General features: G+C 40.2%; 58 protein-coding genes and 7 pseudogenes (2 of these 65 only partly in view). 32 read left to right on the top strand and 33 right to left on the bottom strand.

Annotation, left to right across the window (positions count from 1 at the left end):
• The 6 genes from gatB to SH603_RS08885 all read left to right on the top strand — a co-directional run.
• Positions 1-529, top strand: partial view of an Asp-tRNA(Asn)/Glu-tRNA(Gln) amidotransferase subunit GatB gene (gene gatB, locus SH603_RS08910; RefSeq protein ID WP_003664499.1) — the final stretch only. It extends 896 nt beyond the left edge of the window; the window shows 529 of its 1,425 coding nt (coding positions 897-1,425); its start codon lies off the left edge, out of view; its stop codon occupies positions 527-529.
• Between the two features lie 11 nt (positions 530-540).
• Positions 541-1,554, top strand: coding sequence for a diacylglycerol kinase (locus tag SH603_RS08905; protein ID WP_086132505.1), 1,014 nt, complete (start codon positions 541-543; stop codon positions 1,552-1,554).
• 92 nt (positions 1,555-1,646) lie between these two features.
• Positions 1,647-3,023 (top strand): 23S rRNA (uracil(1939)-C(5))-methyltransferase RlmD, encoded by a 1,377-nt coding sequence (gene rlmD, locus SH603_RS08900; RefSeq protein WP_321533869.1) that lies wholly within the window; start codon positions 1,647-1,649, stop codon positions 3,021-3,023.
• Between the two features lie 425 nt (positions 3,024-3,448).
• Positions 3,449-4,165, top strand: a complete 717-nt coding sequence (locus tag SH603_RS08895) for an NUDIX hydrolase (protein ID WP_321533868.1) — start codon at positions 3,449-3,451, stop codon at positions 4,163-4,165.
• 103 nt (positions 4,166-4,268) lie between these two features.
• Positions 4,269-5,699: a nicotinate phosphoribosyltransferase gene (locus SH603_RS08890; RefSeq protein WP_321533867.1), complete on the top strand. Its 1,431-nt coding sequence runs from the start codon at positions 4,269-4,271 to the stop codon at positions 5,697-5,699.
• A 10-nt stretch (positions 5,700-5,709) separates the two neighbouring features.
• Complete coding sequence (locus SH603_RS08885; RefSeq protein WP_034525178.1) at positions 5,710-6,255, top strand: cysteine hydrolase family protein; 546 nt, start codon at positions 5,710-5,712, stop codon at positions 6,253-6,255.
• A 162-nt stretch (positions 6,256-6,417) separates the two neighbouring features.
• Here SH603_RS08885 and SH603_RS08880 read toward each other — a convergent pair whose 3' ends face one another.
• From SH603_RS08880 to SH603_RS08795, 18 genes are all read right to left on the bottom strand, one after another.
• Positions 6,418-7,995, bottom strand: a complete 1,578-nt coding sequence (locus tag SH603_RS08880) for a recombinase family protein (protein WP_321533866.1) — start codon at positions 7,993-7,995, stop codon at positions 6,418-6,420.
• The gene (locus SH603_RS08875; protein ID WP_321533865.1) at positions 7,988-9,649 is read right to left on the bottom strand and encodes a recombinase family protein; all 1,662 of its coding nucleotides are present in this window, start codon (positions 9,647-9,649) and stop codon (positions 7,988-7,990) included. The genes SH603_RS08880 and SH603_RS08875 overlap by 8 nt, the downstream gene beginning before the upstream one ends.
• A gap of 29 nt (positions 9,650-9,678) precedes the next feature.
• Positions 9,679-9,918 (bottom strand): SHOCT domain-containing protein, encoded by a 240-nt coding sequence (locus tag SH603_RS08870; protein WP_035153947.1) that lies wholly within the window; start codon positions 9,916-9,918, stop codon positions 9,679-9,681.
• A gap of 475 nt (positions 9,919-10,393) precedes the next feature.
• Positions 10,394-10,804: a phage holin family protein gene (locus SH603_RS08865; protein ID WP_321533864.1), complete on the bottom strand. Its 411-nt coding sequence runs from the start codon at positions 10,802-10,804 to the stop codon at positions 10,394-10,396.
• Positions 10,791-11,174, bottom strand: a complete 384-nt coding sequence (locus SH603_RS08860) for a phage head closure protein (protein WP_321533863.1) — start codon at positions 11,172-11,174, stop codon at positions 10,791-10,793. Before SH603_RS08860 ends, SH603_RS08865 begins: the two co-directional genes overlap by 14 nt.
• On the bottom strand, positions 11,174-11,452 hold the full coding sequence (locus SH603_RS08855) for a head-tail connector protein (RefSeq protein ID WP_321533862.1): 279 nt from the start codon (positions 11,450-11,452) through the stop codon (positions 11,174-11,176). The genes SH603_RS08860 and SH603_RS08855 overlap by 1 nt, the downstream gene beginning before the upstream one ends.
• A gap of 16 nt (positions 11,453-11,468) precedes the next feature.
• A complete protein-coding gene (locus SH603_RS08850) occupies positions 11,469-12,647 on the bottom strand; it encodes a phage major capsid protein (protein ID WP_321533861.1) in 1,179 nt (392 codons plus the stop codon).
• A 19-nt stretch (positions 12,648-12,666) separates the two neighbouring features.
• Positions 12,667-13,338: a head maturation protease, ClpP-related gene (locus tag SH603_RS08845; protein WP_048687325.1), complete on the bottom strand. Its 672-nt coding sequence runs from the start codon at positions 13,336-13,338 to the stop codon at positions 12,667-12,669.
• Positions 13,335-14,600, bottom strand: a complete 1,266-nt coding sequence (locus SH603_RS08840; protein WP_321533860.1) for a phage portal protein — start codon at positions 14,598-14,600, stop codon at positions 13,335-13,337. The genes SH603_RS08845 and SH603_RS08840 overlap by 4 nt, the downstream gene beginning before the upstream one ends.
• Before the next feature lie 28 nt (positions 14,601-14,628).
• A complete protein-coding gene (locus tag SH603_RS08835) occupies positions 14,629-16,227 on the bottom strand; it encodes a terminase large subunit (protein ID WP_321533859.1) in 1,599 nt (532 codons plus the stop codon).
• Positions 16,228-16,294: 67 nt separating this feature from the next.
• Entirely contained in the window at positions 16,295-16,501 is a 207-nt protein-coding gene (locus SH603_RS08830) for a DUF5049 domain-containing protein (protein WP_321533858.1), read from the bottom strand.
• Positions 16,502-16,503: 2 nt separating this feature from the next.
• Positions 16,504-17,124, bottom strand: coding sequence for a hypothetical protein (locus SH603_RS08825; protein ID WP_321533857.1), 621 nt, complete (start codon positions 17,122-17,124; stop codon positions 16,504-16,506).
• A 72-nt stretch (positions 17,125-17,196) separates the two neighbouring features.
• A complete protein-coding gene (locus SH603_RS08820; protein ID WP_321533856.1) occupies positions 17,197-18,423 on the bottom strand; it encodes a site-specific DNA-methyltransferase in 1,227 nt (408 codons plus the stop codon).
• The gene (locus SH603_RS08815; RefSeq protein ID WP_102116125.1) at positions 18,423-18,965 is read right to left on the bottom strand and encodes a P27 family phage terminase small subunit; all 543 of its coding nucleotides are present in this window, start codon (positions 18,963-18,965) and stop codon (positions 18,423-18,425) included. Before SH603_RS08815 ends, SH603_RS08820 begins: the two co-directional genes overlap by 1 nt.
• A 119-nt stretch (positions 18,966-19,084) precedes the next feature.
• Positions 19,085-19,462 carry an HNH endonuclease gene (locus tag SH603_RS08810; RefSeq protein WP_159219828.1) on the bottom strand — a complete coding sequence of 126 codons (378 nt, stop codon included), beginning with the start codon at positions 19,460-19,462 and terminating at the stop codon, positions 19,085-19,087.
• A 340-nt stretch (positions 19,463-19,802) separates the two neighbouring features.
• Positions 19,803-20,078 (bottom strand): hypothetical protein, encoded by a 276-nt coding sequence (locus SH603_RS08805; RefSeq protein WP_321533855.1) that lies wholly within the window; start codon positions 20,076-20,078, stop codon positions 19,803-19,805.
• Positions 20,075-21,430 carry a DEAD/DEAH box helicase gene (locus tag SH603_RS08800; protein WP_321533854.1) on the bottom strand — a complete coding sequence of 452 codons (1,356 nt, stop codon included), beginning with the start codon at positions 21,428-21,430 and terminating at the stop codon, positions 20,075-20,077. The genes SH603_RS08805 and SH603_RS08800 overlap by 4 nt, the downstream gene beginning before the upstream one ends.
• Positions 21,411-21,692 (bottom strand): VRR-NUC domain-containing protein, encoded by a 282-nt coding sequence (locus tag SH603_RS08795; RefSeq protein WP_321533853.1) that lies wholly within the window; start codon positions 21,690-21,692, stop codon positions 21,411-21,413. Before SH603_RS08795 ends, SH603_RS08800 begins: the two co-directional genes overlap by 20 nt.
• Positions 21,693-22,196: 504 nt before the next feature.
• On the opposite strand from SH603_RS08795, the gene SH603_RS08790 reads away from it, so the two are divergent.
• The 15 genes from SH603_RS08790 (at position 22,197) to SH603_RS08720 (ending at position 37,256) form a co-directional block, all read left to right on the top strand.
• The gene (locus tag SH603_RS08790; protein ID WP_321534232.1) at positions 22,197-23,480 is read left to right on the top strand and encodes an ISL3 family transposase; all 1,284 of its coding nucleotides are present in this window, start codon (positions 22,197-22,199) and stop codon (positions 23,478-23,480) included.
• Positions 23,481-23,839: 359 nt separating this feature from the next.
• A complete protein-coding gene (locus tag SH603_RS08785) occupies positions 23,840-24,805 on the top strand; it encodes an LCP family protein (protein ID WP_321534231.1) in 966 nt (321 codons plus the stop codon).
• An 11-nt stretch (positions 24,806-24,816) separates the two neighbouring features.
• Positions 24,817-25,614: a YveK family protein gene (locus SH603_RS08780; RefSeq protein ID WP_321533852.1), complete on the top strand. Its 798-nt coding sequence runs from the start codon at positions 24,817-24,819 to the stop codon at positions 25,612-25,614.
• A 15-nt stretch (positions 25,615-25,629) separates the two neighbouring features.
• On the top strand, positions 25,630-26,400 hold the full coding sequence (locus SH603_RS08775) for a CpsD/CapB family tyrosine-protein kinase (protein WP_321533851.1): 771 nt from the start codon (positions 25,630-25,632) through the stop codon (positions 26,398-26,400).
• Positions 26,400-27,173 (top strand): tyrosine-protein phosphatase, encoded by a 774-nt coding sequence (locus SH603_RS08770; RefSeq protein ID WP_321533850.1) that lies wholly within the window; start codon positions 26,400-26,402, stop codon positions 27,171-27,173. The genes SH603_RS08775 and SH603_RS08770 overlap by 1 nt, the downstream gene beginning before the upstream one ends.
• 29 nt (positions 27,174-27,202) lie before the next feature.
• Positions 27,203-27,862: a sugar transferase gene (locus tag SH603_RS08765; protein WP_321533849.1), complete on the top strand. Its 660-nt coding sequence runs from the start codon at positions 27,203-27,205 to the stop codon at positions 27,860-27,862.
• A 16-nt stretch (positions 27,863-27,878) separates the two neighbouring features.
• Positions 27,879-28,715 (top strand): glycosyltransferase, encoded by an 837-nt coding sequence (locus tag SH603_RS08760; RefSeq protein WP_321533848.1) that lies wholly within the window; start codon positions 27,879-27,881, stop codon positions 28,713-28,715.
• Complete coding sequence (locus SH603_RS08755; protein ID WP_321533847.1) at positions 28,712-29,692, top strand: glycosyltransferase; 981 nt, start codon at positions 28,712-28,714, stop codon at positions 29,690-29,692. Before SH603_RS08760 ends, SH603_RS08755 begins: the two co-directional genes overlap by 4 nt.
• Positions 29,693-29,694: 2 nt before the next feature.
• The gene (locus SH603_RS08750; RefSeq protein WP_321533846.1) at positions 29,695-30,747 is read left to right on the top strand and encodes an EpsG family protein; all 1,053 of its coding nucleotides are present in this window, start codon (positions 29,695-29,697) and stop codon (positions 30,745-30,747) included.
• A gap of 184 nt (positions 30,748-30,931) precedes the next feature.
• Complete coding sequence (locus SH603_RS08745; RefSeq protein ID WP_003688751.1) at positions 30,932-31,219, top strand: transposase; 288 nt, start codon at positions 30,932-30,934, stop codon at positions 31,217-31,219.
• 23 nt (positions 31,220-31,242) lie between these two features.
• Positions 31,243-32,121, top strand: a complete 879-nt coding sequence (locus SH603_RS08740; protein ID WP_010011610.1) for an IS3 family transposase — start codon at positions 31,243-31,245, stop codon at positions 32,119-32,121.
• Between the two features lie 459 nt (positions 32,122-32,580).
• Entirely contained in the window at positions 32,581-33,660 is a 1,080-nt protein-coding gene (locus tag SH603_RS08735; RefSeq protein ID WP_321533845.1) for a glycosyltransferase, read from the top strand.
• Between the two features lie 14 nt (positions 33,661-33,674).
• Positions 33,675-34,685, top strand: a complete 1,011-nt coding sequence (locus SH603_RS08730) for a DUF6625 family protein (RefSeq protein WP_321533844.1) — start codon at positions 33,675-33,677, stop codon at positions 34,683-34,685.
• A gap of 1 nt (position 34,686) precedes the next feature.
• The gene (locus SH603_RS08725; protein ID WP_321533843.1) at positions 34,687-36,117 is read left to right on the top strand and encodes an oligosaccharide flippase family protein; all 1,431 of its coding nucleotides are present in this window, start codon (positions 34,687-34,689) and stop codon (positions 36,115-36,117) included.
• Between the two features lie 152 nt (positions 36,118-36,269).
• Positions 36,270-37,256, top strand: a complete 987-nt coding sequence (locus SH603_RS08720; RefSeq protein ID WP_321533842.1) for an IS30 family transposase — start codon at positions 36,270-36,272, stop codon at positions 37,254-37,256.
• Between the two features lie 56 nt (positions 37,257-37,312).
• On the opposite strand, the gene SH603_RS08715 is transcribed toward SH603_RS08720, so the two are convergent.
• Both SH603_RS08715 and SH603_RS08710 read right to left on the bottom strand, forming a co-directional pair.
• The gene (locus SH603_RS08715; RefSeq protein ID WP_321533841.1) at positions 37,313-37,555 is read right to left on the bottom strand and encodes a cytochrome b5 domain-containing protein; all 243 of its coding nucleotides are present in this window, start codon (positions 37,553-37,555) and stop codon (positions 37,313-37,315) included.
• A gap of 272 nt (positions 37,556-37,827) precedes the next feature.
• Positions 37,828-39,359, bottom strand: a pseudogene (locus tag SH603_RS08710) (IS3 family transposase).
• Positions 39,360-39,755: 396 nt separating this feature from the next.
• Here SH603_RS08710 and SH603_RS08705 point away from each other — a divergent pair.
• Positions 39,756-40,094, top strand: a complete 339-nt coding sequence (locus SH603_RS08705) for a hypothetical protein (protein WP_321533840.1) — start codon at positions 39,756-39,758, stop codon at positions 40,092-40,094.
• 170 nt (positions 40,095-40,264) lie between these two features.
• The gene (locus SH603_RS08700; protein WP_321533839.1) at positions 40,265-40,639 is read left to right on the top strand and encodes a hypothetical protein; all 375 of its coding nucleotides are present in this window, start codon (positions 40,265-40,267) and stop codon (positions 40,637-40,639) included.
• A gap of 28 nt (positions 40,640-40,667) precedes the next feature.
• Here SH603_RS08700 and SH603_RS08695 read toward each other — a convergent pair whose 3' ends face one another.
• Positions 40,668-41,369, bottom strand: coding sequence for a hypothetical protein (locus tag SH603_RS08695; RefSeq protein WP_321533838.1), 702 nt, complete (start codon positions 41,367-41,369; stop codon positions 40,668-40,670).
• 31 nt (positions 41,370-41,400) lie between these two features.
• A pseudogene (locus SH603_RS08690) lies at positions 41,401-42,369 on the bottom strand (IS30 family transposase).
• A gap of 183 nt (positions 42,370-42,552) precedes the next feature.
• Here SH603_RS08690 and SH603_RS08685 point away from each other — a divergent pair.
• The 8 genes and pseudogenes from SH603_RS08685 (at position 42,553) to SH603_RS08650 (ending at position 48,296) form a co-directional block, all read left to right on the top strand.
• Positions 42,553-43,110, top strand: coding sequence for a hypothetical protein (locus tag SH603_RS08685; protein ID WP_180873089.1), 558 nt, complete (start codon positions 42,553-42,555; stop codon positions 43,108-43,110).
• Between the two features lie 224 nt (positions 43,111-43,334).
• Positions 43,335-45,236: a heavy metal translocating P-type ATPase gene (locus SH603_RS08680; protein ID WP_169473692.1), complete on the top strand. Its 1,902-nt coding sequence runs from the start codon at positions 43,335-43,337 to the stop codon at positions 45,234-45,236.
• A 26-nt stretch (positions 45,237-45,262) separates the two neighbouring features.
• On the top strand, positions 45,263-45,493 hold the full coding sequence (locus tag SH603_RS08675) for a heavy metal-associated domain-containing protein (RefSeq protein ID WP_321533837.1): 231 nt from the start codon (positions 45,263-45,265) through the stop codon (positions 45,491-45,493).
• Complete coding sequence (locus tag SH603_RS08670) at positions 45,493-46,038, top strand: DNA-binding protein (protein ID WP_169473696.1); 546 nt, start codon at positions 45,493-45,495, stop codon at positions 46,036-46,038. The genes SH603_RS08675 and SH603_RS08670 overlap by 1 nt, the downstream gene beginning before the upstream one ends.
• A gap of 19 nt (positions 46,039-46,057) precedes the next feature.
• A complete protein-coding gene (locus SH603_RS08665) occupies positions 46,058-46,693 on the top strand; it encodes a Crp/Fnr family transcriptional regulator (RefSeq protein ID WP_169473698.1) in 636 nt (211 codons plus the stop codon).
• A gap of 137 nt (positions 46,694-46,830) precedes the next feature.
• Positions 46,831-47,785 (top strand): annotated as a pseudogene (locus SH603_RS08660) (IS30 family transposase).
• Positions 47,786-47,791: 6 nt separating this feature from the next.
• Positions 47,792-48,061: a helix-turn-helix transcriptional regulator gene (locus tag SH603_RS08655; protein WP_225436801.1), complete on the top strand. Its 270-nt coding sequence runs from the start codon at positions 47,792-47,794 to the stop codon at positions 48,059-48,061.
• A 58-nt stretch (positions 48,062-48,119) separates the two neighbouring features.
• Positions 48,120-48,296, top strand: a complete 177-nt coding sequence (locus SH603_RS08650; protein WP_225436802.1) for a hypothetical protein — start codon at positions 48,120-48,122, stop codon at positions 48,294-48,296.
• Positions 48,297-48,573: 277 nt separating this feature from the next.
• Here SH603_RS08650 and SH603_RS08645 read toward each other — a convergent pair whose 3' ends face one another.
• The 11 genes and pseudogenes from SH603_RS08645 to SH603_RS08595 all read right to left on the bottom strand — a co-directional run.
• On the bottom strand, positions 48,574-49,404 hold the full coding sequence (locus SH603_RS08645) for an alpha/beta fold hydrolase (protein ID WP_321533836.1): 831 nt from the start codon (positions 49,402-49,404) through the stop codon (positions 48,574-48,576).
• A 21-nt stretch (positions 49,405-49,425) separates the two neighbouring features.
• Positions 49,426-49,974 carry a cysteine hydrolase family protein gene (locus tag SH603_RS08640; protein WP_003674828.1) on the bottom strand — a complete coding sequence of 183 codons (549 nt, stop codon included), beginning with the start codon at positions 49,972-49,974 and terminating at the stop codon, positions 49,426-49,428.
• A gap of 1 nt (position 49,975) precedes the next feature.
• Positions 49,976-51,418 carry a nicotinate phosphoribosyltransferase gene (locus tag SH603_RS08635; RefSeq protein WP_003674825.1) on the bottom strand — a complete coding sequence of 481 codons (1,443 nt, stop codon included), beginning with the start codon at positions 51,416-51,418 and terminating at the stop codon, positions 49,976-49,978.
• Between the two features lie 116 nt (positions 51,419-51,534).
• Positions 51,535-52,244, bottom strand: a pseudogene (locus SH603_RS08630) (NUDIX hydrolase).
• Between the two features lie 222 nt (positions 52,245-52,466).
• Positions 52,467-52,832 (bottom strand): annotated as a pseudogene (locus tag SH603_RS08625) (phage portal protein); the annotation flags it as partial.
• An 80-nt stretch (positions 52,833-52,912) separates the two neighbouring features.
• Positions 52,913-53,593, bottom strand: a pseudogene (locus SH603_RS08620) (IS3 family transposase); the annotation flags it as partial.
• Positions 53,594-53,608: 15 nt separating this feature from the next.
• Entirely contained in the window at positions 53,609-53,809 is a 201-nt protein-coding gene (locus tag SH603_RS08615; RefSeq protein WP_225436805.1) for a hypothetical protein, read from the bottom strand.
• Entirely contained in the window at positions 53,809-54,342 is a 534-nt protein-coding gene (locus SH603_RS08610) for a helix-turn-helix domain-containing protein (RefSeq protein WP_321533834.1), read from the bottom strand. Before SH603_RS08610 ends, SH603_RS08615 begins: the two co-directional genes overlap by 1 nt.
• Before the next feature lie 201 nt (positions 54,343-54,543).
• Positions 54,544-54,825, bottom strand: coding sequence for a type II toxin-antitoxin system RelE family toxin (locus SH603_RS08605; protein WP_406565502.1), 282 nt, complete (start codon positions 54,823-54,825; stop codon positions 54,544-54,546).
• The gene (relB, locus tag SH603_RS08600) at positions 54,825-55,052 is read right to left on the bottom strand and encodes a type II toxin-antitoxin system RelB family antitoxin (RefSeq protein WP_169473123.1); all 228 of its coding nucleotides are present in this window, start codon (positions 55,050-55,052) and stop codon (positions 54,825-54,827) included. The genes SH603_RS08605 and relB overlap by 1 nt, the downstream gene beginning before the upstream one ends.
• 70 nt (positions 55,053-55,122) lie before the next feature.
• Positions 55,123-56,138, bottom strand: a pseudogene (locus SH603_RS08595) (terminase large subunit); the annotation flags it as partial.
• Between the two features lie 211 nt (positions 56,139-56,349).
• On the opposite strand from SH603_RS08595, the gene SH603_RS08590 reads away from it, so the two are divergent.
• On the top strand, positions 56,350-57,671 hold the 5' portion of the coding sequence (locus SH603_RS08590) for a plasmid pRiA4b ORF-3 family protein (RefSeq protein ID WP_321533833.1). 295 nt of this gene lie beyond the right edge of the window; 1,322 of the gene's 1,617 nt are visible here — the first part of the coding sequence; it begins with the start codon at positions 56,350-56,352; its stop codon lies off the right edge, out of view.

Raw genomic sequence — 57,671 nt, 5'->3', positions numbered from 1 at the left:
TCGTGAGCACTATGTTAAGGATCTTGGCTTAACTGATTACGATGCGATGGTTCTTACCCAGACTAAGGAGATGTCTGATTTCTTTGAAGAGGCTGTTAAGGACGGTGGCGATCCTAAGCGGGTAGCCAACTACTTAATGAACGATGTAAACTCATACTTGAACGATAAGCAAGTTGACTTACAAGATACCAAGCTTACTCCAGCTAACCTTGCCGGCATGGTGAAATTGATTGAAGACGGAACAATTTCTTCTAAGATGGCTAAGAAGGTCTTCAAGGGAATCTTAGATGGTGAAGAACCAAATGCTTACGCAAAGGAACACGGTCTTGTTCAATTATCTGATCCTGCGCAACTACAGCCAATCGTTGATGAAGTTCTTGATAACAACGAACAATCAATTGAAGACTTTAAGAATGGTAAAGACCGGGCTGTCGGCTACTTAATGGGTCAAATCATGAAGCAAACGCGTGGTAAGGCCAACCCACAAGTTGTTACTCAATTATTGATGAAGTCTTTGAAGGCTAAATAGAGTAGGGAGGGATGACCGTGCGAAAACGTGCTCGGATAATTTATAATCCTACCTCAGGCCGTGAAACATTGCGAAGTGATTTAGTTGATATTCTCGCAATTTATGAGAAAGCTGGATATGAAACTAGTGCTTTTGCGACTACTCCTGCGCCTAACTCGGCTAAGAACGAAGCCACTCGTGCTGCTGAAGACGGTTTTGATTTGATTGTAGCTGCTGGTGGAGACGGTACCCTGAATGAAGTGGTTAATGGAATTGCTGGGTTAGAACATCGGCCAACATTAGCGATTATTCCAGCAGGGACGACTAATGACTATGCACGGGCATTACGGATTCCTCGGGATGATCCGATCGCCGCGGCTAAGTTAATCTTAAAGAAGAATAAGAAATTTAAGATTGATATTGGTCGGGCTGGTGAAAACTACTTCATGAACATTGCTGCTGGTGGAACGATGACTGAATTAACCTATGAGGTCCCTTCGCAAATGAAGTCCCTCTTTGGTTACGCAGCATACTTCGCCAAGGGAGCAGAGTTAATGCCGCGGATTAAGCCAGTCGATATGCTAATCAAGTATGATAATCAGGAATACCGGGGCAGTGCTTCCATGTTTATGATTGCCTTGACTAATTCGGTCGGCGGTTTTGAACAAATTGTGCCAGATGCATCACTTGATGATGGAAAGTTTACGATGATCATCGTCAAGAAAAGCAGTGTGATCGATATGCTCAGCTTAATGGCAAAGGCACTTCAAGGAAAGCACCTTGATGATCCGCGCATTATTTATGCTAAGGCAACCGATATTGAAGTTATTCCGCTAAACAAGGATGACCGCTTGATGGTTAACCTGGACGGGGAATACGGTGGCGACGCGCCAATGAAATTCCATAACCTTAAACAGCACCTAGAAGTAATTGCTAACTTGGATGAGATTCCAGAAGATGCGATTACAACCTCAGCTGATTTTAAGCGGGTCGAAGAAGACTTTATGAATGGCATTGACAATTATAAAGATCGCGAAAAGAAATAGAATAAACGGTCAGCTTCACAAAGAGGAAGTTGGCCGTTTGTTTTGTTATAATAGGAGAAGTTTGTAACGTTGAAATTAATGGAGGAATAACTTTGAAACTAAACATTCCAGTACATAAAAATGAAGAATATCCAGCGAAGGTAGTGGATTTATCTTACGAAGGCAATGGAGTCGTTAAGATTGATGATTTTCCCGTCTTTGTTCCCAATGCCCTTCCTGGTGAAGAGATTACGGTAAAGATCACCAAGGTAACCAGCCACTTTGCTTGGGGACGGGTAATGGACTGGCAGACGAAGAGTCCAGACCGCGTTGATGTTAAGGATAAAAAGTACATTCAAACGGGAATCGCTCCACTTGGTCATTTGAAGTATGATGCCCAGTTGAAATTCAAGCAACACCAAATCCAAGAATTATTGGACAAAGCACACTTAGATGAGATTGAAGTTTTGCCAACGATGGGGATGGAAAAGCCTTATCATTACCGCAATAAGGCCCAAGTACCAGTAAAAATGGTCCGCGGCCAATTAGAAACCGGTTTTTACAAGCGGGGGAGCCACAATTTAGTACCGATTGAAGATTTCTATATCCAAGATCCAGAAATCGATAAGGCAATTGTGGTTGTCCGGGACTTATTGCGACAATACCACATTACACCATATGATGAACAAACTGGTAAGGGCGTGATTCGCACAGTAATGGTTCGACGGGGATACTACAGCCATGAAATGATGGTGGTCTTAGTCACGAATACGAAGCGGCTGCCAATGGAAAAGCAAATCGTCGACGGAATCGTTGCCGGAGTTCCAGAAGTAAAAAGTATTGTGCAAAACATCAATGATAAGCGAACGAACCGCTTGCTTGGTGATAAGAATAAAACATTATGGGGTGCTGATGAAATTCACGATCAGCTCCTCGGAATTGATTTTGCCATCTCACCACTATCCTTCTACCAGGTTAATCCACAACAGACTGAACGCCTTTACCAAACGGCTATCGATAATGCGGGATTGGACGGTAACCAAACCGTCATCGATGCCTATTGTGGGATTGGTACGATCTCATTAGCAGTTGCTATGCACGCCAAGCAAGTATACGGGGTTGAAATTGTTCCTGCCGCGATTGAAGATGCCAAGCACAATGCCAAACGGAATGGGATTAAGAATGCTAAATTCGTTGTCGGTAAAGTGGAAGAACAGTTCGCTAAATGGCAAGCAGCAGGGCTCAAACCAGATGTCGTGATCGTTGATCCACCACGCAAAGGTCTTGCCGAATCCTTAATTGAAGCGACTGGTAAGATGGGACCAAAGAAAGTCATCTATGTTAGTTGTAACCCTGCTACCTTGGTTCGTGATATTAAGCGGTTCGCTGACCAAGGCTACCATGTAACAAAGCCAATCCAGCCAGTGGATCAATTCCCACAGACGACGCATGTCGAGAGTGTTACGGTGCTGGAACGTACAGAAAAATAGCTCATAAACCGCGTCATGACGGCATTTGCGGATGATTAAAAGTGTACTAATTCCTATTTTGGTGATTGGAATTAGTACACTTTTTCTATTTGGGGATAGCAGGTCGGGTGTTCAATGTCCTATTTCGATAGTCGAGTAGGCGAATGTCCAGTTTGGCAGGTCGTGTCGATTAGGGTAGTGAAAGTAGAGGTGAGCGTTGATATGGTAGCGTTTGTGGTATGTATGAATCGGTCAGTTTGGTACTAAAGATTGAGTTAACGAAAATAATATTGAATTTATGCTAATTCGGTTAAAATATCGAAAATTTGGGCTCTTTGTCAATGGGTAAGGATGAAGAGAATTTGGAGAACTAGACTAAGCCACCTTGGCTTTTTTTTATTATTGTGATTCTTGATTGCGCTATAATATTTTATGAGGTGAAAGAGATGGCTGACAAAGTTGTTGCGCGTCCGCTAATTACGATTGCAAATATTATTTGGAGTTTTAATCCCCTGACCCATTTACCACAAGTCCTGCTGGTCAAACGGGCTTATCCGCCATTTGAGGGCCACTGGGCTTTACCAGAAACCCTATTGCGGCGGGATGAAAGTGCTGACGATGCCTGTATCCGCCTGATTAAGGATAAAATTGGTGTTCGTCTATCAAACAGTGCTATCGAACAGTTGGCAACCTTCACCGATCCCGACCGGGTAAGCGGTGAGCGGGCCTTGGCGATTGCCTACATGACTTTCTTACCGACAATGCCGCAACTGAGGGCCGGGTACGGAGCAACCGAAGTCGGGTGGTTTAGTCTTAACTTTGACCACGGAAAGTTTATCTTGCAAAATGGTGACTTAGTTTTGAGTTTGGCTGCAGGGTCGGCGCTAGCATTTGACCACCACCAAATTATTAATACGGCCATTGTACGAATTAAAAATAAACTGGACTACCAGCCAACCATTTTACAGATCTTAGGACCGACTTTTACCCTTCGGCAAGCCCGCGAAGTTTATGCTACTTTCCGCCAAACAACGGTCGATCAAATTGATAATTCTAATTTTAAAAAGACCCACCAAAAACTGTTTAAGGAAGTTGGTACCGCCGCAACAAAGCGGTCAGGCCGGCCACCAAAGTTATTTAAACTGGTACTACCTTGCGTCTAAAAATAAAAGTGCTACAATCAGTGATAATAAAAGTTCAATATACTTTTATTTTTTGCGGTAGTTAAAGTTTTTTTTACCTAAATTTGTTAGGAGTTATTTAATAATGAAGCATGAATTATTAACCGACATGTATGAGTTTTCAATGGCCAACGGTTATTATCAAACACTTCCCCACGATAAGCAGGCGCGCTTCGACGTCTTTTACCGTAAGGCGCCCGATGATGGCAGTTTTGTGATTAGTGCTGGATTGATGCAAGTAATTGATGAAGTTAAGAACTGGCACTTTTCAACTGATGACATTGCTTATCTGCGGTCCCTTAACCACTTTAGTGACGACTTTCTCTTTTACCTGACGGCAGCTCACAACCGCTGCTCAATTAAGGCAATCCCAGAAGGCACGCCAGTCTTCCCACAGGAACCAATCCTTAGTATTAGTGGCCCACTAATTGATGTCCAACTTCTCGAAACCCTGATCTTAAACATCATTAACCACCAATCATTGATTGCAACAAAGACATGGCAGATCACCAGCGTTACTGGCGGACGCCCAGTAATGGAATTTGGTGCACGACGGGCGCAGGGGCCTGATGCCGCAATATATGGTGCGCGGGCTGCCATTATTGGTGGGTGCAGTAGTACCTCCAATGTGCTAGCTGCCAAGCTGTTTAACCTTCCGGCGGCGGGGACGATGGCCCACGCCTGGATTGAAAGCTTTCCTGATGAATTAACGGCCTTTCGTGCCTGGGCCAAAATTTACCCTGACAATGCTGCCCTGTTAGTTGATACCTACGATGTGGTTAACTCTGGGGTACCGAACGCAATTAAAGTCTTTAAGGAATTGCGGGCAGCTGGCCACGAACCGGTTGGTATCCGCATCGATTCTGGTGATATTGCCCAGTTGGCAACCAAGGCCCGGAAGATGATGGACGAGGCTGGTTTTACCAACGCTAAGATTACTGCTTCAAACGCCCTTGATGCCCACATTATTAAGTCATTGCTTGATGAAGGGGCACCACTGGATAACTTTGGGATCGGTGAGCGACTAATTACCAGTTCATCCAGTCCAGTATTAAGCGGTGTTTATAAAATGTCGGCATTAGAAAATGATGGCAAATGGGTGCCAAAGATCAAGATTAGTAATAGTCGCGAAAAGATTACGCTCCCTGGGAATAAGCAGGTTTACCGGCTCTACGATAAGCATGATCCCCAACACGCTGTTGCCGATGTAATTGCCCTGGCTGACGAGCAGATTGGAACCGAAATTGCGGCAATCAATGCTGATGTTCACGTCACCTGGAATAAAGTGATTTTAACCGACTTCATTGCTAAGCCACTGCTTAAGCAAGTTTTGACACTGGGAAAAGCGGCGCCAATTGAAACCGACACTTTTGCCATCCAGCACTTTGCGCAGACCGAATTAGCACAGCTGCCGGCGGCTACTAAGCGGTTGCTTAATCCGGACCGCTTCCCGGTTTATTTAACCAAGCGGTTAGCTGACTTGCAACAAAAGCTGGTTGATGAGGCACAAAAATAAGGAGTTAGCAATGACTAAAGCATTATTAATTATTGATTATACAAACGATTTTGTCGCTGACAATGGTGCGCTTACTTGTGGCAAGCCAGCGCAGGAATTAGAAGATTATTTGGTTCAGCTGGCCAACCGTTTTTACCAAAATGGCGACTACGTAATTTTCCCGACTGATGCCCATTGTGGGGACCGGTTTAGTCCAGAAGCTAAACTCTTCCCGCCACATAACGTGGTCGGTACGCCTGGTCAACAGCTATACGGCAAGGTTAATGACTGGTTTGAACAACATCAGGCCAGTGACCGGGTTTACCAGTTTAATAAGAACCGCTATTCATCATTTCAAAATACTAATCTTGATAACTACCTGCGGGAACGAAAAATTGATAACTTGTGGATTGCAGGTGTTTGCACCGATATCTGTGTCCTGCACACCGCAATTGCCGCCTATAATTTGAACTACCAGATTGCGATTCCGGTTAAGGGGGTCGCCACCTTTACCAAGCATGGTCAGGAGTGGGCGCTTGACCATTTTAAGAATTCACTGGGTGCAACGCTGGTTTAATGAATTTTGACTGCCTGCTATGAAGTAAGAACCCCAGTACTTGAATATTAAAATTAGTTTTTTTCATCGGGGCTGTTATTTCTTGCAATCTGCCAAATTAAAAAACTACAATCTAAAAACAGCACCCAACTCAAATAAGTGAGTGCTGAATATCCCAAGTTTTCACATATTAACTCTAATTACTTCACCATCTTTGAACGTAAACTCCATGTAACGTTGGAAGATGGTAATTTTTTCTACCAAGCGCCGAACCAATTGTTCATCAAAGTCAACTAAGCCATACTTGTGCAATTCGACTAATTTGTTGATTTCATCAAGGTTGTGTAGTTTGGCTTGTTGATTAGTTTCCCGACTCTGTACTTTTTCTTTTTGTTTGCGAAGGTCCATAATTTGTTGGGTTAGCGCATCACAATCCTGGTGTTGGCTGGCAGCTTGAATCAATTTCATCTGCACTTTTTCCAGCTGGTGGTCGATTTGATCAAGTGTTGGTCCTTTGGAGTTCTTGATGACCTTCATGATGTTAGCTTTAATTTGCTTACTGGCTAACTCGTGGCCTTCGATTAATTGATTGAATGCTTCAACAGTGGCTTCTTTTAGCAATGGCTCTTTGACATTCCTGATCATACACCGCCGGCCAGTTTTACTTCTCCTTATCCGGCTAGCACAGCGCCAGACCGCTACTTTCTCTGGCCGATACCACATATTCCGTTGCAAAATGTCACCGCATTTACCACAAAATACTTTTTGAGAGAAGCAATATTTGCCATTAAGCCGTCGGTGCTTGCCGTTCTTTGTGGTAATCCCATTACGCCGTTGTTTGATGATCTGCTGTACTTGCATAAATACTGATTTAGGAATAATCGCCGGGTGATCATTCTCCACGTAGTACTGGGGCATGATGCCTTCATTCTTCACTCGTTTTTTATTAAGAAAGTCAACAGTGTAGGTTTTCTGCAGAAGAGCATCACCCATATATTTCTCGTTCTTAAGTATTTTAGCCACGCCGCTAGAGCGCCAATTTTTTGTTTTGCCACCGGTCAAGATACCATCAGCTTTGAGCGAATCGGCGATTTGTTTCATAGTCATTCCGTTTAGGTAGCTATAGAAGATCCGTTTAATGACCTTGGCTTCCTCTGGTTCAATTACTAGATTTCCCTGATCATCTTTAGTGTAACCGAGGAAGTGATTATGATTGACAAACACTTTACCTTGTTGGTAACGGTATTGAATCCCCATTTTAACGTTTTGCGATAAGGACTCACTTTCTTGTTGGGCTAACGATGCCATGATGGTAATGAGCACTTCACCTTTGGCATCCATGGTGTTGATATTTTCTTTTTCAAAGAAGATTGCAACATTGATGGCTTTTAAGTCTCTGATATACTTCAGGCAATCAATAGTATTTCGAGCAAATCGGCTAATTGACTTGGTGACAATTAAGTCAATTTTACCGGCTTTACAGGCCGCAATCATTTTATTGAATTGTTCCCGTTTCTTGGTGTTGGTTCCGGAGATTCCATCATCAGCATAGATACCTGCAAATTCCCAGGTTGGTTCCTTTTGAATTAGCTCTTTGTAGTGAGCTACCTGAGTTTCGTAGGAGCTAGCTTGCTCATCGTAGTCAGTTGAAACCCGACAGTAGGCTGCTACACGAAGTTGCTCGAATGGTCGAGTACTTTGCTGTTGATGAACGCTATTTCCTTTTTGCTGATGGGCTGGGATAATGTGTACTTTACCCAATTAAATCACCTTCACTTTCGATAATGCTGTACAGATATTCTGCTTGCTTGATTGGTTCATTGAACCGTTGCTTAATGATGCCACGGTAGAATTGTTGATAGACTGCGGCTTTCTTGGTTAGTTTTTCAGTTAATTCCAAGGCACATTTGAGTTTAAAAATCACTTCAGTCGGATCGTTGACAATGATTTGCTGTGCAAAAGTTTGAAATAAGTTGGGATTAAAGCTGGTTAGCGTTTGCCCTTTCTGGCACCAACGCAGTAAAGACCTGACTTCTTCAAAATCGTTGGCTGAATCAGTATTTTGACTATTCAGTAGTTTGATCTTTTGTCGGCATTGATAAGTGTCTTGTTCTAGTTTGGCCGTTTGGTTAACATAAATGGCCTTGTCGAGCAGCCCTGATTGCATCAATCGGGTTAGCGTTTCGGCCTTATGGTCGTTAGCTTTGATTTGCTCAGCCAATTTTCCTAATTCACCATTGGAATTGCTATTAGCTTGATTTTGTAGTTCTTCAAGCAATGGTTGCAGTAGGAACTTCTGGCTGAAGATTAACTTATTCATCATGCTGCAGAAGGCGGCTTCCAAACTTTCTTCACTAATTGCTTTAATCGGGCATTGCTTGGCAGACTTTAAGTGCTTTTGACATGCCCAACAGATTTTATTAGGTCTGGTTTGTCGCTTAAAGGTGGTACTGCAATATCCACAGATGATTTTTCCTGAGAAAGGATAATGTTGCTGATACTTGTGAGTACCGACTTCAATGTGGCGCTTTTGCGCATTTTCCTTAATTATTTTCTGAGCTTGATCGAAGGCTTGGTGACTGATCAAACTTGGATGATGGTTTTCAATTAGGTATTGGGCTAGTTCACCATGGTTGAAATGGCGATGATATTGATCATCACGATAAGTTTTCTGGCACAGCATGTCACCGGTGTAGTTGATGTTTCGTAGAATGTTAAGGACCGTATTACTGCGCCAGTGACCGCCACGTTGGGTAGCAACTTGATGTCCATTTAGCTCTTTAGCAATTTGCGTGGCAGAAGTGCCAGTCAGAAATTTATGGAAAATATGTTTCACGGTCCGTGCTTCTGCTGGATAGATTAATAAGTTGCCATCTCGAAGCTTATAACCGTAAGGTGCAGAAGATACTCTAAATTCACCATTGGCAAAGCGCTGCCGAATTGCCCAGCGTAAGTTGCCAGCTGTGGAGCGCGATTCATCCTGAGCGATACTACTGAGAATGGACAAGAATAGTTCACTCGCCATTGCCCCAGTATTAAGATGTTCCTTTTCAAAAATGATCGGAATGTTCAGCTGTTGCAATTCACGGACAATTTGTAAACAATCAGTCGTATTTCGTGATAAGCGACTGATGGATTTGGTTACTATCAGGTCAATCCGGTTATTGCGACAATCAACCAGTAATTCTTTTAAAGCATTCCGTTTCGTTAATTTAGTGCCAGAAATGCCTTCATCATAGTAGATTTTGGCAAGTTGCCAATTGGGATGGTGACTAATGTACTCCTGATAATGCTCACGCTGATTTTGCAGACTTTCCAACTGTTCGACATTGTCAGTAGAAACTCGGCAGTAGGCTGCCACACGTAGTTGCTTGACATCATTGTGATAACCTTGAATTTTAGTAATGGTCGACATGGCAAACCTCCTTTCGTCAGTGTGGTATGTTAGCTCTGGATCGTTGATGTAGCAACACATTCAGGACTATATAGTGGTGGAAAGGACTGCTTGTTTAATTGGTCAATCTTTTGAAATTGATCAGCCGAAATCAACCCTTTATCCAGCAAATGTTGGATGATCTGTTTGGATTGTCGATAATGTAAGTCATTTAGCAATTGCTTTTGCGAAATTGTTGTATTGATCGACGTCAGTGGTTGATGAGTTACTTCTTTAACTTGTTTTGTCATCTTAATTACCTCCACTGATAAGCCAGCGGAGGTCGAAAAGTAAACCATGGTAAAAGAAAAAAGCTGACAGAAAACTGCCAGCTAAAAAGTTGAAAAAATAGGATAGATCAGCTATCATAATAAAAGAAAAGAGAGCAACGAGCTGCATCTCGTTACCCTCAAGCGTGATCAGGAATGATCGAGGATGAAGCTAACCGTTATGGTTGGCTTTTTTTATTATCGCGTAGGCTTTGGCGCAGTCAATGATCAACTGGCCGACTGCCACGATAACTATGGCGGCAGTAATGCCGAGTCCTCGATTCTTTCCAAATTAACATAGTCATCACCTCGCGTTATCAGGAATAGTTGAAGGGTGATGCGACCATGTCCTTATCACTAAGCCTTCCATGTTGGGAGCGACCCACCATTTCAGACCTGATGATATTTTACCATAGAAACAACAAAAAGCCTGCAGACCGCAGTCCACAGGTAAAAGTTAGTTATTATCGTCCTTATCGTGCAATTGTTGGAGAACACTTTTCAATTTATCAGGTACGGGTAGCCCCAGACGGCTTATATTTTCTAATAGAGAAATACCTTCATTAGAGATATAGAAGAAAATAGTAGCGGTACGGATTGCTGAACCATTCTTTAATAGGTAAATATCAAGGCAATGTGCAATGCCAACTAACAATAGGATTAATACTTTGCGCGTAAGCCCACGAAAGCCAATCTCGCTGGAGAGCTTATGCTCATTAATGGCACAAAGCACTCCGGTGATATAGTCCACGACCATAAAAATCAAGAGAACATATAAGAAACCATCTAGCCCGCCTAAGAACCAGCCGAGAAAAGCACCAATTGCACCAAAGCAAGTATTAATTACCGTTAAACTAGTTGTCTTCATTCGGATCATCAACTCCTCTCGAATACTCGGCCTTAATTTCCAAGTACTCATGGTTATATTTGACATCATCAATAAAGCCAATATTGTAGCCACGACCTTCAAACCAAATGTTGGTTTCTTCGTCAATATCATCACGATATCGAATAATAAAGGACAATTGCTTTTCCAATTTGACCGTAACCGCCGTATAATATTCTTGACCATGCAGAGCAGAAACTTTTGCCCACACATCGCCTAAGCGAACATCCTTGTACATCGACATTCCAGTATTAGGATTTTCGCCGACATATTTCTTTTTCGTCAGCGTAATGCGGCGATCTAGCTCACCAATATCAGCAATCTTACTGATACGTTCGTTTTGCTGTTGCATTAAAATTCCTCCTTCCGGTAAGGGGACAAGATGGCTCGAAGAAATTTGATCATGGCATCAAAATCGGCGGTTTCCCGATATTCGTAAAGGTAGGCCACGGTATAGAGAATCGCGGTATGAATATCATCAGGGAGGGAATCAAACGCTGATAGTGGTTGGCGAAGCACATTCTCGACCGTAGCTGTTGCCGATCCAATCAACTTTGTGATGAGGTCATCCTCAACAGTGTTATCTACCCTCAGGTAGGCTTTTGTTTCGGCCAAAGTAATAGTAGCCACATTTCATCAATCCTTTCTACTTAGCAGCCATGGACAAGGTTTTAATTGCTTCTGGTAGAACGACTTTGCCATCAACTCGTTGTGATCCTAAGAAGCCAACTTGACCAGTTACGGCGTAAAGCTCATTAAGACGTTTGAAAGTTCGGCCTTGTCGATCTGCAATCCAGTAGTAGTTAAAGTCACCGAAAAGCACCGGCTTATTGGCGGCAGCCAATGTCGGCATGAATGGGCTAGTGTAAACCGGACAGTTAAGAATTCGGTCTGGTTGGCCCGCCTGAACGGAAGGTTGCCAAATGTACTGGTCATTCTTATCCTTCATCTTGCGGATGGTCTTCACAGTGTCATCGTTCATCAAAAAGACAGCATTTTGACGGTATGGCGCCTTTAAGGAATAGAAAAGGTCGATCAAATCATCAAAAGTTAACGTATCGGCCTTAGCAGCTGTGGATCCGGCTGAAGCACCATTAGTGTCAGTTAAGATGCCAGTAGGTTGACCAGTACCGGTACCGGTTAAAAAGGCTTGTTCTTCGGCATTACCGAGTCGGCGGCCAAATTCATCAGAGAGATAGGACATCAAATCAAATGCGGAATCGTTTAGTAATTCTTCCGACACTTTGATTAGGGTTCCTAACTTATGGGCGCCTAGTGACACCTGACTAAATTGCGTGTTGGACTCTGTGTAGGCTGCTTCTTCTTCAAGCCAAGCAGCTGTTCCTTCGCTGGCAACAACCGGAATCTTGTGTTCACCGCTGTTGGTTTGGATGACATGGCTGATGGTTCGTAGGACATTTGCTTCTTGCAACTTTTGGATAAGTTGGTTTTCAAATTCGTCGGGCACTAAGAAACCACCATCGGGGTCCGCACCTTCCTTAAGAGCATCCACGACGGCATGTCCACGCATCATTTGCCAGAAATCTTTTGCATAAGCATCCTGGCTCTTTGGTAGCTGATCAGCAGTTGGGGAATTAGTAAGGGCCTTACTGGTGGGTTGGTTCAGTATCACTTCAATTTCTGCCTGCTTGTGCCTTCGATTGATTTCCTTACCTAAGTCGACAACTTCTTGCTCCATCTTTTCATAGCGGGCATTGTCTTCGGCTGATAGTACATCCGACTCCTTTTGCTTAGCATCCAGGAAATCCTTTGCTTGCTTCCAAATACGGGCACGCTTTTCTTGTAATTCAGTAATCTTACTCATTGATAAGTCCTCCTAAAAATTAGTGTGATAACAAAGAAAGCCGCTTTTGTAGCGACTTTACAGAGATAGTATTTTGGCTTGTTCGTTTGAGTTTATTGAGGACAACGAGATCCGATTGCTTATCCGAATAGGAATAACAATCTGTGATATCTTTATTTTGACCTAGCATATCATCAGCAAAGCCCAACTCAATCGCTTTATTGACATTCATCCAGGTTTCGTCATCCATCATGGCTGAAATCTTCTCGCGGGGTAGGTTTGTTTTAAGCTCATAGGCATTAATGATTGATTCTTTGGTTTCAGCTAGCATCTGTGCAGCTTGATCAAGATCTTCTTTTTGTCCACCAACAATGGTTAATGGATTATGGATCATGATCATCGCGGTTGGAGCCATGGAAACTTTTGTTCCTGCCATGGCGATAACTGATGCCGCTGAAGCAGCGATACCGTCAATTTTGACGTTCACGTCATCGGGATAATTCATTAGCATCGTGTAAATGCGACTGGCAGCGACACAGTCACCACCGGGAGAATTTAACCAGAGATTGATTGGCCCTTTCCCTTGACTTAATTCATCTTGAAATACTTGGGGAGTGACTTCATCATCAACCCAGCTATCTTCAGCAATCGTACCGTTGATAGTTAAGACACGTTGATTTTGAGGACCGCTCCAGTTCCAGAAACGTTTCATTCTTTTGGTTCCTCACTTTCTTTAGATGGCTGAGAACTATAGAAGTTACCAGCTTGGTTGAGTGGTAGCATATTACCGTTAACCAAGTATTGATCACCACCTTCGTTTGCTGGGATGCGGTTGAGGTCCTCCAGTTCACGAATATCATTAGCTGATAGCCAGCCGTTTTGTCGGCCAATTGCGTAACCATTCATGCGGCTTTCGTAATCACCGCGCAGCAAGCCATCAACGTTGAATTTGATGAAGTATTTCTGCTGGTCGTCAGGTGAAAGTAATTGCTGGTTCATCGCTTGTTCCCAACGGACACACCAAGGGTTCAAGGTGTACTTCACAAATTCGAGCGACTGCTGTTCAATGTTTGAGAAGGTGGAACGATCCAGGTCACCAACCATGTGTGGTGGTACACGAAAGATCCGTGCAATCTCATCTAGTTGAAATTTTCGCGTATCTAGAAACTGTGCTTGGTCAGGTGGAATGGAAAGCTGGTGAAAAGTCATTCCTTCTTCCAAGACAGCAATGCTGTGATTATTAGATCCCGAAAATTGTGACTGCCAACTTTTCCGAAGCCGTTCAGGGTCTTTGACTACATTAGGGTGCTCGAGAACACCACCAGGCGTGGCATCATTTTTGAAGAAAGTGGCTCCATATTGTTCGGCAGCCATGGATAATCCAATCGCATTCTTAGCCATAGCAATGGGACTGTAGCCAATCAAACCATCAAAGCCTAGTCCTGCGATATGGAGAACTTCATCGGATAAGAGAATAACTTGTTTTGATTTGTTCTTTGCTTGGTAATCATCGTAGTTGCGATTATAGGTGTAGTAGATTTCACCGTTAGCGGCCCGATTGACGTCCATCCGGTCTGGCATTAACGGATAAAGCCCTGTAATTTGGCCTTGACCATTGCGAATGATTTGTGCATAGGCGTTACCCCACAGCAATAAATGGTTCATCATGGTTTCACGAAAGATAAAACTGGTCATTTCTGGATTTGGCGCATCATGAAGCAAAAAATAAAGCGGGTGGTTAATTGCCCGCTGTTTGCCACCATCGCTGGTGTATTGATAAATATGGAGTGGTAGTTCAGCTAATCCTTCCGCTAAGACCCGCACACAAGCATAAACCGCTGTATTCTGCATTGCAGTGCGTTCGGTCACATTTTGGCCAGCCATCGAACTGCCGAAGAAAAATGACATGGTGCTGGATAGGGTGTTTTTGGGTGAAGCTTTATTGGTATGGAACAATTTATTAAATAGACTCATGGCATCAACTCCTTTAAGTTTTTCGTAATTACAACATTAATAGACCTCGACCATCATAAACAGAGTCACCACTGTCTTCATTGCGAATGGCGCGATCCAATCCCATGATAGTAGCGACAACGCCATCTATCTTTTCAGTTGATTTTGCTTTATCTGGTTTGATGTTGCCTGCCGGATCAGTTCGAATGTAGATGTTGTCCATCATCCAACGCAAAACTGGGTGTCCACCGTGAGCAATTTTCTTTTCCAAAGTTAAGCGCATCAACTCTTTGGTTGGTGGAGTCATATCTTTGAACCCTTGGCCAAATGGCACTACCGTGAAGCCCATTCCTTCAAGATTCTGGACCATTTCGACTGCACCCCAACGGTCAAAGGCAATTTCCTTGATATGGTATTTCTTTCCGAGATCATCAATGAAGTGTTCTATGAAGCCATAGTGGACGACATTACCTTCTGTGGTTTGTAAATATCCCTGCTGTTTCCAGATATCATAGGGAACATGGTCACGGCGTACCCGCAGGTCGACATTATCTTCAGGAATCCAGAAGTAGGGGAGCAGGGTGTAACCTTCGGAATCATCACGCGGTGGAAAGGCCAAAACGAATGCTGTGATATCAGTAGTTGATGACAGGTCAAGACCACCGTAACAATCGTGACCACGTAACTCATCGGGATCAACAGGAAATGCACAAGCATCCCATTTGTCCATCGGCATCCATCGAACATCTTGTTTTACCCACTGATTTAACCGTAGTTGTCGGAATGTATTTTCTTCAGCTGGGTTTTCCTTAGCTGAATTATAGGCATCCGTAACCTTCTCCATTTTGACCGTGATACCCAGAGAAGGGTTAGCTTTTTTCCAAACTTCGGGACTTGACCAATCTTCGTCACGTCCGGCACCGTAAATGACTGGGTAGAAGCGAGGGTCATGTTTACGTCCCTTCATGATGTCAATGGCTTTTTGGTGGACCTGATAACAGATTGAATTTTCATCGTTACCAGCCGTCGTGATCAAAAAGTAGAGCGGTTGAGTACGAGCGTCCCCAGAGCCCTTAGTCATAACGTCATAAAGTTTACGGTTAGGCTGAGTATGCAATTCATCAAAAATAACGCCAGAAACATTAAAGCCATGCTTGGAGTAGGCGTCGGCGGACAAGACTTGGTAGAAACTATTAGTTGGTTCATAGATCAAGCGCTTCTGAGAAGCTAAGATCTTGCACCGCTTCTTCAAGGCAGGATTCATCCGTACCATATCGGCAGCCACGTCAAAAACAATGGCGGCCTGTTGACGATCAGCCGCGCAGCCATAAACTTCCGCCCGCTCTTCTCCATCAGCACAACAAAGTAGGAGGGCAACGGCAGCGGCTAGTTCTGACTTTCCTTGCTTCTTGGGAATTTCAACATAAGCAGTGTTGAATTGACGGTAGCCATCAGGCTTAAGAATGCCAAAGATATCACGAATTATTTTCTCTTGCCAATCAATTAAATCAAACGGTTTTCCTGCCCAGGTCCCTTTGGTATGGCATAGGCATTCGATAAATGAAACTGCAAAATCAGCTGCGTCTTTGTTATAAGTAGAGTCCTTGGCCATGAACCTAGTTGGCTTGTAATCTTTTATTTTTCGCAAGAGGGCATCACATCCTTTCAGTTGTACTAAAAAAGCACTGAGTGTTAACTCAATGCTTGATTGATGATTAATTAAACTTGCCAGTTAATATCAAATTTACGTATCCGGCGCGGTCAGTATTCAAGTAATCGATTAAGTCATGGCAGTTATAGTAGTATGCCAGTCTTTTGACATTTTCCACATCAAACATATTGGCTTCACCAGTGTTGCGGATTTTAAGCACTTGTCGGTAGATTCGATTACGCTTGGCCAATTCATCTTTGATACGGTTCATAGTTAAGCCTCCTGACTTTTGAATGCGGCGGACCCGGTTAAATTTTTAAGTAACACCTTCCGTTGCTTCTTATACCTTGGGCCAATAAATCCCAGCCGGAGCAAAAGACAACGAAAGGCATATTTTTCATTGCTTTCTTCCCGTGGCTGGGACATAATCCGCTGATGATTTTGAGCATATTGCACTAGTTTGTCGATGAATTGTTGATAGGCCAGAGCATCATTGGCATCGACTTGGTCAAACCAGTTAAATGAGACTTGTTGGTCGTCAATGCTTAAATGCAATGATTCAATGTCAAAAGCGTCTTTGATTAACTGGCTTTTGGCCCAGATTAAATGGCGTAGGTTATCTAGATCTTGGTCAGTAAGCTCATTGCGGCGATATGTTATGTTCAACTTGACCGTCTCGCTGGGTGTGAATCCCTGTTGCTTAAGATGTGTTACTAATCCAGCAGGAATCTCATCCGGGGATAGAAGATTGCCATCCTTGCTGATGGTGTATTTGCCAATCTGGTATGCATAAGTTGGTGTGTACTGGTACTCTGCCTTTTGCTGAGTGTATTCAGCAATCTGTTCGACTAACTTTTTGCGCTGTTGGCCATGAACATTAAAATTAATTTTCATATTCAATACCTCCTTGTTTGATCACTGTATACATCACTCTAAAAGGCACAGATAGCAAGGCTTTTCAGTACTTTAGGCCGACTTTTTAACCTTACTGTAAGGAATCGATTTTCCATCCCTTTCCACACTGACTTTCTGATCCGAATCGACTTGTTCAATATAGCGGTTGACGATGACATCGCAATATTTAGGATCCAGCTCCATCATGTAGCAGATCCGATTAGTCTGTTCACAAGCAATCAGAGTCGAACCAGAACCGCCGAATGGATCAAGAACCGTGCAGTTCGACATAGTAGAGTTCATGATCGGATAGGCTAGTAATGGGATTGGTTTCATCGTTGGGTGTTCCTTACTTTGCTTTGGACGATCAAATTCCCAGATGGTAGATTCCTTTCGTCCGGTGTACCATTCGTGTTTACCATCTTTCTTCCAGCCATATAGAACTGGTTCATGCTGCCACTGGTAGGGTGAGCGACCAAGCACTAATGATTGTTTTTTCCAGATACAGCAACCAGATAAATAAAAGCCAGCATCTTGGAAAGCACGGCGGAAGTTAAGTCCTTCCGTGTCGGCATGGAAAACATAGATGCTGGCATCATTGGCCATTGCAGTATTCATATTTTGAAAAGCAGCTAGTAAAAATTGGTAAAACTTATCATCATCCTGATGGTCGTTCTTAATCTTGCCGGCTTTGCTTTGGTAATCGACATTATACGGTGGATCGGTAAGGACAAGATTAACTTGATGATCATCAAGTAACTTTTGACAACTCTCTTTTTTCGTGGCATCACCGCACAGTAGGGCATGTCGTCCCAAGTGCCAGAGATCGCCTACCTTAGAGAAAGTTGGCTTATTCAATTCGCTATCTACATCGAAATTGTCGTCATGAGTATCATCTTCGGTAGCAAGCAAGTCAGATATTTCATCCTCATCAAAACCAGTTAATGAAATATCTAAATCACTAGCTTGCAAGTCAGTCATCAGTAAAGCTAACTTGTCCTTATCCCAGTCACCACTAATTTTGTTTAAAGCTACGTTAAGGGCCTTTTCTTTGTCCTCATTCAGATTAACGACCACGCACTCTGCTTCTTTGATGCCTTCATCCTGGAGAATTTTTAAGCGCTGGTGCCCACCAACTACATGACCGGTTTGTTGGTTCCAAATGATTGGATCGACATAGCCAAATTCATGCATCGAGCGTTTTAGTTTTTCATAATCAGGATCGCCGGGTTTGAGATCTTTCCGTGGATTGTAATCGGCAGGAATCAAATCGGTGATTTTCTTTTTGACAAATTTCATTAGTTCATTCCTTTCCGGCTTCTTAAGAGCCGTTCCATGACATCATCCTGTGGGGTTGATCCTTGGTAAGCTGTGGCGTTGTTTTCCTTAACCACCTGAAAAATCTGAAACCACAACTGACTCGATTGCTTCATGTAGTCACGACTCATTGAAACGTAGGGTGAAGCAATTGCGTTCCCAGTGGTGGGGTGGCGGGCGAGAAAACCGAACTTAGAGATACATTCTTCACACTGAATCCACCGACTGACGCTAACGGCATATTGTTCAATTAATTGGGTATTAACTAATTTTTCGCAACCACGTTCAACTAGCCATTCCCAAGTTTCTTTGAAAATATCGGCAGCATCAAATTCTAACCCATTCTTTTGTTTGGCTTTGAGGTACTTTTTGACTGGCGGCATCACGTGGCCTTCCAGATTAGCTGGCTCTGGCAAATCAATGACGGTTGCTTCTTGGCCAGCTTCGAGCTTATCGTGCAGTGATTTAGATCTTCTCCCAGCGCCGACCCGGAATCCGCCACGATTCGTACCATCTTTAGCCAAATCTCTCCCTCCTTCCGGCAGGGGTTAATACCCCGTTTGATTTCGATTTTTTGTACACGAAGGCCCAGGCCCGCTCCCGCGTGAAAAATTTTTAAGGATTCGATGGCCCCCTCCGTGGTTTAGTAATGATATTGACGTGGTGCTTTGTGCCAACGATCATCCATCTGAGCGGTGATGCGGGAATGACATGGTTTGCATAATGCCATCAGGTTTTTGAACTCGTTGGTGCCACCGTGCTCTAAGGGCAGAACGTGATGGACTTCGGTAGCCTTGGTATACCTTCCTTGGCTCAGGCACATCTCACAGAAGGGATGGTGGAGTAGGTACCTTTGTCTGATCTTTGGCCAGCCACGATGATAGCGCGGACGACTACGTTTTGGTCGTTGGTAACGATTGTAGTGAGAACTGACTTGCTTAGCATGGACGTCACAATAAGTGTTGTGGGTTAGTCGCGGGCAGCCGGGGTAACGACAAGGTTTCTTGGGTGAGTAAGGCATGACACTCCTCCTTTCTGAGGGCATAAGAAAAGCCCAGCAGTTTACACCGCCAGGCTTCAATGTTATAAAGCAAATGCCTTTATCCTAATTTTCTACACTACTATCGTAACATGGATAGGCTGATTGTTTGTTCTGCGTTTTACCTTTCTAATGGTGGGATCCATAAAGCAAAAGGGTAAGGTGGTCGAGTGCCTTGTTCTTTCTATTGTAGGCAGTGGTCTTAGCAATGAAGTATTTGTCCATCAACAAGGTCAGTCCTTCGTTCATTGATTGATTTGGAGTGCGGTAACAAACATCCAATATGAAGCGTTCATCTCGTGAAAGCTCTTGCCATGCTGGTTCAAACCATTTGAAGTAAAGCTGGGGCTTGCTGGTACCGCTCGTTCAACTTAGTGGTTTGATCGATGCCATGAAGCAGACGATGTTCAGTGGGATTATCTTTGTTGGTGCCGCTGGGTGCGAAACCATACTGTGGTGAATTGATGCCGATCGTCTGTTCCTTAGCCAGCTTCAAATCATCCTGATAAGAATCAATGATAAACTTCATACCATCGTAGTCTTTTAATGCAGCAATAGTGGCCCGGCGCTTGTCTAAGTAATTCCACATGATACTCATACACAAACACTTCCTTTCAAGTTGGCTTTCACTGCATTAATCAGTGCCAGCTGAGTTTTATCCTTGTGCTTCAAGGCGGCTAGGATGTTTTCATCAATCGTTACTTCAGTAATGATGTGGTGAATGACCACGTGCTGACGCTGACCCTGCCGCCAGAGCCGAGCGTTGGTTTGCTGGTAAAGCTCCAAGCTCCAGGTCAGTCCATACCAGATCAAAGTAGCACCTCCAGCTTGCAGATTAAGTCCGTGAACCGCAGAGGCAGGATGGATCAGTGCGAGCGGAATCCTGCCAGCGTTCCAGTCTTGAATATCTTTGGTTACTTTAATTTCCCGAATCTTGAAGCATTGTTTAATCTGCGCTAAGTCATGCTTGAACCAGTAAGCTATCAGCACGGGTTTGCCGTTGGCAGCTTCGATTAGATCTTCTAAAGCATCGAGTTTGCGTTGATGGATTTGAACAACCTGCTGCTGATTATCATAGACACAGCCATTAGCCATCTGACAAAGTTTATTGGACAGGCTAGCCGCGTTCAATGCATCGATCTGTTTGCCGTGGGTCGAAATCACCAGCTGAGTCTTGAGTTCATCATAGATTGCTTGTTCGTTGTTACTCATCTTGACCGGTACTGTGTTCATGGTTAGCGGTGGAAGATCCAAGTAATCCTGAGACTTCATGGAGATGGTGATGTCATCAATGGCCCGGTAAATACTCTGCTCAGCACCCGGCTTTGGCTTGTAAGTGAAGACTTGATACATATTGCGCTTGTCGGGATCAAAGTAATTAGTCCGGTAGTATGAGATGAAGCGGCCAAGTCTTTTTCCCATATCAAGCACCCGGAATTCAGCCCACAGATCCATTAGCCCATTAGAGGATGGTGTTCCGGTTAAACCAACTACACGTTTAATCAGAGGGCGTACTCGCGTCAGCGCTTTAAAACGTTGGGAACGGTAAGACTTGAAACTGGAGAGTTCATCGATCACCAGCATATCGTAATCAAAGTGCATACCAGAGGATTCAATTAGCCATTTCAAGTTTTCCCGGTTGATGATATAAATGTTGACATCTTGTTGTAGTGCTTTGATTCTTTGTGTCCTAGAACCAGTGACAACAGAGTAGGTAAGGCCTTTTAAGTGGTCCCACTTTTCAATTTCTTCCGGCCAGGTTTGTTTAGCAACTCTTAGCGGCGCCACAACTAGGACCCGGTGAACCTTGCCTTCCTGAATGAGCTGCTTAATAGCCGTGAGGGTAATGACACTTTTGCCAAGGCCCATGTCGAGCAGGATCGCAGCAACAGGATGATCCAGAATGAACTGAGTAGCGTATTGCTGATATTCATGCGGCTTGTATTGCATCAAGCATTCCTCCAATCTGATCGAATTGATCGCAAACGAAGACTTGAAAGCCAAGTTGTTTTAATTGCATTAGTTTTTGTACCTGCAGCGGGCGGGGATGCTTACCAGGAGCCTTCATCTCCACGAAGCCCAGATGACCATCAGGTAAAAGGACAATTCGATCGGGAACTCCAGCCATTGATGGCGAAACGAACTTCAGGCATAAACCGCCGCGACTTTGAGCTGCTTTCACAAAAGCTGTTTCGATTCGTTTTTCTAACATTTTCGATAATCCTTTCTATGTGTTGATTCACCAAGGTATTAAGAGAGTTTGTGACGGTCATGTCAGTCGATTTACTACTCTTTTCTATACTCTTTTTTTCTATTTTTTATTCCTATATACAAGTAAAGAAATAGACTGTCACGACTGTCATGGTTGTTAAGGAAGGTTGATGTAACAAGCTTTTTCCTTAATTAATAATGACGGTCAATGACACTCAAATGAGGAACTCGTTAGTATCAGCTTTTAATCGCAGTCCTTTGATGAACCTTCCATGTTGTTTTCGTTGACGTTGAAAGCCAGCATTCTTAAGGGCCGTGTAAAAATCGGTTCTATGATATTCGGTAAGGATAAGATAATTTCTTATCTTTACCGTTTTTTGTTACTTGCTGTACCATTGATTTAAAAATAAAAAAAGACAACTGTCTTAAGTTATCCCCATAACCACTCAGTTGTCTTAAAAAGTATATATTCCTCATGACTAATGATATCAATTTTTGGACTTGAATCAAGGATCCTTACTTAAAACCTGACAAACCATTTTTAACTGAGGATAAAGAACTAAAGATCATCCATTTAATTCAGTCTTATCCCATGCACTGTCCGCTTTGCGGCCAGTTGATGCGTCGCAATAGCTTCCGTAAGCGGCCCGTAACGATCAAAATCCTTACACTGGCTGGAAAACCAGCTGTCTTAAAAATCAAGAAACAACAGTATCTCTGTCCACCATCGCCCCAATGCCCCAAGCGAGTTACCAAGGTTGCTGAGGTCCAAGGAGTTAATTTTGCCTGTCGAATTGCGAATGTCGTTAAATACCATATTGTACAGGAACTCAGTGAGAATGAATCAATGCGGACTATTGCTAGTCATCACAATGTTTCTACTAACACCGTTGAGCGTCAGCTCGAGGGCTTCGAAGATACCTTTAAGACTAATCCTCACTGGTTACCGGCAACCATCGCTTTTGATGACTTTAAATCCGGTAAGTTCGCCCAAAGTAGGATGAGTATGATCTTAATGAATCCGCAGAACCATCGTACTATTGACATCATTCAGTCTCGTAATTCGCGTTTCATGCGTAATTACTTTCTTTCTCACTACTCTAAAAAGGCTCGCTGGTCGGTTAAGATTGTCGTTGTCGATCTGTTTGAACCTTATCGTAACCTAATTCATGACTTATTTCCCCAGGCTATGATTGTAGCTGATCATTTCCACGTCGTTGTCCAGGCTTACCGGGCACTTCAAAGTGCCCGGCTTAAAGTTATGAAAGAATACGGGGCTAATACACATGAATACCGCGCTTTAAAGCATTATTGGAAGTTATTAATGACTAAGGAGGGCCAGCTAGATTACCTGCACTACTATTCACGACGTAATTTTTATCACGCTTGTTTGTCTAATCAAGATGTCGTAGAACGGCTGCTCAACTTCTCTCCAGAACTAAGAGCTGCCTACGAATACTATCAAGATTTAATAGCCGCAATTAGTCACCGTAGTCAGACTTTGTTAGATCAGTTAATTAAGCGAAATAATCTACCAAACGTTATAAGACGAGTTAAGCGAACACTCGCCAAGCACCGCCAGGAAATTATTGCCAGCTTTTACACCCGACTAACCAACGGGCCGATCGAAGGTACTAATAATAAAATCAAGATAATCAAACGGACCGCATATGGCTATCGCAACTTCTTCCATTTTCGGATTAGGATTCTCATTTCGTTGAAGAATTCTAACCTCATGATTCGTGAATTACCAAAAAAGAAAACTAGACCAAAAGCCAAAGTAGCTTAGTCTAGTTCTCCAAATTCTCTTCATCCTTACCCATTGATAAAGAGTCTTTAATAAAGTATTATAGCCCAAAGGGACTTACTTTTTTAATTTTTCGTAGAAAAAGCTGATAACCTCGCCTGTTTGACATGGTTATCAGCTTTCAAGTTTCAGTTATTAATGTGTAGTTTTCATTAATGAGCTCCTTGACAAGTAGTGACATTCTTATAATAAAGTGATATTATTTATAATAAAGTGATATTCTTACAATAAGTTCAATGAAATTACAAGATTCTTTAATTAATCTTGCAAAAAGGATCATAAATAATAGGAGACGTTAAATTATGTCTGAGGAAAATCGTGAATATTCACAGAATGATCGTATGACGTCAACCCACAATGAGGTTCACCACCATCATAATCACCACCGCCACCATCGTCGTCACGGTTGGCGGATTTTTTGGTCGGTTGTTGGGATTCTGATCCTGATTGCCATGTTCTTCGCAGGAGTAGCATGGCATAACCTTAAGTCAACAACCAATAATATGTATAACAGTGCTGGGATCACCAAAACTCGGGATGCCAACAAGGTACTCGCGCAGAAGCGGCCGGTCTCGATCCTCCTGCTGGGAACTGATACTGGTGCCTTAGGCCGAAACTACAAGGGCCGGACTGATACGATGATGATCATGACTCTGAACCCGCAGAAGAAGACGACCACGATTGTCAGTCTGCCACGGGATATGAAGGTTAAACTGCCAGACTACCCAGACGACTCACTAGCTAAGATCAACGCTGCTTACACTTACGGTGGGGTCAAGGAGAGTGTTAAGACAGTTCAGAAGCACTTTAACATTCCGATTGACTACTACGTCCTGGTTAACATGGGTGGCCTAGAGAAGGCCATCAACCAGGTTGGTGGGGTCGACGTTAAGTCACCACTGACCTTTGACTATGAAGGCGCCCACTTTACTAAAGGTCAGACTTACCACCTGAATGGTAACAATGCCCTGAAGTTCAGTCGGATGCGGTACGATGATCCCCAAGGAGATTACGGTCGGCAGCAACGACAACGGCTAGTTATTACGGCCCTGCTGAAGAAGTCAGTTTCCTACAAGACGGTACTGAATCAGCGCTTCCTGCGGACAATCTCAGATAGCTCCCAGACTGATTTGACTTTTAACAATATGGTCACGTTGGCGAAGGACTACCGCGGTAGTAATGCCAACATTGTTCAGGACCACGCTCAAGGGCATGGTGTCGATGAGGATGGCCAGGACTATGAGGTTGTTCCAACTAGTGAACAACAACGAATTACGGACTTGTTACAGAATAGCTTGAAGAATTAAGGAGAAGAGCGTTGAATAATTCAGCAGAAGAATCGAAGAATACGATTGACTTGAGCCAATTAATGACGATCCTACGCAAGCATTTTAAGATGTTGATCATCTGGACTCTGCTTGCTGGAGTGCTGGGCTTTGTTGTAGCTCAGTTTGTAGTAGTACCGAAGTATACGGCTACTATCGAAATCCTGGTTAACCAGAAGCACACTAACGACAACGACGGCCAGGCCTATAATAACCAGCAGGCTGATATTCAAATGATCAACACCTACAAGGACGTCATTACCAACCAGGTAATTTTGAATAAGGTTAGTCGTGAACTAAACAGTACAACAACGGCACGTGAATACGGCCGGTCTTATAACATGCCGGTTGCTAAGTTGAAAAAGGCAATTAAGATTAACACTCAGCAGAACTCGCAGGTCTTCTCGGTGGCAGTTGAGACAAATGATCCGAACTTGTCAGCGGCAACTGCTAACACAATTGCACGAGTCTTTAAGCAGCAGATCAAGAAGATTATGTCGGTTAACAACGTTACCATCGTTTCACGAGCAACAGCGCCGGATAGCCCGTCCTTCCCGAACGTCAAGCTCTTCACTCTGGCGGGGGCTATTCTTGGCTTACTGCTAAGTGTTATCTATTTGATCATCAAGGAGCTGATGGACACGACCATCAAGGATGATGACTTTATGACCAATGAACTCGGTTTAACCAACCTTGGCCACATTGATCACTTCCACCTGAACCACAATTTCCAAGCCCAAACGAAGCAGACGCGCCTTGGAAATGATAAGCAAGCCGAGCGTCGGGTCTAGAAGGAGGAGAGCAGGATGTCATTTTTCCATCGTAGAAACGAAAACCAATCGAACGCAACGATTCATAATGGTACGCAGCTAATTACAGTAATGCCCCTGAAGAGCCCGATCTCCGAGCAATTCCGGACCCTGCGAACAAATATTAACTTCATGGCGATCGATCATCCAATCAAGACCCTGGCCTTGACTTCCGCTAATGTTTCGGAAGGGAAGTCGACAGTGACTGATAACCTGGCCATTGTTTGGGCACATACAGGACAGAACGTTTTGTTAGTTGATGCCGACTTGCGGCGGTCAACTCTGCACCGGACTTTTAACTTAGATAATCGTGAAGGATTGACGACGATTCTGACGAGTCGTGCTCGCACAATTGACCTCAACACAATTATTCAACCAAGCGGCATTGATAATCTGTCATTGCTGCCAAGCGGCCCAACGCCACCGAACCCGGCAGAATTGCTGAGTTCACAACGGATGAAGGACTTCCTGAAGGCCGTCCGTGACCGTTACGACATGGTAATTGTTGATGTACCACCAATGTTGGAAGTTACTGATACTCAAGTTATATCACACGATCTGGACGCAGTTGTTTTGGTAGTTAAACAAGGTCAGACTCAAAAATTAGGAGCCAAGCGAGCAGTTGAACTTTTGAAGATGGCACATGCTAACCTGCTGGGCTACGTCATGAATGATGTGGTTAGCGATGGTAGTGCCGGATACGGTTATGGCTATGGCTACGGATACGGCTATGGTTATGGCTATAGTGATGATGGGGATGATAAGTAATGGTCATGGTGGATTTGCACTGCCACCTGTTACCCGGCATCGATGACGGTTCGAAAAGCATGGCGATTTCACTCCGCCTCGCACGAGAGGCAACGGAAAACGGGATAACGCATGCGTTGTTGACGCCGCACCATATGAATGGTCGTTACGTGAACCATAAGCAGGACGTTATAAAGCGGACAGCGGCTTTTCAAAAAGAGATCAACGCGCACCAGATTCCAGTGACGGTTTTTCCGGGACAGGAAGTGCGAATCAACGGCGATTTGCTGACGGCGTTAGATAAGGACGATATCTTATTTGCCGATACTGGTAACCGGTATTTGATGCTGGAGTTCCCGGATGACGATGTGCCGCATTACACTGGCCAGATGATTTTTGACTTGCAGCAGCGGGGAATCATTCCGGTGATTGTCCACCCGGAGCGGAACACGATGATTATGGCAAGGCCAGAATTACTGCACGAGTTGCTGGAAAAGGGATGTCTGTCACAGATAACGGCAAGCTCGTATGTGGGAACCTTTGGTAAGAAGGTTGAACGTTTTAGCAAGCAGCTGATTGCGGCCGGTCAGGGCTATGTATTTGCTTCGGATGCCCATGACCTGCCAGGACGGAAGTATGAGATGCGACAAGCGTTTGAAAAGCTGCGTCGCGAGTTTGGCGAAGGGCTTGCAAAACGTTATGCGACAAATGCCCGGGCAATTATTAATGGGGATGATGTCCCACAGAATGCGGTACGAGCTGTAAAGAAAAAGAAGAGGTTTTGGATATTCTAGGATAGTTATTTGTGGGGAGAATGGTTTCGATGCAAGTATCTAATGATAAGAGCAGAATTATAGAAAGCACTAATGAATCAAATAGTGCTTTTCGTTGGTATCGTGATTTCTTTAAGCGGATTTTAGATATCGTTATTAGTCTGTTAGGAATAGTTGTATTGGCTGTTCCAATGTTAATAATTGCGCTTTTAATAAAGCTTGATTCCCCAAAGGAGCATGTGCTTTTTAAACAGGCAAGGGTTGGTAAAGACAACCAGGTATTTACAATTTTAAAATTTCGTTCAATGCGTAAAGATGCCCCTCATCAGATGGCTACGGAGAACTTTGAAAATCCAGAAGAATACATAACCAGAATAGGAAAAATAATTCGGAAGACTAGTTTAGATGAACTACCACAGTTATTTAATGTACTTAAAGGTGATATGAGTTTAATTGGACCGCGCCCGTTGATACCGGCTGAAAAGAGGGTCCTCGCAATGCGGGATGAATTTGGAGCATCAAAGATTCTTCCTGGGATTACTGGATTAGCACAAGTTCATGGTCGAGATGAAGTTACAGATGAAAATAAAGCGGCTTATGATGGTAAGTATGCACTAAATGTTAGTTTTCTTTTAGACTTATCAATATTTATTAAGACAATATGTGATGTTATCCATAGCAAAGGAATACATGAAGGAAAAAATAAGTAAGAGGTAGTAATTCTTTATGTCATTGATTAAAGAGAATCCATCATTTTCAGTGCTAATATCTGTTTATAAAAAAGTAAATTCCAAATACTTAGATGAAGCACTGGATAGTATTGAAAATCAAACGGTTAAACCTTCTGAAATAGTCCTTGTTGAAGATGGGCCCATCTCAAATTCACTAAAAGAAGTCATTCTAAAACATCAAGAAAAATTTGGTAAGAATTTTAAAGATATTGTTTCCCCAAAAAACCAGGGCTTAGGCGTGGCGCTTCGTTTGGGCACAAAATATATATCAACTGATTGGGTAGCACGTATGGATTCAGATGATATAAGTGTACCAGACAGGTTTGAAAAACAACTTAATTTAATTAAACATAATCCTAATTTGGCAGTAATTGGCGGTCAAGTAACAGAATTTATTGGAGATAAAAAAAATCAGATAGGGTATCGTAGAGTCCCCACATCGAATGAATTAATAAAGCAGTTTTTAAAATGGCGCAGTCCTTTTAATCATCCTACTGTTATGATTAATAAAAAAGTTCTTGACGAGGTTGGAGGATATATTCCATATGGAAATTTAGAAGATTATTATCTTTGGTCAAGAATAATCGTTGATGGATACGATGTTGCAAATATTAAAAATCAAATAGTTTTTATGCGTGTAGATGATGGATTATATTCTAGACGTGGCAAATGTTCTAATATTAAGTATGTTTACAAATTAAGAAAGTTTTTGTTCAAAAAAGGGATTATTTCTTTTAATGAACAAATAATGGGTGATTTAATAATGACTATAAACATTATTATGCCATCAGGATTAAGAAAAATTATTTATCAAAGGGTATTACATAAATGAATAGTCTAAAAAAAAACGAGTATTTATTAAGCGTAATTGTTCCTATATATAATGTTGAAAATTACTTAAAGCAGTGCTTAAGTTCAGCTATTATAAGGAATAATAAAGTAAAGTATATTTTAGTTAATGATGGATCAACAGATCATTCTGGAGAAATAGCTAAGAATTATTCTAAACTATATAAAAATGTTATATACATAAATGAAAAAAATCAAGGCTTATCAGCAGCTAGAAACACTGGGTTAGAATATGCTGAAGGTGATTGGGTGTATTTCTTGGATTCAGATGATTTTGTGGATGCTGATTTTATTTATAAGTTATTTTTAATAATTTGCAATTATGAAGATAACACTTTTTTTAGTTTGCCAGTTATTAAAGATAGTCTTAATAATCATTGTATCTTGCAAGATTATGCGGGATCTATTGACATTGATACATATATTAAAGAACTGATAATGGGAAAGAGGCAATTTGGGGTTTGGTCTTCTGTTTTTAGCCTGCGATTAATAAAAACAGAAAAAATTTATTTTGAAAAAGGAAAACTTTTTGAGGACCAATACTTTATTCCCAGATATCTAAAATTTGTTAACAAAATTCAACAGATAAGCAGTTCAGAAATTGGATTTTATCATTATCGGTTTAGAAATAACTCAATAAGTAATGAGAAAATTAATTATCGTACAATAGTAGAAAAGTATAATGCGGAAATGAATAGAGACTATACTTTGAGTCAATTAGAATTACAAGATAATACATTAAATTTGATTGATGAGAATCATCTTACTATTATTTTCCGTGCTTATATTGACTTTTTGAAAATAGGTAATATTAAAGAAGTAAGGGAAAAGAAAAATGAATTTCTTAAGGTTAAGGGCAGTGGATGCCCTGTGTCAAGCAAAAAGACATGGATAAAAATTCTCTTAGTTCTTTTACCGATTAGTATTTGTCGATTTTTTCTAAAAAAGTTTAGTAGGTGATTATGGTGTTTATATCACTTTTCTTTTTCCTTAGTTTGAGTGCTTTACTTGATATATATTTTAATCGAAATTCTTTTGTTTATTTATCGGTTATTGTATTAGCATTTGTTGCAGGATTAAGAAGTCTCGGTACTGGCTTTGATACTTATAACTATTACTATGACTATATTAATGTGTTAAACGGACTTAGTCCTAATAATAGTAAAGAGATTGGATTTGTTCTAATAGAAAAAGCCTTAGCAGCTTTTAATGCTCCTACTTGGGTTCTATTTACTTTTATTGCTTTTTTTACATTAATAATTTTGGCTTACGGGTACTCAAAATTATCCTGTTACTCAGGTTTGGCTATACTTTATTATTATTCTAGATTCTATATTAGTCGTGATTTGAATCAAATTAGAGCATCATTAGCAGCAGCAATTTTACTGTGCTCGTTGAACTATATTATAAAACATAGTTTTTGGAAATTTACTTTGGTTGTAGTTATAGCTTCCTTAATCCACTCTGCAGCTGTTATTGGAATTCTTTTGTATCCAGCTTATTTAATTTGTACTAAGGTGAAGAAAAGTAAGATTGTAACTTTATATATTGTTATTCTCATTGTTTCTGGATTTATGTCGTATAAAATTTCCCCATTAATAGAAAGCCTAAATATTAATAGATTAGATGCATATACGACTAGCAATTTTTATACGATAGGTAGTGGGTTGCAAAATCCTGTAATTTGGCTTCAAGTAGTGATAAGCATAGTTGCTCTTTTACTCTATGAAAATGAAAAGAATATACTTAATGAAAAATATAACGTTGTGCTGATAACATACATGATTTCAACCATTTTATTAATTTTGTTCAGTCAATATTACACGCTAGCAGGCCGTATGTCCACCTTCTTTGCTACAGTTGAACCCATTGTGCTTCTTAATATTCTTCAAAGGTTGAAAATAAATAAAGGACTCAGTAAATATGTTTTTATTGCGATTGCATTAGTGGTGTTCTTCGTGATTAATTATTCAACGGGGCTTATTTCTAAAATTAACTATAGTTTTATTTTATAGTATGGGCTCAGAGATTAAGGTAAGCATTTGAAATGAGCAGGAAATTCAATAGGCTTTAATGGTGACGCTGCGACATTCCATAAAAGGGTTCATTTTGTTGCACTGGGCCTAGAATAAAAAGTATACAAGTTAAATAGAGACTCTGATTTAGTATAATTAAGGAAGTAAATTGGAGGATCAAATAATGACGAAGCACAGTTATGACAAGGAATTTAAGGAACAGGCCGTTCAGTATTACTTAGATAACAAGGATCACATGACCATGAATGAAATAAGTAAGAATCTAGGTATTGGGGCTAGTACATTACATAAATGGATTAAGCTGTTTACTGAGACTGGGGAGTTTGGCCGTGGCTCTGGTAATTTTGCCAGCGATAAGGACAAGGAGATTGCACGACTAAAGCGCCAACTTCGTGACGCTGAAGGAGCGATCGAAGTATTAAAAAAATCAATCGGGATTCTGAGCAAGTAACTACCGAAAAGGTATACCAAGAAATGGACGTTCAGCACGCTTTGGAATCCCACCCTTCCATCAATGGTATGTGTGATTATGTTGGAATCTCAAGAAGTGGTTACTATCAACGAGAAAAGCGTCATAATCACCAATCACCGCGAAAGCTTCGGAAGAAGTTTATTCAAGGTGAAATTAAAGCAATTTGGCTCAAAAGCCTTTGTATTTACGGTGCCGGCAAAATCACCCAAGAACTTCGCTCAAAAGGATATAAGATCGCTGAACGAACTGTTGGTAAGTATATGCGTGAACTTGGCATTCACGCCGTTTACCTAACCCCTTGGACGACTACCACTCGCAATTCTAAGTTTGATAAACAGCTAATAAATATTTTAGACGAGCAGTTCAATCCATTGCGACCAAACGCCGTTTGGTGCATTGACACCACTTATATTCCAGTTCATGACGGATTCGTTTATTTAACCAGTATTATGGACTTGTACTCCCGACGGATCATTGGTTGGGACTTATCTGAAACCTTGGAGGTATCGAATGTCATCCCACTTATTGAAAAGACTAAGCACAGTCGCCATATTAGCAAGCCATTAATCATGCACAGTGATCGTGGTAGTCAGTTTACGTCTGAAGCTTACAATCAAGTTACAGCTAACATGACATTAAGCTATTCAAAGAAAGCTTATCCTTGGGATAATGCCTGCATTGAGTCGTTTCATGCCTTGATTAAGCGTGAATGGATAAATCGGTTTAAAATCCATTCATACTCCGAAGCTAAACGACTAGTTTTTCAGTACATTGAAACGTTTTACAACACAGTTAGAATTCACAGTCACTGTGGATTCAAATCACCAAAGCAACTTGAAGATGAGTATCAAACTCAAATTCAAAATTTAGTCGTGGCATAGGACAAAAAAGTCTCTATTTAAATTGTCTATTTTATTGACAGGGGACCACACCACTATCATAATTATATTGAGAATACATCGTAGCAGAAAATTTATACATTTCGAAGTTGGTACGATCATCCTTAATAAATGAAAAGAACAGGTGATAGTAACTATTATTAAAATGAACGTCTTAACTGTTAAAATAGCTAGCCAATAAGGCAAAAATATAAAATTACGTGTTAGTAAGCATTAAAGTGTTAATGGATATGTGAGACATACGTAGTTGTAATGGTTATTACTCAGATTTAGGCCTGGAGAAGGGAAAAGAGCTAAGCTACTTAAACTACTAGTTATTTAAATGTCTCAACTGGTATTCACCAGTTGAGATTTTTTATGTTATATAGTCCATCATAAATAGAAGAACTTAGAGTATATGATTTTTTTATAAAATCATAATTTTGTAAGGGGGAGTAATTAATGAAAGTAACAATTGTAGTTCCATCCTTGAGGAAAACCGGAGTAACCGAAGTTATAAAGCAGTTATTAATAAGGAACCATGAAGAAAAAAATCCTATTGACTTTTCATTGATTGTATTAAGAGATGATTTTAAAGCAAATTCTACTATTTTTAGGTCACTCGTTAGTGAAATCCATATTTTAACTGGTCATAATTTAATAACTTTTGATAAAATTAGTGAATTTAAAAAAATTATTTTGAAAATAAGTCCGCAGGTTATTCATTTTCATGGATTTAATGCAGAATTGTATATTCCATTTGTAAAAAAGAATAACATTATTGTTACTGCGCATAATATGGGAATAGGAGATTTTAAATATAGTTATGGTTACTTTATAGGCCTTATTATGTCAATTATTCAAAAACAAAATTATAAGTATGTGAATAAGATAGTTGGTGTTTCAAAAGCCGTAACAAATTATTATAAAAAATTAGGATTTAAAAATGTAAAAACAATTGAAAATGGAGTTGAAATTCCTAAGAGAATTATTGTTAACAAGAAAATGCTAAATTTGAAGAAACCTGTTGGAATTTATGTTGGCAATATCGATGCGCGTAAGAATACGAGTATGCTTTTAGATGTATTCAGCAAAGAAAAAGATTTTGGAACATTAGTAGTAGTAGGTGACAATCCAAAAAGTGTAAAAAAGTTCAATCTAATTAAGAACAAATATAAACGTCGCAATATTATATTTGTTGGTAGGGTAAGTAATGTTTATCCATTCTTATGTGGTGCAAATTATTTTATATCTGCCTCTAAAAATGAGGGATTACCAATGGCGGCGATAGAAGCAATGGGGGTAGGGCTAGATTTGATTTTAAGCGATATACCTCAACATCGTGAATTGAAGCAAAATGAAAATAATAGAATATATTTTTTTAAAAATGATGAGAATGGGCTACGAGAACTGTTGGTTAAATATGTTGAGAAGTTCCCTTGTAGCTATGGAAAGCTAAAAAATAAAGAAAGCTTTTTGAAGAGATTTACTGCAAGCGTTATGTTTGAGAAATATTTAAAACTCTACTATCAATTTAATTGAAAGAAGGACTCATTATGAGAAAAAAATGTGTATTCTTAATTCCTTATTTTGGTAAGTTTAAAAATTATTTTCAACTATTCTTAAATTCTTGTAAAAAAAATTCGGATTATACATGGATAATTATTACAGATAATTCGGATCAGTATGACTATCCAGCGAATGTTGAAAAAGTTGAAATGTCTTTTGATGAGTTAAAAAATAAAATACAAAAAAAATTTGAATTTAAATTGTCTTTGGATAAACCTTACAAGTTGTGCGATTTTAGACCAGCGTATGGTTACATCTTTGATGATTTAATTAAGGATTATGAGTGGTGGGGGCATTGTGATACTGATACTATTATGGGTAATCTTAATGACTTTATTACTGATAAAATGTTAAGTGAATATGACAAATTGTTTTGCCTGGGGCACTTAAGTATGTACAAAAATACAGCTCAGAATAATAAGTTATTTATGAAAGAAATAAACGGGCAATCTTGGTATAGGGAAAGTTTTACAACAGATAAGCCGACAAATTTCGATGAAGTGTGGGGAAATAATACTAATATTAATACAATATTTAAGCACTTTTCAAAGAGAGTATATGAAAGAGACCTGTCACTGAACTTTAACCCCGAAAAACTTTCTAGATTTAAAAAACAAACATATTACTACACCACTGGAAAGTTTATTGATGAAAAGAATGACAGAAATAAATTAGCGGTTTGGAATCAAGGAAAACTTTTTAGATATAGCTTGAATAGTAAAAGAGATTTAGTTTTTAATGAATATATGTACTTACATTTACAGAATAGAGAGATGCAAATGCAAGAAGGTATTTTAAATGTAGATTTATTTGATGTTATTCCAAATGAATTCTGTCTATTAGATAGGAAAAGATTAAATGCATATTCTTTTATGAGTATAAGAAAAATACAATACAAATATAAAGTTTTTAATGTATTGCAATTAGATAAACTAAAAACAATTTCAATCTTTTTAAAACGAAAACTAGTTAAATTAAAAGACCTTATAGTGGACTAAAATGAATAAAAAAGTATTAAAAAATTATTTGTATAATCTTACTTACCAGATGCTTAACATTATTATGCCTTTTATTACGGCCCCTTACATTTCAAGAGTATTAGGCCCCCGTGGGGTAGGTGACTATAACTATATTTATGGGATTGTTTCTTACTTTGGAGTCTTTGCTGTTACTGGGACAGTAGCATATGGTCAACGAGAAATTGCAAAAAGACAAGGAAATCTTGTTGAGCGGAGTCATCTGTTTTGGGATATTTTCTATTTTAGATTAATTTCAACGATACTAGTTGCTATAATTTATTCATATTTTACAGTAAATTACCTTACTCAATATCGAACGCTATTGTTGGTAAATTATTTTTTAATTTTTTCCTGGATCTTAGATGTTAGCTGGTACTTTCAAGGAGTCGAAAACTTTAAGGTTACGGCTGTACGTAATAGCTTAGTAAGGATAATTTCTACAATTATGATTTTTATATTTGTAAAGAACAGGACGGAAGTTTGGTTGTTTACATTAATTATGTGTGGTAGTTCCTTTATTGGCAATGTGACCATGCTTCCTTACCTAAAGAATGAGATAAAATGGATAAAAGTAAGCTTAAAAGAAATTTTTAGTAAGTCAAAAGGTATAATGTCCCTTTTCCTTCCTGTTATAGCAATTCAACTCTATACCGTACTGAATAAGGTTATGTTAGGAGCAATGAGTTCCTCTGAACAAGTTGGATTTTATTCGCAAGGTAATCAGGTTATAACAATTGGTACAACTGTGATTTATGCTTTTGTTGCTGTCTTAACTCCAAGAGTAGCGGCACTCTATGTTGAAAATAAAGATAAGCAAATAAAAAAGTATATGTCAGAAGCAATTGCCAATGTTTACTTTATGGGCCTTCCCATGATGCTGGGGTGTATTGCAGTTGCAAAGGTATTTGTTCCTATTTTTTTTGGTAATGGATATGACCCTGTTATTTTATTGATACAGGTTATGAGTGTTCTGTTTATTATTATAGGAATAGATCAACTGGTTGGAACATTTCTAGTTTCTATGAATAAACAGAATATTTTTACAATTGCAGTAAGTGTTGCAGCAATTGTAAATGTTGTATTTAATACTCTATTTATTTATATGGGTATGGGTGCTTTAGGGGTCGCATACGCAACAATCATATCTGAATTAAGTACGACTATTATTGAAATAGTGGGTTTGCGCTCTTATATAAAGTTTTCGGACTTTTATTTTTATTGCATAAAATATTTAATTCCTAGCATAATTATGTTTCTTATAATAAAAACTCTTGATCAGGTGTTATCCTATGGTATATTTAAACTTATTACTATGATTATAAGTGGGATTTTTATCTATTTTGCTTATATGATAATTAGTAGAGACTCATTATTCTATCCTTTAGTAGAAAAAATTATACATAAAGTATAGTACAGCATTAAATCTAAATATTTTTTAACAATTTAGATTGCTTTTTTGTAGTATTGAGTATTTACAATCTAAGTGCAACAGATTAAAAAAATAAACCCATAGCGGGTAGAATATGTTTAACGACCAAATCAAACTATTCGAGGTAACCCGTTATGAGCTATATTCATCTTACTATAAAAGAACGTGAAATGCTTATGTGTTTAAAGGCTAAAGGATTAACTATTCGTGCAATTGCCTTACACATGAAGCGCAGTCCAAGTACTATTTCTCGTGAATTGAAGCGTTGTTCGGGTGCGTACTCTGCTAATACTGCTGAAAATGACTATCACGTAAAGCGTCGCAACTGTCATAAACCACTGTTATTAGATAGTCATCCACAACTACGCCGTAAAATTGTTCATTATATTTTAGATCTACATTGGTCCCCCGAACAAATCGCTGCGCGCTTTGCGAAAGAACATCATTGGTGTGTCAGCTATAATACCATCTATCGACATATTTATAAGCATAATTTAGGTGAAAAGTATACGTCTCATGGTGATACTGGAATTCAGCGTCACTTAAGGCACAAGCATCATACACGTCATCCTAAAAATATGAGGAAGCATCGTGAAGCACAGACGGATTATATTTCAATTCATGAACGTCCTAAATTCATTAATGAGCGTCAGCGCATTGGTGATTGGGAAATAGATACTGTAATGGGGAAAACCGGACATGCGGTTCTTTTAACAGTCGTTGATCGTCTTAGTCGATTAGTATTGATCAAAAAGATCAATCACAAAGAAACAGCTGATGTTAATCAGGGCTTAGTTGATCTCTTAGGATCTATCCCTAAAGAATTTGTCCATTCATTGACTCCAGATCATGGGCGTGAATTTCTTAGCCTAAATGATATTCGAGAACGTTTAGGAGTAGCTATTTATTGGCCAGACCCATATTCACCAGAGGAAAGAGGAACTAATGAAAATACTAATGGCTTGATTAGAGAATACTTTCCCAAAAGGACTGATATTGATGACTATACAGATAAGGACGTCAGTTTCTGCCAACATCAGCTGAACTGCCGTCCTCGAAAAGTGTTAAATTATGAAACCCCATATGAGGTGTTTTTTGAGAAACCGTTGCACTTAGTTTGACAATTCGTCATATAAAAAACAGCTGTGGATTTTCCCTCCGCAGCTGTTTTGGTGTTCTATTCAGCAAGTCTACCGACGACTGGCAGATCCTTTAATACCCGTTTACCATGGGGTGACTTTTCAAGCAAAATGTCGGTCAAGTCCTGGCCGGCCAAGTTTCCATGGTGGCGGCCACCCTGCCAGGCCGGTTTAGCAGAGACGTCATAGATTACACCTTCAACTGCTACGTAGGCCGGTTGACCAGCTTGGCCATTGTACTTTGCTAGTTCATCCCTCGTCATTACCTTATCAGCCATCATGATGACCTCCTTTAATTTTGGTAATTAAACCGTACCATGAACCCTGGCTCTTTGTCAATCGGTAAGGATGAAGAGAATTTGGAGAACTAGACTAAGCTACTTTGGCTTTTGGTCTAGTTCTCTTTTTTGATAATTCACGAATTATGAGGAACTAACTAATGGAAGACTACCATAAGAAGATAACGTCTAGAATGAAATAGGGCGACTTTCTTGTAAAGGGCAGTTATAAAATGTAGGAAAGGGCGTGCGGACGTTTTTCTGGACTTTAACCATCAAGCTATCTTGCTCTGACGGTATTTTTGTGGGCTCTTTCCTCCTAAAACTTTTTTTCTTCTCTTGGTGTTACACCACCCAATATATTCATTAAGTGCTTGTATGAAATCATCAATTGACTTTCCAATCCAACTTCGATTGTAAAAGAACTCCGTCTTGAGATGACCAAAGAAGCTCTCTGCTTGTGCATTATCTGGAGTGCTGCCTTTCTGCGACATTGATCGTGTAAAGCCAAACTTGTCCATTAGCCCAATCCAACCTGGCCAGCGGTAATGAGCGCCTCGATCGGAATGCACGATGATTTTTTCATTGGAAGGTAATCTTTCGGCCGCTACGCTAAGCATTGTATTGACAAGCTCTGCGTTTGGACTAGTACTGATAGTCCAACTCGTGATTTGACCATCAAAGCAATCAATGAGTGGTGATAGATATATTTTTCCGGCTTGGATAGAAAACTCTGTAATATCTGTTACCAGCTTTTGGTTTGGGACGTCTGATTGAAAATCTCGATCAAGTATGTTTGGCACAGCCGGCGTGATTTCACCCGCGTACGAGCTGTATTTTCGACAACGTGTGGTGGTAACTTCTAATCCTTCTTCAGCCATCAACCGGCGAATCACCTTCTCAGAAAGTTGGATCCCTTCATCATCGAGCTCCATCTTCATTCGACGGTACCCATAGCTTTTGTAATTTTGCTTAAAGATGATTTTCAAACGTGGACGTACTGCTTTATATTTATCGCCTTTGGCGATGGCATCACGTTGATAAAAGTAGCTGCTTTTGGATAATTGAAGAACCTTGAGTAGCGTATTAAGCAGATATCTATCACGCAGGGCATCAATCACCTGAACCTTTTCTCGGTTAGTCAGATTGAGTTGGTTGATACCCAGATCTTTTTTTAGGAGGGCATTCACCTGCAGGAGAATGTCGTTTTGAAGCTCAAGCTCTTTAATACGAGCTTGGAGATCTGAAACTTCTGGAGTGAAGTTTTCTCGATTCTTTTCATCACCTGATGAACTAGGCGTCTGTTTAGCTGGGAAGCTTTCACCGAGTACATCTTGCTTCCAACCGTAGAGTGTTTCGCGGCTAACCCCAAATTCATTCGCAATTTTTTTGGCAGGGACTGCTAGTTTATAGAGTGCTTCTACAGCTTTGACTTTAACATCATCCGGCGTGGTGGGCTTAGCCACAACCGTGCGGTTCCTTAATGAAGTATCACAACGAGGATCTGCTAATAACCACTCACGGAGAAGCTGTCGCGACGGGTAACCAAGCGCTTTGACTGTCTTTGTGATGAATTGTCCGTGTTCAAAGAAGTGATCCACTGCTGCTTGTCGTTGTTCATTGGAGTACTTCGGTTTTCTCTTTCGTGGAGTGTCACCAAGCGCGGCTTTGGCGTCTTGTTCGTAATCTTTAATCCATCGCTTCAATGCGCCTAAAGATGGATAACCCAATTCTCTAACCACTGCACTCCATGAATGGTGATATTGATAGAAGAGCTCGCCCGTTTTTTATCTGCTTTTGAATACATACTGACATCATACCCTAAGTCCAGGAATTTGTCCGCACGCCCTTTCCTACATTTTATAACCGCCCTTTACATCACTGTTCAATATAGATAAGTTTTCCCACAAACTATAAAATTTAGAATTTATTATTCATCCCGAGATTCCATTAGATCCCCAAATTTTAATTTTGAGTAAACAATTGTGCTAGTTTTACGCGGACAACAAAAATCGCCATAGCTAGCGGTTAATCAATAATGTGTAATTGACCAACTAAGCTCGTGGCATGTTGAGAGCGTTACTTTGCTTGAGCGTGAGGAATAAGAATGTTGAATGGTATCCTTTGCAAATTCTGCTACGTTATTGAGATGGTCAATAGCTATCTGAAATAATAATTTTTAGGGAGTTAAAGAGAAAGGCATATGCTTACCAGTGTAATATCAAAAATTAAACAATTTATTCTTAAAATCAAAGAGACTATTTTTAAACCACGCAATAATGATGTGCAAAATTTAAATAAGCCAGAAATCAGTACAAAAAGTAAGAAAACACAAGAGCAGGATGTTAATTCTATATATAAGGACGAGGAGCCTGCTTCAAGTAAGGCAATCAAAAAAGAGTCTGTATCATTAACTAACAATGAAGCGAATTTAGATTCTAATCATAGTTCAGTAAAGTCCAGTAGTTCAAAGTTTGAACATCGTAAGGGAAAATTGTCTATCCGATTGATAATCATACTTTTCTTACCAGATCGAACTTAAACTATTGTGTATCGCATCGGCATAATCTGGCTGATATTTATGGGAGAGTTTCAGTCGTAATGGAGGACAAGACTAGGGATGTTCGTTTTCCGGCTGTTTACTGTCAAACATGTGATAAATTCTTTGTACTTGAACATGTTTACAGATGGTTACAGAGTAAAGGGCGTGTTTTGTGCCGGATAGTAACAAATGAATACTGGACTGCTAAACAAGCATGTATTAATGAGGGTAGATCAATCGATGACATTTATGGCGATCCCGAATCGCATCTTCATTCTCTAGGATATAATGTTAATTCTCAAATTGGGTTATCAAAAGCGCAACGAAGGTATATTTTACGGCGAATTATTATGAATAAACAAATGACCCGAGCAGAAATTGAGTCACATTTATCCTACTTAATTCGTCGAAATCAATATAATTATAATTTTCAAAAAGCAATCAATAAATGGTATGATGATCTTCTGTTTATTGAGAATCTTGATTTGAGTTATAGTCGAATTCCCATGACGGAATTAAGAATTAATAAATATCACCATCACTAAGATGACACAATAAGAATTATTGTAGTTTTTAGTCTATATTATTTAGTATGGATACTAATTTGGTAGTGGTTAATAACCGAGGATCCGTTATCCATCTTCTATCAGTGCCGTACTTACTTACTTCAGGGAAATAGTTTAATATTTTTATACCAGAAGGGGTAATATTTAAAAATACTGGCTCTTTAAGGTATATACGATCGATATGAGAATTTGAATAAATTAGGCCCATAAGTAAACTAGCTATTAGTCTTCGAACACTAAGTTTATTAGTAATTTCAGCAAAAATTTGATTATGCATATATATTGTTACTTTGCGAATTTCGTCAGCCGGCTCAAACTTAACTTTAAACGCAGGATTAGTAGAACACCGGTAAATCAAGGCAAGCCAAATAAAATTATGATAGCTCATTAGGTGATAAGCATTGGTTTGGTGGGTAACGTTAAAATAACGGCGCAATTCGGTCCTTAACTCTGTCCAATTTGTATAATTTAAAAGGTTAAAAGTGGCATAACTATGACCTTTTATTTCATTGTGATGGGCTGCGAATCTTAGGTAATAAAGTCTGCGTTTATACATGACATAGGCATATAAACTTTTACTAGTCGAAGAGGTGCTAACCGAGACAATTTTGTAGCCATTACTGGGATAAGATTGGCGGATAATAGTCAAAATGTCTTGATGTAGTACCTCTATTTGTGCTTTAGATAATTTTTTACTGATGAGTACCACCCTTTTTAATAACCTGAAATGTCAATTTAAATTAGAAAAAAGGTGAAAGTTGTTCTTCTGTGACATGACTCAAGAATACTTCTAATGGTGTACGATAATTAAGAGATTTTCGTGGGATATTGTTGCAACGATGCATTAGCTAAGTGACTAGTTCGTCTGGTAAATCGCGAAAATCTAGCTTTTTACTAAGACCATCACGACGCAAGAGGCCGTTATTATTTTCGTTTAACCCTCGTTGATTGGGAGCACCGACTTCCGCAAAATAGGTGTGAAGAGCATACTTATTGGCTATTTCTCGCCATCCAGCAAATTCTTTCCCGTTATCAAAAGTAATTGATTTAACAAAGTGACGTGGCAGTTTAGCGAGCCATTGATCAAGCTGGCAATTCACTGCTTCGTCTGTTTTATGATGAATATTAAGAACAATCATTACTTTGGATTGTCGCTCTACTAGCGTCATTACCGCTCCGCGGTGAGCTTTACCTTGAACTGTATCAGCTTCAAAGTGCCCAAATTCATGTTGGTAATGCGGAAAATCACGATATCGTTGATAGATACTGCGTCCTAATTGGCCAGCTTTACCACGATGTTCCACATAGCCATTGGGATGGCGTTTTCCTTTCATCGGTAGCTGTTTAACGGAAAAGCCATACTGATTGCGGGCAAACATGCGATAAAGGGTGCGCATACTGCAGCTAATTGGGTGTTCATGACGACCAATAATAGTATCAGGAGTCCAACCTGCCTTGATTTGCGCATGGATATAGTTAACTTCGATAGTTGGCAGTTGGGTCTGCTTCCGACCACAACGACGCTTATGTCGCTGATAAGTCTGAAGATATTGGTCGATGGTTTTACCGTCGTTGAGGAAACGATAAACACGATAGATGGTTTCTTGACTACGCTGAAGTAATTTAGCAGCCCGATAAGCTTTAGTACCTTGATACCAAAAATCAGCTATGAGAGTTAATTCACGTGTGGTAAGATGTTTATAGGTCATTTGTGATTGCCTTTCTTTTGATTAGGGATATTCAAAAGTCTATCACAAATGGCTTTTTATTTTTTTTTAACTTAATTTTACAAACGACGAATCAAAGATTTAATTTATTGATTCTAATCAATTTTTGTAAAATATTTTTATGCTAGATTTATATCGCAATAATCAAATGGAAGGATGAGAAATATGGTTGACTATATTGCAAAAATTAAACCAATAAATGCGGATAAAATTGAAACACAGGCGCATGGAATAGCAACATTCAGTGAAAATGGTAATAGCCTTCATATTCATGTGGAAATGTTTGATACGCCTGCCAATATTGAACATTGGGAACATTTCCATGGATTTCCAGATGGGAAACAAGCTCATGTTCCGACGCTAATGCAGGACGTGAATCATGATGGCTTTATTGATTTACCTGAAACAGAGGCAGTGTCTGGGACAACGATGGTTCCTTTTGATGATGCACCACAAGAAATGAACATTCCCCATGATGGCTACCCGGTTGCAGATAAATACGGTCATTATGAATATGATAAGGATGTCCCATTAAAAGATTTACAAGCAAAATTTAAGCAAGCATTTGGTAGTGACGATCTTCAATTAGACAAACGAGTAGTTTATGTTCACGGTGTACCAGCGGATCTTAAATTGCCATCTAGCGTTGCCGGTAATGTTATGAGTTATGATGCACATACAACTTTGCCAATTGCTGCTGGAGAGATTAAATTGGCACATTAATTTTTATAGAATTGAAATTTGAAAGCCAGAGTCTATGCTTTTTGCATGGTTTCTAGTCTTTTTTGTATATTCTCCCTTTTATTAAACGAAATTTACACGATAAAACTGTGATTTTTTGCTTAAAAGATAAATATAAAAAGACACTAGTATCTTGATAACAGTCAAGTCACCTAAATTGTTTTTTTACCTATAATGTGTAGTGTCAAGAAAGGGAGAGGTGAAAAATGATTAAGTTACAACAATTTTTTATGAGGTACAAAAAGCAGCTTTTGCTTGTTAATACTATTCTGCTGTTGCTTGCTGAAGGATCTAAATGGCTATTGCACATGAATTTACCATACCAGACTTTAATGCTTATCGTGGGGATTGTCGGAGTGCTTCCAATTGCTTTGACGGCTATTTCATCTTTAAGGGTTAAATTAATTTCTATTGATGTTTTAGTATCGCTGGCGGTAATCGGTGCCTTCATTATTGGTAAATTTAATGAAGCAGCCATTGTTACTTGGCTATTCATGTTAGGAGATGTACTGGAAGAATTAACCCTAAAGAAAACGCGGTCAGCCGTTGCTGATTTAACCAAAATGGCACCACAGACTGCGTTAGTTGTTCAAGATGATGGCTCAACTGAGAAAGAAGACGTCGATTTCATTGATCCTGGTGAGAAGATTTTAGTTAAAACTGGTGATCAGGTTCCAGTCGATGGCAAGGTTATTTCAGGTTCTGGTTATCTTAATGAAGCCAGTGTTAACGGTGAATCTAAATTAGTTAATAAAAAAGCCGGTAATGAAGTATATGCAGGAACTATCCTTGAAAACGGTACATTGACTGTCGAAACTACCGCAGTCGGTGAAGATACGACTTTCGGTAAAATTATTGAAATGGTTGAAGAAGCACAAGATACAAAGTCACATACAGAAAAGTTAATTAACCGGTTTTCCAAATATTACACTCCTGCCGTACTTGTAATTGCGATTGCTGTGGGCCTAATTACTAAAGATCTTAAGTTAGCTATTACGGTCATGGTGCTGGGCTGCCCAGGTGCTCTAGTTATTGGTGTACCAGTATCTACAGTTGCTGGTATCGGTAATGGTGCTAAAAGCGGCATTATGTTTAAAAGGTCGCAAGTAATGGATCAAACTCACCAGATTGATGAAATTGCTTTTGATAAAACCGGCACTTTGACTGTTGGACATCCAGAAGTTAGTGCAATTGAGGTATTAAATGGGCCCAAAGATGAAATTATTAAATTAGCTGCTCAAATTGAGCGTCAAAGTAGCCACCCCTTAGCTCAGGCAATTGCCAAATTAAATAAACAAAAGCCAGCTTCAATTAAAGTAGAAACTGTTAAGGGTAAGGGAATCATCGCCATTTTAAATAATCAAAAATATTATTTAGGTAACCAAGACTTAATCGTTGAAAATACCCGTACCAATGCAAAATTGGATAAGACAATTGATCATTTGAGTCAATTAGGTAATTCAATTGTCGCTTTTGCTAATGAAGACCAAAGTCAATTAGCTGTTTTTGGCATTAAAGATCAATTGCGCCCAGAAGCTAATGATGCTTTAACCCGCTTAAAAGAATTAGGGGTTAAAAAGTTAGTTATGCTTTCTGGAGACAATCAAGAAACTGCTGAACGAATTGCGGCGAAGTTGCCAATCGATGAAGTTCATGGTCAAATGTTGCCACAAGACAAGGCTGCTTTTGTTAAAAAAGAAAGAGCCAAGGGACACCATATTGCTTTTATTGGTGATGGGATCAATGATAGTCCGGCCTTAGCTAATGCTAATGTTGCAATTGCCGTTGGTAGTGGAACGGATGTTGCCATTGAAGTTTCAGACATAGTTTTAGTTAAAAATGACTTGCGGAAGATCGCTTATGCCCTTGGCTTATCCAAGAAGACAATTTTGAACATGAATGAAAATATCGTGATGGCTTTACTGACAGTCTTATTGTTGTTCATCGGTTTGTTTGCGGGTTATGTTGAAATGGCAAGTGGGATGTTTATTCATGAATTTAGTATCTTAATTGTTATCTTGAACGGGATGAGATTAATCAAATTTCAACAAAAAATTGACGATCATCAAGTTTATAATCAACAAAACAAAGTAGCATTAGATATGTAAATTAATAAGGAAGGGAGAATTTAATCATGGAAAAAGTAATGATGAAATTATCTGGCATGACCTGTCCTTCATGCTTAAGCAAAATTGAAAGGGCGGTTGGTAGTTTGAATGGAACCGACCAAATAAAAGTTTTATTCAATGCAGGAAAGCTAAAATTTACGCTGGATCCTGATAAGACTAAAACTGTTGACATCAAGACAGCTATTGAAAAAATGGGTTATGAAGTACAAGGAATTAAGGAAAAGGAGCTTAACTGATGAATGCAGAAGAAAAATACCAGGCGGAATTGAAGCAAAGCGACCTTGATCACCATCAGCCAACTGCAGCTGCCATGACTGGTCACATTATTTCTAACTTGTTAATCCATTCTTTAAAGATTAACCAAGCTAACTTATTTGCTAAAGGATCTGCTAGTCTTTTTTTATCCGAAAAAGCTGCTGGTTGGATTGCTTATGAACGTCAGGAATTTGACCAATTGAATCACTTATTGGTTAATAATGGTGAAAGTATTCCAACAATTACAGCTCAATTTAAGGAATATACTATGCTAGAAGAAGATGGCAGTAGTAAATATTTATCAGGAAATAAGCAATTGTTTGCCTTGGTAAAAGATTTTGATACGCAAACGCTCTTCATTACTAAGGCAATTGCTTTAGCTAACAATGAAAGTTGGCTAGAATTATCTGCTAATTTAACTAATTTAATGGCTTGGATTAAGGAGCAAATTCGGGTAACTCAAGACTTCTTAGGTCATGAACTAAAAGAAGGATTGTATGTCGAAGACGACGATGATGACTTTTAATTAAAGGACGATGAATTTAATGGCTGATTTATGTGTTAACTTAGTACCACTATTTAATGCTTTACCTCAGGATGAGAAGATGCAAATCGAAAAATTAGTTCAGCATAAAAACTATCAAAAGGGTGAAGTGATAATTGATCCAACGATAAATGATAATTTAGTAATTGTCGCTGATGGTAACGCTAAGCAGTACACCTTAGATGAAGACGGCTATGAGAATGTTTTGCAAATCTTGCATACAGGTGATTATATTGGTGAGGATTGGCTTTTTGGTCAAAAAAATATCAATAATTACGTCGAGGCTATGGAACACAGTGAAATTTGTTTATTAAAACGGCAGGATCTACTGAAGCTGATGCATAAACAGCCAGAATTAAGTATTCGATTATTGGAACTAAATATTGTTAAAGTTTCGGAAATGCAAAAACAAATTCACTTGTTGGCTTTGCCGAAGGTTGAAGACCGGTTATTAAAGTATTTACAAACATATGCAGATGAAATTGGTAAAAATAATTTTACCTTACCCTTAAAAATGAAGGACTTAGCCTTATACCTTGGAATAACACCTGAGACCCTGTCTCGTAAATTTGCTTTATTAGAAAAGCAAGGTCAACTGAAACGTCAATTACGTCGAATTGAATTATTCGAAAATTAGTTTAATTAGGCAATTATTGCTTAGTTGATAATATACACGTTATATCAGTCGCCGTTTGTAAAATTAAGTTAGAAAAATAGAAAAGCCATTTGTAGTAGACTTTTGAATACCCCTAAACAAAAGAAAGGAAACCACAAATGACTTACACCCATCTTACCACAAACGAGCTGACAATCATCGCCCATTCTTTCGTGCAAAAGCTTAAAGCGTACCGAGTGGCCCAAATGATCAACCGTTGCGCCGAAACCGTTTATCGCGTTTATCGTTACCTGGAAACCGGTGCCTCAATTGCTGATTATCAAGATCACTATATGCGCAATAAGCAACGTTATGGCCGAAAACGTACTCAGTTGTCACTGGCTGAACTCACTTATATCAACGACAAAATTGCCCAGGGGTGGACGCCTGATACCATTATTGGGCGCGCTGAGCACCCAATTAGTTGTAACCGGCGAACTCTTTACCGGATGTTTGAACGTGGCCAGTTCGGCTTCGTTGTCCGTTCCAGGTAAGCGGCACCCGAATGGCTATGTCGAGCGCCGCGGGAAGGCTGGCCAATTGGGGCGAAGTATTCACGAGCGTGCCAAGGACTTTCCGCACTATGCCACTGAATTTGGGCACCTTGAAGCTGATACTGTCCAAGGCAAAAAGCACCAAGGGGCGGTAATAACCCTGACCGAACGCCAATCGAAGGTCAAAATTGTACTCAATGTGCACGAAAAGACGGCTGATGCGATTAACCAACACTTAAGTCAGTGGCTTCGGAAATTCCCGCGGCACTTCTTCAAATCGATTACCTTTGACAACGGAAAAGAATTCGCCGGCTGACGCGAGATTGCCAATCAATTTGACCTTCACACTTACTTTGCCGAGGTTGGTGCTCCCAATCAACGAGGGCTGAACGAAAACAACAACGATCTTTTACGCCGGGATGGCTTAACGAAACAGCTAGATTTCCGCAATCTTCCTGATGAATTAGTAACCCAACTGATGAGTAAGCGAAATAACCTGCCCCGTAAATCACTAGGCTATCGAACTCCATATGAAGTATTCATGTCTTACGTCACTGATGAGCAACTATTTTCTTTCTAACTCAAATTGACATTTCGGGAGATTAAACAACTTCGCTTAGCAAAACACCTTTCACAAGAACAACTTGCAGAAAAGTCTAAGGTATCTGTGCGAACAATCCAAAGATTAGAAGCTGGCGAGGATGCGAGTATTTCTACCTTTAATCTAGTTGCTGGTTCGTTAGGGGTAAAAGTAGGTGATTTATTTCCGACAACTGATTCTGATCGGCAAAAAGTAAAAATTCAGTCTGCAGATGAGCAGCTACAGTATCAACTTCACCAGCGTCACGAGGAATAGTACCTTCAAAAAGATTTACAACACCTGTTTTATTATTGTTATGTTAATTTGGGGATGCATGTTTCCACTAATTCAAGGTAGTGATATTTGGTCATCGATAGTGGGGATGTTATGGATTGGCGCTTGGATACTAATGGGACCGTTGAAAAAGGGATTAACTATTAAATTTGTTACTCCTAAACTCGATGAGAAATACCCATTAACAATCAACCGCATTGATAAGAATCAAGAATAACGGAATTTTTCAGGAAGTTTAAATACCAGCAATTAATTGTGATTAGGGGCGACTTTAATTTCTGGAATCATCATTGCATTTGTTTTGCGGGATAACAACCTGGGACTTATTAGCGGCTTAACAGTGGTTAGTGCAGGGCAATGTGGATACCTGTTAAAGAAGGCTATTGTTCATTAGGATCATTAACCATATGAAAAAGAGACGTAACGGTGACGAAAGTGTCATTCGTTGCGTCTCTTTTATAATTTCAAAGTGGTTTAATAGCTGCAACTCAGTGTCAATATCGATGACGATTAATCCACTGGACGACTTCTGAGTAGATATCCCATTTTCGTTGGGGCTCGTCAAAAATATTGTGCATTAGAGAAGAGTAGACGTGAAGCTCTTTGTCATTAGAAGCAATCATTGCGTAAGCTTCTAATGAATCATGATAATCAATCAAACCGTCTTTTTGACCTTGTAAAAACAATAGTGGATCCTTAAAGCCAGTTAAGTGTTCCCGAAGGGAGTAAGCTCCCTTAATTTCATTCTGCAAAATTCCAACTGTCAAGTGATGCAGATTAGCAGGATCATTTTGAATTCTATGAACTACTCGTGGATCACTGTTAAGCCCTGTACTTAACACGTTAGGTAATTGTTTCTTAGGGTCGCCTGTTAAACCCTTACTCCATGAATTTGGTGCTTTAACAATGGAAACTGGATCAGCCACCACGAATCCATCAACCGTTTGCGGGTACTTTATGCCATATAAGAGGACTGTTTCGCCACCCATGCTATGACCAATGACAAATAGGGGAAGGTTTGGATAAGCCGTTTTAGTCCTTCTAACCATTACATGTAAATTTTCATACAGGTCAGCTAAAGAATCCATATATCCCCGGGGTCCCTCTGGCTTTCCATGACCAGGCTGATTGTAGCGAAAAACGTTGCAATCATGCTTAACAAGAAAACTAGCGAAGGGGTCATAACTTTTAGCATATGATGATAACCCATGAACGATAATTATATTTACCTGTGGAGTTTCAGCTAAGTTCGTGATTGTGTGCAAATGAATACCCGGAGTGGCTGATTCAACCATCCTTTCAGTTTGGTTGCCATAAAAACTCATTGTTAGATGCTTCCTTTTACGTTAACGAATCGTTGTTCCAAGAACATTCTTGAAGTGTCCCATTGCCCACTTTGCTCCCAGTTCGGAGAAAGTAGCGACTGCCTTTTGCGGGATGACAATTTGATAATCACGGTTATATGCACTAATTGCCGTGTGTAATACACAGATATCGGTACATACTCCACAGATCCAGACATCGTTAATCCGCCGTTCCCGTAAATAATTGTCTAGATTAGTATTCTGGAAAGCGGAATAGCGGTTTTTATTAAATTTATAGACGTGGGGATCAGTCTGATTTTGTTGGAACCATTGACCAACCTTGCCATATAATTTTTGTCCCTTGGTCCCGATAATATTGTGGGGTGGGTATAGGCGATGTTCGGGATTAAAATGATCATCTTTCAAGTGACCATCAGTCGGCAGAATCACGTAATCCTTATTTTTAAGAAACTGGTTAGCTAAACTAATGATGGGTTGCTCTAACGCCTGGGCTGGTTTACCGACGGTTAGGGATCCATTATCAGCGACAAAGTCATTTGTGTAGTCAATAATTAATAATGCTTTTGCCATTTTAATTCTCCTCAGCAAACTGGGCTTTTGTAATCAATTGTTCTTGAAGGTCAGCTAACTTAGCGGTTAAGTAAACCGGGTAGCGATCAGGGTTGACTAGCCGCTTACTTGCTTCTGGTAATTGAGCGAGCAATTGCCGGGAAGTTTGTTGAATCTTAAAGACATCCGTTTCCACCTTTACTGGCTGGCCTGCTGTTAAGTAGTTTTTTAATAGCGGCTTAGCAGTAAAGTTGGCTAAGACTTGACTGGCATTAGTTGCGGTAGGGTTGGAGTTAACAACCTTGAGCGGTGCAGTGATGGGTTCATCAGCCAGGGCAATGACATCGGCAATGGCCTTATTTGGCAGGTCATTACTGTAGATCCGGTAAACCTGCTTGTTGCCTGGAATAGTAACCTTTTCCCGGCTATCACTAACCTTAATCGTTGGGATCCATTTACCATTGACTTTTTCTTCCGCTAATTTATAAACGCCGCTTAAGACCGGACTAGAAGAACTAGTAATCAAGCGTTCGCCAATCCCAAAGTTATCAATTGGTGCACCCTCGTCCAGCAGTGATTTCACAACGTGGGCATCAAGCGCATTAGAAGCAGTGATCTTAGCCTTTAGGAAGCCCGCTTCATCAAGCATCTGGCGTGCTTTAATGGCAAGTTGAGAAATATCCCCGGAATCAATTCGAATGCCAACTGGTTCATGACCATTGGCCCGAGCTTGCTTAAAGACCCGAATAGCGTTTGGAACCCCTGATTTAAGGACATCATACGTATCAACCAGTAGGGAAATTTTATTTGGATAAACTTTTGCCCATGCTTGAAAGGCGCTGAGTTCGTCAGGGAAGCTTTCTACCCAGGCGTGGGCCATTGTTCCCGCTGCGGGGATGTGGAATTGACTAGCTGCTTGCAAGTTTGAGGTACTGGTGCAACCGCCAATCACAGCTGCCCGTGCACCATAAGTGGCCGCGTCGGGTCCTTGCGCACGCCGGGCACCAAATTCCATTATTGGCAGTCCTTGCGCGGCATGGTTAATCTGCCATGACTTAGTGGCAATTAGTGACTGGTGGTTAATAATGTTGAGGACGAAAGTTTCTAAGAGTTGGGCCTCAATTAATGGACCACTAATGGAGATAATTGGTTCTCGTGGGAATACTGGAGTACCTTCAGGGAGCGCTTGAATAGTGCAGCCGTTTTTAATTTTGCTGAGGTAGTCCAGAAAATCAGGACTGAACTTTTTTAATGATTTCAGGTATTCAATGTTTTCCTTAGAAAAATGCCAGTTAGCAACTTGTTCAACTACTTGTTGGAGACCGGCCGCAATAACAAAGCTGCCGTTATCAGGAACCCGCCGGTAGAAAACGTCAAACCGGGCCTGACGATCATGGGGCAGGATGGCGTAATAGCCATTTGCCATTGAGAATTCATAAAGGTCGGTTAACATTTGTAAATCCATATTACCCACACTTTCTTTTAAGTAAAAAGTACTTTAATTATCGTAAAAATAAAAGTATCTTTGCCTTTTATTTACTTCTAGTTAGATACTCTTTTTGAAAATGCAAGTTTATAAAATTAACAATTTAGCTTAAACAACTTTGGCGGCCGACCTGAGTGTTGTAATGAGGCGGTGCCGACTTCCTTAAACAGGTGGTTATGAGTTTTCTTAAAATTGGAATTATCGATTTTATCCAGGGTCGTTCCTAAGAACGCCGCAAAGACTTCCCGGGCCTGTGACGCAGGGTAAAGGAATCGCCGAGAATGTGGAGAATACCTGGTTGGTAATCGAGCTTATTTTTGATCCGATTAATGGCGGTGTTGATAATTTGAACATGGTCAAACGCAAGGTCAGAAGGTGTCGTTAGGATGAATTGCTGCCGATCGTGACTAATTACATACTTGTGTTGATCAGCACTCAAGGTAAACCATTGAGCGTCCGTTGCCCCATAGCCCGGATGCAGCTTGGGCGTCGAAGGCAGGTAAGTCATGTAGGCTAATGATAAGGCCCGGCTATCAGCAACCCGGTTGGGATCAGTAAAAGTAGCCAATTGTTCAGTTGAACTCATCGGCACCTGAAGGCCAATCTTATCGTCAATCAAGCGAATGCACGCTGCATCAGCACTTTCATGACTACGCAACAGAGTTTCTGGCAAGGCCCACTTGCCCTTTAATGGTTCATCGGCCCGTTTAATTAACAATAATTGCGGCCGGTGCAATTCTGTATTAAAGCTCCAAATGACATTCGTGATGGTGACTAAGGGGCGGGCAACAATCTTACTATCCAATCTGGACTCCTCCTTTCCAGATAATTAACTTACTTCTATTTTATCATTTACCTTTTGTGCTGTAATGATGCGATGTCATTTCTCAATCATATGTTGAACCGTGTAATTAGCGACCAGCGCTTTGTTACAACAATATCTTAAAAATTAATTACTAACCTGCCATAAAATAGTAGAATTTATTGTAAGAAGGTGATCTGATGGTTAATCAAGTTCTCAGTGCCATTGACCATTCCGGATAATTTGGGCATAGGCGTTACCCCAAAGCAAAAGATGGTTCATCAAGGTTTCCCGGAAGATAAAACTGGTCATCTCTGGGTTAGGCGCATCATGCAGCAAAAAATAAAGAGGGTGCTTGATCGCCCGTTGCTTGCCGCCATCATTAGTGTATTGGTAAATATGAAGTGGTAATTCTGCTAACTCTTCAGCTAATACCTGGACGTAGGCATAAACAGCCGTATTCTGCATTGCTGTGCGTTCAGTTACTGTTTGTCCTGCCATCGAACTACCGAAGAGAAATGACATAGTGCTAGACAAGGTATTCTTAGGTGAAGCCTTGTTGGTGTGGAATAGTTTATTGAGAAAGCCCATAGCATCAGCTCCTTTCAGGGCATAATAAAAGCACCGACTTATGATGAAGTGCAAGACAAAAGTTAGACAAATTTAAAATATTAAGCTGCTAAGGCATGGTTTCGGTATTCGACTGGAGTCATGCCTTTTGTCTTTAAGGTTGTTCTGATATGGTTAAAGTATTGAACGTAGTCGTGAGAAAGTTCGGTTAATTCTGCGATATCCTTGCATGGCAGAAACCCTGCTAGTAACTCGGTCTTAAATAAGTGAAAGAAACTTTCTACTGGAGCGTTATCCAGGCAATTTCCTTTCCGCGACATGCTTTGAATAAACTGGTGATCCGCCAATTTTTGGGTATAGCAATCTAACTGGTAATGCCAGCCCTGATCCGAATGAATAATTGGGTGAGCATTCTCAGGTAGATTGGTAATTAATTCTTCTATGGTTTTTATAATCAGTTCTTTGTTTGGACTGATACTTGTTTGGAAAGCTAGAATCTCTTGACTCGCTTCATCAATCATCGCTGAGATGTAAGCCCACTGATGATTAGCTAAACGGACTTGTGTTACATCAGTATGGATAACATGATAGGGACGTTTTTCATTGAATCTTTGTTTTAACCGATTGTCCGCAATCTTACCAACCGTATCATGGTAGGATGAATACTTACCATTACGATGGCGATTATACAAACTTACTTGAACATTTAATTCCCGCATTAACTTGCGAATAGTATCCCCAGCCAAATGTAATCCTATTCGGTCTAGCTCCATTTGAATACGACGATAACCTGCGGTCTAACGTCCACGAAGTCTAAACCGTTGGGCAATCTTTAGAATTTGAGCCTTAGCTTCTTCGTATTTGTCGTGAGAGCGGGCAATTCGTTTACGTTCATCGTGATAGGTTGCCTTGGCAAGCCCAATGGTTTTGAGAAGATCGCCGATCTTATAGCGCATTTTCTTTGGTCGCTGTGATTGATCGTCCCTGATCTGATTCACTATTTGGTTTTTCTTCCTGGCTTTGAGGGTCCGAACAGGGACAGCGATTTTTTTAAGATATCACGCTCCATCTTAGTTTCATAAAGTTCTTGGTTCTTCTTCGCCAATTCTTCCTTTAATCGTTCCAGCTCACTCTTATTAGCGAGCTGACGAGCCTGTTTTTTAGTATGTTTCACTTTAGACGGCCTGCCTTTCGGGTGAGACTTCAAAGCTGCAATACCGTCCCGTTCAAATTGCGAACGCCATCTTGAAACTTGCGCTGTTAAAATATTAAAGCGAGCGGCTACTTCAGCCATCGAATCCTCATGAGTTTGGTAGTAGTCTATCACATTTAGTTTAAAATCGGCGGTAAATATTCGTTTATGACGTCGTTTTTCAAGGGCGTTGATCCCCCTCAATTGGTATCCCTGAACCCATTCAGCAATACGTCGCCCATTAATTTGATATTTCTTACTTAAATCATTAGTACTTTGCGAAGTCGAAAGGTATTCATGAACAATTTGGGCTTTCAGTTCTGATTTATATTTGGTCATACAAAAAAGTGCCTCACAATCATTAGATTTCTTGTATAACAATTGTAGGGCACTTCATGAAAAGCCGATGCTGATTTCGATTCTTTAATTCTTTTCACTTTTTGGGGCAGTAAATGTTTGATTATGCTTGAATAATCAAAGCCCTTTTGAATTTCTCGGTTAAATTCACTTTTTGATAGCTTTGATAGATCTAATGGTCGCTTACCTTTTTCGTTTGTAGACGTCATTTCTTTTACCTGCCTTGACAGCAACAACCGTAAAAACTTCATCTTGAATATCAGCAATGATGCGGTAACTACCAATTCGGTAACGCCACAGAGTACCGAGTTCGCCTTCCAGGGCTTTGCCCCAAACTCGAGGATTATTAGAACCTTCGATATGTTTGTCAAGCCAATTAATGATTCGTTGCTGAACAGGTTTATCGAGATTTTTCTTAAAATCTTTTAGTGCTTTTTGATTAAATGACCAGGTGTATTTCATCATTAAAGACCTAATTGCTTCTTAACGTCATCGCGAGACACAGCTTGACCATGGGATTCACGGATGTTTTTGACTGCATCTTGATAGTCAAGGCTATCTTCGAGCTTTTCTAAAACGGCATTTCGCATGAATTCGGTAGCAGTTTGACCATCAAGATCTGCTTGTTTATGAATCAGTTTTAAGACATCTTCATCAAAACGGATAGTAGTGGATTTAGTAGCAGTTGCCATGTTTAGACCTCCTCGGATTTATTAATGATATTATATCACATTAGAATGCTAATGCGTTCTATTTTGCTGATTAAAGCATCAATAGTCCGCGACCATCGTAAACTGAATCGCCATTATCTTCATTTCTGATGGCTCGATTTAAACCCATGATAGTTGCTACTACGCCATCAATTTTTTCGGTAGATTTGGCTTTATCGGGTTTAATGTTGCCCGCAGGGTCGGTCCGAATATAGATGTTATCCATCATCCAGCGCAGTATCGGGTGGCCACCGTGGGCAATCTTCTTTTCAAGGGTTAATAGCATCAGTTCCTTGGTTGGCGGGGTCATATCCTTAAACCCTTGACCAAATGGCACGACTGTAAATCCCATACCTTCCAGATTTTGAACCATTTCAACGGCGCCCCAACGATCAAAGGCAATTTCTCGGATATGATATTTTTTACCAAGATCATCGATAAAATGTTCAATGAAACCATAGTGAACAACGTTGCCTTCCGTAGTTTGCAGGTAACCTTGCTGTTTCCAGATATCGTATGGAACATGATCGCGGCGAACCCGTAAATCGACATTGTCTTCAGAAATCCAGAAGTAGGGGAGCAAAGTGTAGCCTTCCGATTCATCACATGGTGGAAAGACAAGGACAAACGCAGTGATATCAGTGGTGGAAGATAGGTCTAATCCGTCATAGCAATCGCGCCCGCGTAACTCATCAGGATCCACTGGAAAAGCACAAGCATCCCACTTGTCCATCGGCATCCAACGAACATCCTGTTTAACCCATTGGTTGAGTCGGAGCTGCCGGAAAGTATTCTCTTCAGCTGGATTTTCCTTGGCTGAATTATAGGCATCCTTGACTTTTTCCATCTTGACAGTAATACCGAGTGAAGGGTTAGCTTTTTTCCAGACAGCAGGACTCGACCAGTCTTCATCACGACTGGCGCCATAAATAACTGGATAGAAGCGGGGGTCATGTTTACGGTCTTTCATAATATCGATCGCTTTTTGATGAACTTGGTAACAGATAGAGTTTTCATTGTTACCAGCAGTGGTAATCAAAAATAAAGCGGCTGAGTGCGGGCATCCCCACAACGCCGCCAAAGTTATTTGCAAAAAATCGCCCAATATCGGTTTAAGTAAAATGGTTAATACTATCAAAAATTTGCTAAAACTGTGGATTAATGTTCAGGGATCATAACTTGCTTGGACATTCTTACAACTGTAAACTATAAGTGATACTTTTATAGCCAGCGAATAAAATTCATTTCTCACACATTCAAAAATAAAGGAGTAGCAATCATGGCACAGTTATTTTATAGTCCTGACCTGGCTGATCGACTACCTCATAATACTGGTAAGATTAGCCAAAAGCCTTTACGACGGTGGCAGCTTAGTCCGGTAAAGATTGATAATAAAACATACTACCTATATGTAGAAGAGGAAACTGGTTTACCAGTCTTTACTGACAAATTAGGCGAGGGTAAATTTAGTCAAGTTGCCATTAACTTTCTAAATAAAATGCCCTTTTTGGTTGATCCGCAACGTACTTGGTTAATGCAAAACGTTTTTTCGTTTAATTTATACCGGCCAATCCCATCTGCTGAAAACGAAAAACTTAAAAATTATTTGCAGATAATTGCTAGCCACCAAGCAGAATTTAAGGAAACCCTTAACGATAATGATGATTTTTCATCAACTGAGGATTTTAATGATCTTGTCTACTTGTTATTAGCTTTATCTGGAAATGATCAGGAAGTTTTAATGCAATTTTGCCAATTGGTTAATGAAGAACATCCGGTGAAGGTGAAAGCTCCACGACCGGGGGCCAAATATTGTACTATCAAGCTACAATTTAAAGATCCCCGTATTTGGGCGGATGACGAAGGAAAAGCCTCAGCAGATAATCCAGCAACAGTTCAAGCGATTAGCCAAAACAACCAGCAAATGATTGACCAGTTTATCGCCAGTGCCGATGGTCAGTTAATGGGGGATGATAAGACTGCTCGTCGTATCTTGGACCAATTTTTGAACCACTTCATGTTAAAAAATGAAATTTGTATGGTTACAACCAACCTAGCTGCGCCAAACATCTTTTTTGCTGGAACGTTAGATCAAATTGATGAGGATCTTCTTTCTGCTACGTTATCCAATTTTTATGTTTTTCTAAGTCACACAGGGATCGTGAGTCAATCAGCCGCTAGGGATGTTGCAGACTATCTAGATACAAGCTACGATATTATCTATGGAGAACCAGAATTAGCTATGCCAGAAGATGACTATCAAGATTCTCTTATTCAGCAGTTGCTTGATGAACTAGCTCCAGCACAATCAGATATACCAGCGAATGTTAGCAACCGTCAATTGATTAATCCACAAAACTATGGTCAAGCGTATGTAATTACTGCTAAATTAGCTGATTTTAAACCGTTAGCAAGCCGTACGTTCGTGATTAAGGGTAGTAGTACAATTGAGGAACTCGCTGAAACAGTGATTTTGATGTTTCATGGTGACTTGGCACACTTGTATGATGCAATTAATGAACAGACTCAGGAATTTTATACTCAGTCAGCGGATTTTGTGCCAGGCGGGATGACAAAAGTTAAACTTGACCTAGCAACGGT

This window comes from Limosilactobacillus reuteri (assembly GCF_034259105.1).
Classification (GTDB): domain Bacteria; phylum Bacillota; class Bacilli; order Lactobacillales; family Lactobacillaceae; genus Limosilactobacillus; species Limosilactobacillus reuteri_G.
This window is presented reverse-complemented; position numbering and strand designations above follow the sequence as displayed.

Bases quoted from the DNA above. Each gene is read 5' to 3' on its own strand.
- SH603_RS08805 (WP_321533855.1), bottom strand. From the start codon at position 20,078: ATGAGTATCATGTGGAATTACTTAGACAAGCGCCGGGCCACTATTGCT.
- SH603_RS08645 (WP_321533836.1), bottom strand. From the start codon at position 49,404: ATGAGTTTTTATGGCAACCAAACTGAAAGGATGGTTGAATCAGCCACT.
- SH603_RS08885 (WP_034525178.1), top strand. From the start codon at position 5,710: ATGACTAAAGCATTATTAATTATTGATTATACAAACGATTTTGTCGCT.
- SH603_RS08715 (WP_321533841.1), bottom strand. From the start codon at position 37,555: ATGATGGCTGATAAGGTAATGACGAGGGATGAACTAGCAAAGTACAAT.
- SH603_RS08830 (WP_321533858.1), bottom strand. From the start codon at position 16,501: ATGAACCGTATCAAAGATGAATTGGCCAAGCGTAATCGAATCTACCGA.
- SH603_RS08745 (WP_003688751.1), top strand. From the start codon at position 30,932: ATGACGAAGCACAGTTATGACAAGGAATTTAAGGAACAGGCCGTTCAG.
- SH603_RS08820 (WP_321533856.1), bottom strand. From the start codon at position 18,423: ATGAAATTTGTCAAAAAGAAAATCACCGATTTGATTCCTGCCGATTAC.
- SH603_RS08675 (WP_321533837.1), top strand. From the start codon at position 45,263: ATGGAAAAAGTAATGATGAAATTATCTGGCATGACCTGTCCTTCATGC.
- SH603_RS08730 (WP_321533844.1), top strand. From the start codon at position 33,675: ATGAGAAAAAAATGTGTATTCTTAATTCCTTATTTTGGTAAGTTTAAA.
- SH603_RS08875 (WP_321533865.1), bottom strand. From the start codon at position 9,649: ATGTCGACCATTACTAAAATTCAAGGTTATCACAATGATGTCAAGCAA.
- SH603_RS08785 (WP_321534231.1), top strand. From the start codon at position 23,840: ATGACGTCAACCCACAATGAGGTTCACCACCATCATAATCACCACCGC.
- SH603_RS08750 (WP_321533846.1), top strand. From the start codon at position 29,695: ATGGTGTTTATATCACTTTTCTTTTTCCTTAGTTTGAGTGCTTTACTT.
- SH603_RS08775 (WP_321533851.1), top strand. From the start codon at position 25,630: ATGTCATTTTTCCATCGTAGAAACGAAAACCAATCGAACGCAACGATT.
- SH603_RS08860 (WP_321533863.1), bottom strand. From the start codon at position 11,174: ATGCAACAGCAAAACGAACGTATCAGTAAGATTGCTGATATTGGTGAG.
- SH603_RS08845 (WP_048687325.1), bottom strand. From the start codon at position 13,338: ATGAAACGTTTCTGGAACTGGAGCGGTCCTCAAAATCAACGTGTCTTA.
- SH603_RS08705 (WP_321533840.1), top strand. From the start codon at position 39,756: ATGCTTACCAGTGTAATATCAAAAATTAAACAATTTATTCTTAAAATC.
- SH603_RS08810 (WP_159219828.1), bottom strand. From the start codon at position 19,462: ATGCCTTACTCACCCAAGAAACCTTGTCGTTACCCCGGCTGCCCGCGA.
- SH603_RS08735 (WP_321533845.1), top strand. From the start codon at position 32,581: ATGAAAGTAACAATTGTAGTTCCATCCTTGAGGAAAACCGGAGTAACC.
- SH603_RS08635 (WP_003674825.1), bottom strand. From the start codon at position 51,418: ATGGATTTACAAATGTTAACCGACCTTTATGAATTCTCAATGGCAAAT.
- SH603_RS08765 (WP_321533849.1), top strand. From the start codon at position 27,203: ATGCAAGTATCTAATGATAAGAGCAGAATTATAGAAAGCACTAATGAA.
- SH603_RS08865 (WP_321533864.1), bottom strand. From the start codon at position 10,804: ATGAAGACAACTAGTTTAACGGTAATTAATACTTGCTTTGGTGCAATT.
- SH603_RS08760 (WP_321533848.1), top strand. From the start codon at position 27,879: ATGTCATTGATTAAAGAGAATCCATCATTTTCAGTGCTAATATCTGTT.
- SH603_RS08680 (WP_169473692.1), top strand. From the start codon at position 43,335: ATGATTAAGTTACAACAATTTTTTATGAGGTACAAAAAGCAGCTTTTG.
- SH603_RS08840 (WP_321533860.1), bottom strand. From the start codon at position 14,600: ATGAGTCTATTTAATAAATTGTTCCATACCAATAAAGCTTCACCCAAA.
- SH603_RS08870 (WP_035153947.1), bottom strand. From the start codon at position 9,918: ATGACAAAACAAGTTAAAGAAGTAACTCATCAACCACTGACGTCGATC.
- SH603_RS08650 (WP_225436802.1), top strand. From the start codon at position 48,120: ATGTTTCCACTAATTCAAGGTAGTGATATTTGGTCATCGATAGTGGGG.
- SH603_RS08720 (WP_321533842.1), top strand. From the start codon at position 36,270: ATGAGCTATATTCATCTTACTATAAAAGAACGTGAAATGCTTATGTGT.
- SH603_RS08685 (WP_180873089.1), top strand. From the start codon at position 42,553: ATGGTTGACTATATTGCAAAAATTAAACCAATAAATGCGGATAAAATT.
- SH603_RS08895 (WP_321533868.1), top strand. From the start codon at position 3,449: ATGGCTGACAAAGTTGTTGCGCGTCCGCTAATTACGATTGCAAATATT.
- SH603_RS08825 (WP_321533857.1), bottom strand. From the start codon at position 17,124: ATGAAAATTAATTTTAATGTTCATGGCCAACAGCGCAAAAAGTTAGTC.
- SH603_RS08725 (WP_321533843.1), top strand. From the start codon at position 34,687: ATGAATAAAAAAGTATTAAAAAATTATTTGTATAATCTTACTTACCAG.
- SH603_RS08740 (WP_010011610.1), top strand. From the start codon at position 31,243: ATGGACGTTCAGCACGCTTTGGAATCCCACCCTTCCATCAATGGTATG.
- SH603_RS08670 (WP_169473696.1), top strand. From the start codon at position 45,493: ATGAATGCAGAAGAAAAATACCAGGCGGAATTGAAGCAAAGCGACCTT.
- SH603_RS08905 (WP_086132505.1), top strand. From the start codon at position 541: ATGACCGTGCGAAAACGTGCTCGGATAATTTATAATCCTACCTCAGGC.
- relB (WP_169473123.1), bottom strand. From the start codon at position 55,052: ATGGCAACTGCTACTAAATCCACTACTATCCGTTTTGATGAAGATGTC.
- SH603_RS08640 (WP_003674828.1), bottom strand. From the start codon at position 49,974: ATGGCAAAAGCATTATTAATTATTGACTACACAAATGACTTTGTCGCT.
- SH603_RS08610 (WP_321533834.1), bottom strand. From the start codon at position 54,342: ATGACCAAATATAAATCAGAACTGAAAGCCCAAATTGTTCATGAATAC.
- SH603_RS08890 (WP_321533867.1), top strand. From the start codon at position 4,269: ATGAAGCATGAATTATTAACCGACATGTATGAGTTTTCAATGGCCAAC.
- SH603_RS08665 (WP_169473698.1), top strand. From the start codon at position 46,058: ATGGCTGATTTATGTGTTAACTTAGTACCACTATTTAATGCTTTACCT.
- SH603_RS08795 (WP_321533853.1), bottom strand. From the start codon at position 21,692: ATGTTAGAAAAACGAATCGAAACAGCTTTTGTGAAAGCAGCTCAAAGT.
- SH603_RS08770 (WP_321533850.1), top strand. From the start codon at position 26,400: ATGGTCATGGTGGATTTGCACTGCCACCTGTTACCCGGCATCGATGAC.
- SH603_RS08800 (WP_321533854.1), bottom strand. From the start codon at position 21,430: ATGCAATACAAGCCGCATGAATATCAGCAATACGCTACTCAGTTCATT.
- SH603_RS08605 (WP_406565502.1), bottom strand. From the start codon at position 54,825: ATGATGAAATACACCTGGTCATTTAATCAAAAAGCACTAAAAGATTTT.
- SH603_RS08755 (WP_321533847.1), top strand. From the start codon at position 28,712: ATGAATAGTCTAAAAAAAAACGAGTATTTATTAAGCGTAATTGTTCCT.
- SH603_RS08850 (WP_321533861.1), bottom strand. From the start codon at position 12,647: ATGAGTAAGATTACTGAATTACAAGAAAAGCGTGCCCGTATTTGGAAG.